We start from the raw sequence: 57,671 nt of genomic DNA, 5'->3' as shown, positions 1-57,671 counted from the left end.
ATATAATGATTGATAATAATGACGAACTTTGGTTGATAGATCTTGGAAGTGTTGTAAACAAGAATATTGAAACGAAGGTGAATACGGGTAGTCCAACTTTTGCAGCACCAGAGCAATATTTAGATGAAACAGCATCTATCCAGTCGGATATTTATGGACTAGGCCAGGTCCTAGCCTATATGTGTCAGAAAAAACAAACAAAAGATGACAGGTTTAAGGAAATAATTAAAAAAGCGACAAAGCACGAAAAAAGTCAAAGATACAAAAGTGTAGCAAACTTAAAAAGGGCTTTAACTGCCATATTAGAGGAATTAGAGGTTACGAAGGAAACGTCCAAAATAATTTTTGTCAGGGGAATGAGACCAGGCATCGGAGTGACGCACATTTGCTTAAGTCTAGCTAAGTGGATGGGGCAGTTTACAAGGGTGAGTCTTATTGACCAATCAACTAATAACCACCTAAGAACGGAAGGCCTAAAGGGTGTTCTTAGCAAAGATGGTTCTCTAGAGCTTGAAGGCTTTAATGTAATTCCAAATTATAACAATTTCATAGAGGTTAATGATGACGCAAGAGTAAAGATTGTGGATTTTAGCGGCAGAAGCGAGAACTACATCAGTCAAAAACGTAAGGAACTAACAGGGCTTGAGGACGTCACTTTGATTGAGTGTTTAGTGCTTAGCGGAGGTCCGGCTCTTTTTGAAGAAATTTTATCTCTAAAAAATGTGCCAGAGGAGACGCTAGTTTTCATGAATCTGCTTAGTGCCAAAGACTTTTATGAGTGCATACGATTAATGGATAGAAGGGAAATTTATCGAATTCCTTGTATCTATAATTATAAAGAGGATTATAAAATTTTAGATGAGACTCTTGCAGGCTTTAGGGAGGAGCATTTTAATGAATTTTATTGGAAAGGTAGGAAGAAAATTTTTAAGGGCAGCAGCCTTTATGAATTTTTAAAAACTAATTTTGATAAGCTTAAAAAGAAATTCTAAGAAAAGAAAAATTGAATTTATGAGACATTTTAAATCTAATAAGAAGAGATTAGGGAAAATGAGTATAGGACTTTTAGGCCTATCAAGAGCTGTGGGAACAACTCACTTAGCCTTTGCCCTAGCTAATTATTTAAGAAACGGGCTAGGCTTAAAGGTAGCTCTTATAAGCTTTAATAATGAAAATGATTACGAAGGCCTAAAGGATTACGCTAATACTTATACTAGTAACAAATTATTTGATTTAAGAGATAAGTCTTATAAGGAATTAAGGAGATTTCAAGGAATTAATTTTAACGGAATTCATTACTATGCATGCAATAACAATGCCTATTTAGGTGAAATAGTAAATTCTTATGACTGCGCAATTTTGGATATTAGTGTAAATGATAAGAATTATAGAGAAGCGCTGAAGTTCTACTTTAGCTGCGAGAAAAGATTTTTATTAGGCTCTCTTAGTCCTTATAAATTAAGGGAAGTGACAGAAAGAATCAGACGAATTAAACTTAGAGATGAGGAGGAAGATTTGACTATGTTAACAAGAGATTATAATAAGAAGAGAAAGGCTAAACTTGCAAAGGAGTTTGGCGTAAATGTTCAGATTATCCCAGAGATTTTTGATATGGAGATAATTGATGGAAAGAATTTAATCTGGCTAGACGGTCTAATTTATTCATAAAAATATATCACAAATAATAAGAAGAAAATTAGAAACAAGGAAAGCAATTTCGTCGTTTAACAACTAATGAAAAATTTTATAAATACGACAAAGTAAAAAACGAAATAACATTTTCAAATATATACATAGTCCCTCTGCGTATATATTAAAGAAAGTCACTGACTAGGGCACCTTAATAGATGTTTGCTAATAATGCATATAGGTGTATAATGGTCGGTGGCTTTTTTAAGTCTCTAGTGTTACAATAAAAAGCATGTTCATTAATAAAATTTTTTGGAGAGTGTTATGAATAAAAGGAATTCAATTATGAAAAAGAAGAAGCTTTTAGTGACAGCAGTAATTGCCTTAGTTTGCATTATTGCCCTAGGGGTGTGCGTTTATATATATAAGTATGCGCCAACTAGTAAGAAGATGAGTGCATATGATTACTTTGATATGCAGGAAGGTTCAGAGGAATTACTTGTAATTCTTGATGGCGAGGAATATACAAATCAGGGGGTCTACATTGACGGAAATCTCTATGTTAGACAGGATTTAGTTGAGAGCGATATTAATTTAAGATTCTATTATGATAAGGAAACAAGCTGTGTTATTTATTCTGATACACATCATATGTATTCCTTTAAGGAGAATTCTAACGAATATACTGACGAAGAGGATAATGCTTATACAAGTGATGTGACAGTTTTAGTTAAGGAAGGGGATACACTTTATCTTAACTGGGATTATGTTGCAAGTCACACAGATTTAGATTATGTAATTGCTAGTGACCCTAATAGACTTGTGATTACTACAAGCTATGATGAAGAAACTTGCGTAGATGCTAAGTCTAAGATTAGCGTTAGATATAGAGGCGGCGTTAAGAGCGAAGTGGTTGAAAGCGTTTCAAAGGGAACTCGCCTTGTGGTTACTAAGGAATTAGAGGATTGGCTTGAGGTAGTTACACCAACAGGCATTAAGGGTTACGTTAGAACTAAAGATGTAACTGATAAATACAGCAATGTTAGAAGCACAAGCTATGAAGATGACAAGACTACAATTAGTTTTGATACAGATATTAATTTAACTTGGTTCCAGGTGGAGGGAACTGCAGGTAATAGTAACATTTCTAACCTATTATCTTCTGCAACTGGTGTAAATGTGTTGTCCCCAACTTGGTATTCAATTTCTGGATCAGATGGTTCCCTATCCTTTGATGGAACTAGCGATTTAGTAACAAGCATGCACAGTAAGGGCATTAAAGTTTGGGCCTTAGTGGATGACTTTGATACAAGCGTGGATTTTGAGACTTTATTTAAGAGTAAGGCTGCAAGAACTAAGATGATTAATACATTAATTTCAGGAGCAAGTACTTATGGCTTTGATGGAATTAATCTTGATTTTGAAAATGTAAACACAAACTATTCAAGAGATTTCTTGGAGTTTTTAAGAGAATTATCCGTTGAATGTGAAAAGGCTAATCTGGTTTTATCTACTGATAATTACAAGCCAGAAAGCTATAATTCATGTTATAGATTAAAGGAGCAGTCATCTTTTGTAGACTATGTTATACTTATGGCCTACGATGAGCACTATGCTGGCTCAGAGGCAGGTTCTGTAGCTTCACTTCCATTTGTAACTGAAGCTATTAACGAGGTCTTAGAAGATGTTGATAATAGTCAGCTTATCGTTGGTGTTCCATTTTTTACAAGAATCTGGAAGACTACAAATGGCACAACAACAAGCTCTGCTGTAGGTATGCAGGCAGCAATAAGCAAAATGACAAGCGATGGTTATTCTGCATTCTGGAACGATGAGGTTTCACAGTATGTGGTTAGCTATGAAAAAGATGGTTCAACAATTGATATTTGGTTTGAAGAGGCTTTATCTATAGAGGCTAAGATGAAGGTTATTGATGAGGCAGACGTTGCCGGCGTTGCAAGCTGGAAGCTTGGACTTGAGACAAGCGATATTTGGACTGTAATAAATAAATATCTTAATAATTAGATATAGATAAAAGTAAGGAGACGTCATGGAAACAAGGATAAGAGTGGTTTCTGGAGATGAGAAGAAAGATAATTTAATATACGAAGAGGCAAAGGAAATTCTAAATAACGGTGGTTTAGTAGCATTTCCAACAGAGACAGTTTATGGTTTAGGGGGAGATGCCCTTGATGCAAATGCATCAAAGAAGATTTACGCAGCAAAGGGACGACCATCTGATAACCCATTAATAGTACATATTGCTGATTTGGATGCACTTTATAAGTTATCAGTTGAGGTTCCAGAGAAGGCACTAGCTCTAGCCAAGAAATTTTGGCCAGGTCCAATGACAATGATTTTGAAAAAATCGGACATAGTTCCAAGCGCAACAACTGGTGGACTTGAAACAGTGGCAATTAGAATGCCAAGTCACAAGGTTGCCAACAGACTTATAGCCCAGTCAGGAGTTTATATAGCAGCACCATCTGCTAATACATCAGGAAAGCCAAGTCCTACAAGAGCTGAGCATGTTATTAATGATTTATCTGGAAAAATTGATATGATAATTCAGGATGACACAGTAGATATTGGACTTGAATCTTCAATTATTGATTTAAGTGAAGAGATTCCTACAATTCTTAGACCAGGTTATATTACAAAGAAGGATTTTGAGGAAGTAATTGGTGAGGTTAGAATTGACCCAGCAATCGTTGGTGAGGTTAAACCTGGAGTTAAGCCAAAGGCACCTGGAATGAAATATAAGCACTATGCGCCTAATGCAGAAATTACTATAGTTGAAGGCGATACAAAAAAAGTTGTAGACTATATTAATGAAGAAATAAAAAAGGCAGATGAGCTTGGCAAAAAGACAGCCGTTATGGCAACAGATGAGACAAAGTCTTGTTATGGTCATGAACATGTCTATGTTCTTGGCAGCAGAGAAGACGAGCTAAGCATTGCAAAGAACCTATATAAGGTTTTAAGAGATTTTGATAAAGATGGAATTGAGGTAGTTTATTCAGAAAGCTTTGATTCAGCAGATGTAGGACAGGCTATTATGAATAGATTAATTAAGGCAGCAGGACATAAACTTGTTAAAGTTGATTAGAGGATGACGATTTGTTAGAATTGGGGGTGGCTAGTTTTGAGCGCATACAAGAAAGTAATTTTTGTTTGTTCAGAGAATACCAGTAGAAGTCCCATGGCAGCAACGATTTTGGCTAATTTAATGCCGGAATTAAAGGTTGAATCTCGAGGCATGGTAGTTTTATTTTCTGAACCATATAATCCTAAGGCAGTTGCAGTAGCAGCTAAGCACGAAGTAATTATTCCTAATAATTCTTCAGAGGAGATTAATGCAAAGGATTTTGGAAATGATACTTTAGTTTTAACAATGAATTCTGCCATGAAGCAGAAGATCTATGATACATTTGATGAAGCGATAAATGTTTATACATTATCGGAGTATGCTGGTTTTCCAGACAAAGAAATTATAAATCCTTACGGCAAGGGGATGGATGAGTACAATTTATGTTTTGAGCAAATATATGAGCTTGTAGACATAATTGCTAAGGATTTAATTGATAAAGATAGCAACTCAGATGAGGAAGAATCAGTAGAAGAGGATTCTTCTTTAGATGATGCTAATAAAGATGACACATTAAAAACGCCCGTAGTTAATGGTAACAACAAAAGACAAGGTAAAGGACAAATTAATAACAATTAAAGGAGTTTTGGTATGAAATTAGCAATTGGATGCGATCACGGCGCAATCGAATTAAAGGAACAGTTAGTAGCACATTTAGAAAAGAAGGGCTACGAAGTAATCGATAAGGGTACTTATACAAAGGATTCTTGTGATTATCCAGTTTATGCAAAGCAGGTTTGCGAATCAGTTTTATCATCAGAGGTTGAGCTTGGTATCTTACTTTGCGGTACAGGAATTGGTATGAGCATGGCAGCTAATAAGGTTAAGGGCATCAGAGCTGCATTATGTAGTGACTGCTTCTCAGCTCAGGCTACAAGAGAGCACAACAACGCTAACGTATTATGTATGGGTGCAAGAGTACTTGGACCAGAATTAGCATTTAGAATCGCTGATACATTTTTAGAGGCTAAGTTCTCTAATGATGAAAGACACATTAGAAGAATTAGCATGTTAGAAGACTAGAAATTTAGACTATATAAAGGGAGGTGTAACTATATGAGTCAGAAGAGAACTGACTATATTTCATGGGATGAATATTTTATGGGAGTGGCTAAGCTATCGGCCTTTAGATCAAAGGACCCTAACACTCAGGTGGGAGCTTGTATAGTAAGTCAGGACAATAAGATTTTATCTATGGGATATAATGGATTGCCAATTGGTTGTTCAGATGATGAATTTCCATGGTGCAGAGAGGGCGACCCTCTTGAGAACAAGTATCTTTACACAACACATAGTGAGTTAAATGCAATTCTTAACTATCGTGGTGGAAGTTTAGATGGTTCTAAGATATATGTTACACTTTTTCCGTGTAATGAATGTGCAAAGGCAATTATTCAATCTGGCATAAAGACAGTGGTTTACGACTGCGACAAGTATGCAGATACAGCTTCTGTTATAGCATCAAAGAGAATGCTAAAGGCAGCAGGTGTTGAAATCGTTAAGTATCACGAAAGTCAGAGAGAGATTACATTTACATTATAATCATAATAATAAAAGGCTTTAGTATCCTAGAATTTCTAGAGATATTAAAGCCTTTGTTTTTAAATTACTTTTATGTTAGCCTCGAAGCGCTCAATAAATTTTACATATTCCTTAAAGCTGCCGCTATATATTGAAAGCAGTAGATTGTTTAGCCTATTCAGGGATGCTACTAAATAGTCCTTAGAAATTATGTCGCTTTTGAAAGCATCTGCTAATTCGTCTAAATCAACTACGCGATAATTACCGTCTTCATTAACAATAACATCTGCGATTAAATCAGTAAAAATGAACTTATCTTCTTCTTTATTATATTCTGTGTCGATTATATCCACATATATATAGGTAAGAGAATTATCATCTCTATAGAACTTGCTGACTTTAATGCCTTCGTTCATCACATAATAAGATATACCATGTGAGAATTCTTTCTTGGGCTTAAGCGTATTCCATACGGTTACGATTCTATCTGCATCCTGGTAAACAATAACATCATCTTTAAGCTCTACGCATTCCATAGGAACAAGTCTTTTTCTATAAAGTGTTGCCAATTTAATCACCTCCCATGTATGTGATATAAATTATATATTAAACAAATTATAACAATAATGTATGCAAAATTCAAATGAATAATTGAATTAAATTTGATACAAAATTAACAAAATGTAGACATTTTCTTGATTAAATGGTAAAATATTGATATCTGTTTTGAAGGGATATACGGTATGGAGAACAAAGGTAAGGCATTAAGAAATATAGTGCTAGTATCCCAGATAAGTATTTGTGTGATGGTGCCACTTTTCGTGTGCGTCGCGCTGGGTGTTTGGCTAGATGGAAAATTTAACACGAATCTCTTTTCCCTAGTATTAACGATACTAGGTATAGCGGCAGGAGGAAGGAACGCTTATGCTCTCGTTAAAGCAACGATAGTGCAAGAAGAAGCTAAGCGGAAAAGAGATGAAGAAGCGCTTATTCAGGAGAAGTTGGATAATTACAACCGTGAACACAAGAATGAACGTGACGAATAAACAAATTGTAAGGATGGTAGATAGATGCTAGAAAGAATCAAGCAAGTTAATGAAAGCCTACCAGGAATGATTTTGGTAGAAGGATTATATTTTGTAATCGGTGCAATCATCATCTTAATAGCAGTTCCAGATAACAAAGGATATTGTGTTTCTGGGCTTTCTTTTGGCGTGCTCTATGCTATTTTTTCATCCATTCATATGAGCTTTGTAATCCGTAAAGTAGTTTACGGCAATGAACAGGGCTCTAAATCTTATATCTTGGGTTATCTTATTAGGTTACTGGTAATGATAGCTATTTTTTTGCTACTCTTTTTATTACACGCAGGTAACCCAGTTTGTGCCATTATTGGCATGTTTTCAATGAAAGTAGCGGCTTATATTGAGCCGTTTACTCATAAATTACTATCTTAAAGAAAAGGAAGGTGAGAAGGTGGGCGCTTTAAGTTTAAACACATCAGTAGCTGGTGATTCAAGCTTTATGATCCAGACGTTTTACACTTTTAAGCTAGGCGGTGTAGAACTAGGTATTGATTCAACTCACGTAGCTATGTTGATTGTGTCAGTCTTCATCATCATTATGGCAATTATTGCTAGAGTGAAGATCAACAAAGTTAATGCCACGGACACACCGGGAACATTCCAGAATATTGTCGAAATGATAGTAGATATGTTAGGCGGAATGGTTGATGGAATCATGGGCAGCAATGCTTACAGATTCAAGAATTACATTTCTGCATTATTTATCTTTATTATCATATCAAATATTTCGGGAATTTTCGGTCTGAGACCGCCTACAGCGGACTACGGCGTAACATTATGCCTAGGTCTTATTACTTTCGTCTTAGTACAGTTCAATGGTATTAAGAAGAATAAGTTAGGACACTTTGGTGCATTGTTCCAGCCAATTTGGTTCTTATTCCCAATCAATTTAATTGGTGAATTTGCAGTTCCGTTGTCATTATCATTACGTCTATTTGGTAACGTAATGTCGGGTACAGTACTTATGGGCTTAATCTATGATTTACTTGGTCCATTCACAGTAGCTTACCCATCAATACTCCATGCATATTTTGATATCTTCTCAGGATGCATTCAGGCGTATGTATTTAGTATGTTAACTATGGTTTATGTTAACGACAAGATTGCCGATTAAGAGGCAGAACTAAAAAACAAATTTTATTTAAATGGAGGAATTCAACATGAATATTTCAGGACAGGAATTTATTAGTGCTATGTCAGCAATTGGTGCAGGTATCGCAATGATCGCCGGTGTAGGACCTGGTGTAGGTCAGGGTATTGCCGCAGGTCACGGTGCTTCAGCAGTAGGTCGTAACCCAGGTGCTCAGTCACAGATTCAGTCAACTATGTTACTTGGTCAGGCCGTTGCCGAAACAACAGGTCTTTACGGTTTCGCCGTAGCTATTATCTTAATGTTCGTTAAGCCTTTTAAGTAAGATTAAGACATATCGAAGTAAGATAATAGAAAGGAGGCCAACAAGTGAATTTGTTAGGAAATACAGCAATTGTCCTTGAAGGACGATTATTTGGCTTGGATGCACAGCTCCTTTTTGATGCTGCAATAACATTAATTAATGTCTTCATCCTATTTATATTACTTTCATATATCCTTTTTAATCCAGTACGTAACATGTTAAAGAAGCGTCAGGATAAGATCACAAGTGATATTGAAGGTGCTGCTAAGGATAAAGAAGATGCCCTTGCTATGAAGCAGGAATACGAGGCTAAGCTTAAGGCTGCTAGTAAAGAAGCAGAAAGCATTTTAAGTGATGCTAGAAAGACTGGCGAGCATAATAAGCAGAGACTTATTGACGAGGGTAAAGAAGAAGCAGCTAGAATTATTGCGCAGGCTAATAAAGAAGCAGAGCTTGAAAAGCAGAAAGTTGCTGATGAAGTTAAGCAGCAGATCGTTGTTGTTGCTGCAGCAATGGCTTCTAAGTTAGTTTCTAAGTCAATTAATGAAAGCGACAGTAATGCTCTTATTGAAGAGACTTTAAACGAAATGGGTGATAAAACATGGCTAAGCTAGTAGAAACAACCTACGGTGATGCTTTGTTTGAATTAGCTGTTTCTGAATCTAGTATGGATAGTTTATACGAGGAGGCAGTAGCTGTAATCGATAGCTTTAAGGCTAATCCAGATTTAGAAAAGCTTCTCGCACACCCAAAGGTTGAAAAAGAAGAGAAAGAAACAGTTATTAAGAATGTTTTTGAAAAATTTGTCTCAAAGGACATGACAGGTTTATTAACTCTCATGGTTTCTAAAGACAGACAAGGAAACATTGTTGATACATTGGAGTACTTTGTTGAAAAGGTACTTGAATATAAGAAGATCGGCATTGCTTATGTAACTACTGCTAGCGAGCTTACAGATGCTCAGAAGAAGGCAGTAGAAGCTAAGCTTCTTGCTACAACAGACTATAAAGAATTCAAGATTAACTATGCAATTGATGAAAGTCTTATTGCTGGTATGATTATTAGAATTAAGGATAGAGTTGTAGATAGTAGCATAAAAACTAAACTCGCCAATATGGCTAATGAACTTAGTGGTATTCAGTTAGCTTAGTTTTAAAATAAACTTTAAGAAAGGGTTTCTAAACAATGAATTTAAGACCGGAAGAAATCAGTTCAGTTATAAAAGAACAGATTAAAAGATATTCTACCGAACTTGAAGTATCAGATGTTGGTACAGTAATTCAGGTTGCGGATGGTATCGCCCGTGTTCACGGATTAGAGAAGGCCATGCAAGGTGAACTTCTTGAATTCCCTGGCGAAGTATACGGAATGGTATTAAACCTAGAAGAAGATAACGTAGGTGCCGTATTACTTGGTTCAAACAAGAACATTAACGAAGGTGATACAGTAAAGACAACTGGCCGAGTTGTTGAGGTTCCAGTTGGTGATGCATTGACAGGAAGAGTTGTTAACGCCCTTGGCCAGCCTATCGATGGCAAGGGACCTCTTAATACAACTAAGTTCCGTCAGATTGAAAGAGTTGCCTCAGGTGTTATCACAAGAAAGTCAGTTGATACACCACTCCAGACAGGTATTAAGGCTATTGATGCCATGGTACCAATTGGTAGAGGACAGAGAGAATTAATTATCGGTGACCGTCAGACAGGTAAGACAGCCATCGCAATTGATACAATTATTAATCAGAAGGGCCAGGGCGTACATTGTATTTATGTAGCTATTGGTCAGAAGGCTTCAACAGTTGCCACAATCGTAAAGACACTTGAAGAATATGGTGCTATGGCATATACAACTGTAGTTGCAGCTACTGCTTCAGAGCTTGCTCCATTACAGTATATCGCTCCTTACTCAGGTTGTGCTATTGGTGAAGAGTGGATGGAAAACGGTGAAGATGTATTAGTAGTATACGATGATTTAAGTAAGCATGCTGCTGCATACCGTACATTATCACTTCTTTTAAAGAGAGCTCCAGGTCGTGAAGCTTACCCTGGTGATGTATTCTATTTACATTCAAGATTATTAGAGAGAGCAGCAAGAATGTCAGAGGAATATGGTGGAGGTTCTTTAACAGCGCTTCCTATCATTGAAACTCAGGCAGGCGATGTTTCAGCATATATCCCAACTAATGTAATTTCTATCACAGATGGTCAGATCTATCTTGAGACAGAAATGTTTAACTCAGGTTTCAGACCAGCTATTAATGCCGGTTTATCTGTATCTCGAGTTGGTGGTGCTGCTCAGATTAAGGCTATTAAGAAGATTTCTGCTCCTATCAGAACTGAGTTAGCTCAGTTTAGAGAGTTAGCTTCATTTGCTCAGTTTGGTTCAGACTTAGATGCTGATACAAGAGAGAAGTTAGCACAGGGTGAAAGAATCAGAGAAATGCTTAAGCAGCCTCAGTATAAGCCAATGCCAGTTGAATATCAGGTAATCATCATCTTTGCTGTAACAAGAAAGTATGTACTTGATATCCCAACAGAAAAGATTGGCGATTTTGAAACAGGTTTATTTGACTTCATCAATACAAAGTATCCTACAATTCCAGAAGACATTAAGAATTCTAAGGAATTATCAGAGGAGAACGAAAAAGCACTTGTTAATGCTATTGAAGAGTTCAAGAAGAGTTTTAAGTAATTAGTAAAATGTAGTCACTACATTTACTAGCTTTTAGGAAACGGAGGTAAATTTTATGGCCTCAATGAGAGACATAAAAAGACGTAGAGACAGTATACAAAGCACTGGTCAGATTACCAAAGCCATGAAGCTCGTTTCCACTGTTAAGTTACAGAGAGCTAAGGGTAAGGCTGAGTCAACAAAGCCATACTCAGATCTTATGTATGAAACTGTTAGTAACATTTTAGCTAAGTCAGGAAATATCAATCATAGATATTTAGTGGCTGGCGAATCTACTAAGAAGGCAGTTATTACAATAACAGGTAACAGAGGATTAGCGGGTGGTTATAACTCGAACATTGATAAACTCATAATCAATAGTGGTTTTAACAAGGATGATGTAGATATTATTGCTATCGGTACTAAGGGAAGAGATTTCCTTAAGAGAAAAGGTTACAAGATTGCAAAGGATTATTCTGATGTAATCAACGAACCTCTCTACACTGATGCAAAGGAAATCTGCGACGAATTACTTGAAAGATTTGCTGCAGGTGAAATCGGTGAGATTTATCTTGCCTATACATCATTTAAGAACACAGTAGTGCATATTCCAAAGCTTATTAAGTTATTACCAGTATCAACTGAGGACTTAAAGTCTGAGGAAGGTGATAAGAAGGTAGATACAACTCCAATGAGCTACGAGCCAGAGGAAGATGAAGCACTTGATATGATCATACCAAAGTATGTATGCTCACTTATCTATGGTGCCTTAATTGAATCTGTTGCCAGTGAAAATGGTGCTCGTATGCAGGCTATGGATAATGCTACAAGTAACGCTGAGGATCTCATTTCCAAGTTATCTCTTCAGTACAACAGAGCTCGTCAGGGCGCTATTACTCAGGAGATTACAGAGATTATCGGTGGTGCAAATGCTACTGGCTAATTAAGAGTGCTTAATTAAGTTATACTGTTAGATTTAAAATAAATCTTTTATTTAACTAATAATGGAGGTTAGTAATGGCAGATAAGAATATCGGTAAGATTACTCAGATCATCAGTGCCGTAATTGATATTAAGTTCACTGAGGGTAATCTTCCAGAAATTAATTCAGCCATCAACATAAAGACTAATGACGGCGGCAAGCTCGTAGTCGAGGTTGCACAGCATCTTGGTGACGATACAGTAAGATGTATCGCCCTTGGTCCTACAGATGGTTTGGTTAGAGGTATGGAAGCAGAAGCTACAGGAAAGCCAATTTCTGTTCCAGTTGGTGAAAACACACTTGGACGTATCTTTAACGTATTAGGTGATCCTATTGATAACAAGCCAACTCCAGATGTAGAAGAGTACATGCCTATTCATAGACAGGCTCCTACATTTGCTGAACAGGCTACTAACACAGAGATGTTAGAGACAGGTATCAAGGTAGTAGATTTACTTTGCCCTTACCAGAAGGGTGGTAAAATCGGTCTATTCGGTGGTGCCGGTGTAGGTAAGACAGTTCTTATTCAGGAACTTATTAGAAATATCGCTACTGAGCACGGTGGATATTCAGTATTCACAGGTGTAGGTGAGCGTACAAGAGAGGGTAACGATCTTTACCATGAAATGATGGAATCAGGCGTTATCGAAAAAACAACAATGGTATTTGGTCAGATGAACGAACCACCTGGAGCTAGAATGAGAGTTGGTTTAACAGGTCTTACAATGGCTGAGTACTTCAGAGATAAGGGTGGAAAGGATGTACTTCTTTTCATCGATAATATCTACAGATTTACTCAGGCAGGTTCAGAGGTTTCAGCCTTACTTGGACGTATGCCATCAGCCGTTGGTTACCAGCCAACACTTCAGACTGAAATGGGTGCTCTTCAGGAGCGTATCACATCAACAAAGAACGGTTCTATTACTTCAGTTCAGGCCGTTTATGTACCTGCGGATGATTTAACTGACCCAGCGCCAGCTACAACATTTGCCCATCTTGATGCTACAACAGTTCTTTCACGTTCTATCGTAGAACTTGGTATCTACCCAGCTGTAGATCCACTTGAGTCAACATCAAGAATCCTTGACCCTAGAGTCGTAGGTGAGGAGCATTATAAGACAGCTCGTGCCGTTCAGGAAATCTTACAGAGATATAAGGAATTACAGGATATCATTGCTATCCTTGGTATGGATGAATTATCAGAAGAAGATAAGCTTGTTGTATCTAGAGCTAGAAAGGTTCAGAGATTCTTATCTCAGCCATTCCACGTTGCTGGACAGTTCACAGGCTTAGAGGGTAGATATGTTTCTATCCAGGATACAATCCAGGGCTTCAAGGAAATCCTTGAAGGTAAGCATGATGATATTCCAGAAAGTTACTTCCTTAACTGCGGTAGCATTGATGATGTATTAGCTAAGGTAAAGTAAAATTTGCTTGACTAGATTGTATATTTGAGATGCTTTTGCATGTAAAGGAGGATTACCATGGCAGAGACTATGAAGCTTCTGGTTAATACACCAGATAGAGTTTTTTATGAAGACGATTCTGTTACTATGGTTGAACTTGCTACTTCAGAGGGAGAGATTGGTGTTTTTCCACAGCATATTCCTCTTACATCAGTAGTTGTACCATGTGTACTTAAGATTCATCATGGTAATGAAGTTGAAAAAGCTGCTATTCATGGTGGTATCATCGAAATTCTTAAGGATAAGGTGACAATCCTTGCAGAGGTTGCAGAGTGGCCTGATGAAATCGATGTTAATAGAGCTAATGAGGCTAGAGTTAGAGCTGAGAGACGTCTTTCAGCTAAGGATCCTAACCTTGATGTAGCTAGAGCAGAGATGGCATTAAAGAGATCACTTGCAAGACTTGGAGCAGCTAAATAAAAAATTTTGGGGCGCAGAAATTGCGCCCCTTTTTTTACTTAACAAGAGGGGAAAATAAAGGTATAATTTAGAAGATAGTTTTTTGTAATTAAATAGGAATATAAGAGATAAGATTGGATTAAGTATGGAATTAAAGGAATTTTTAGAATCGAATTTAAATGAGAAGTTAATAGATTGTACAATTTCAGCTAGACGAAAAAAAGATGAAAAGAAGGCTTACAGGGTTAAAATTAGACCTGTAAAGATTAATGATAAATTGCTTTTCCAGGCAGAGGAGTTTGTAGGAAGACAGGCTTTTCATAAGAACTTGGAAAAGGAAGAACTAATAGAAGCAATTAAGGAATATTTAAAGGAATTTAGTCAGGCTCAGTTTAACTTAATTGATGCCACAGGTCTTGTTCTTGCTTCTAAATATAAGGAAGGCCAGGAACAGCACTACACTATTAAGCTAAAGAAGGCTAAGGAAGTGAAGGCTATGAGGGACCTTAATCACAATAAGAAAAAGAGATACATTTTAGAAGAAGGAATTCTTGTTCCATTCTTAGTTGACCTTGGGGTTATGACTAAGGAGGGCAAGATTGTTAATTCTAGATATGATAAGTTTAAGCAGATTAATAGATTCTTAGAGTTTATTGAAGATATTTTACCATCCCTATCTAAGGATAGAGAGCAGACAATTATTGATTTTGGTTGTGGTAAGTCTTATTTAACATTTGCCATGTACTATTATCTTAAGGTTTTAAAGGGCTATGACATTCGTGTTATTGGACTTGATTTAAAAGAGGATGTAATTAATAACTGTAATGCCCTTGCTAAGGATTATGGATATGATAAGCTAAATTTCTATGTTGGAGATATTGCCTCATATAAGGATGTGGATGCTGTGGATATGGTGGTTACCCTCCACGCCTGCGATACCGCAACGGATTATGCCTTGGCAAATGCAGTCAAGTGGGGAGCTAAGGTCATCTTGTCGGTACCTTGTTGCCAGCATGAAGCTAATAAGACAATTGATAATGAAATTCTAAAGCCAGTTATGGATTATGGAATTTTAAAGGAGAGATTGGCAGCTATTATAACGGATGCTTCAAGGGCTAAGATGCTTGAGGCCAATGGTTATGACACACAGATTTTAGAGTTTATTGATATGGAACATACACCTAAGAATCTCTTGATTCGTGGGGTTAGGAATTCTAAAAAAGAGGGGAATAAAGGTGCGAGACTTGAAAATGAAACAATGAATCAGGCACTTAATTTAGATCTGACCTTGTCTAGACTTATTTAACTCAGTCGGAGTACAAGCTCCGAGCGAGTTAAACGCTCCGCGAGCGAGTCTTGACTATAGACATTTCAGATTATTGATGGGAGATTATTATGGAGATAAAAAAGAATTTAAAGATGAAACATTGGATTCTTGGAATTATTTTTGTAGTTACGGGAGTTCTTACATTTTTAACAATGGAATTAGAAGCGGAAGAGGCTTCATATACTACTATGTCACAGGCTAGCCTTCCGATTGTGTACTTTAAGACAGATGCAGGCAATAGTTACAATGCCCTTCATGGCTATACAGAGGAAATTGATTCCACTATGGACTGCGAGGACATTACCCCTATTGGAACAGATAGAAGCGTAAGCCTTTCAATTAATACTTATGGTACAGAGGTTGAAGGCATTACTTATAAGGTAAGAGATTTAGATTCTGGGGATTTGTATGAAAGCAATGAAGTAAAGGATTTTAGTGTGGTTTCTGATTACATTGATGTTTCTTTTACTCTTAAGAATTTAATTGATGATGATGTGAAATATTCCCTTGAAATTGTGTTAGACCTTGAAGGGGATAAAGAGGCTCATTACTATGCAAACATTATTAAGGGCGATAGTTATGATATTCAGGAATACCTTGATTTTGTTTTAAATTTCAACGAAGTAACTTTTGATTCCTCAAGAGTTAATGAGATTACAAATTACTTGGAGTCAAGTAGTTCAAGTGCTAATGATAATTTCGGACATGTGGACATTTACTCAAGTAGTTCAATGATTACCTGGGGAGATTTAGATCCATATCTTGAAAGTGATATTCAAATTAGCGTTAAGGATGTAAATTCAGAGATTGCAGTTATTTGCCTTGAATATAGAATGGGTGCAGAGAATAGCTACGGTTCTTACGACACTTACGTGGTTAATGAATATTACAGAGTTAGAAAGACAAGCCAGAGATTTTATCTGCTTAATTACGAGCGCGATGCCAATCAGATTTTTGATGCGAAAAATGATTTAGTAACCACAACAAGAATCGATCTTGGTATTACATCCACTACAGAAGTTAATATGCTTTCTGATGAGGATGGAGCTTATAACTATTTTGTAAATAATGGATCCCTTTGGTGCTATAGCGTCTCAGATAACATTTTCACAAGTGTATTCTCCTTTAGTAGCGAGGATACAGACTCGGTTCGTGAGGATTATCTAGACCATGACTTTAAACTTATAAATGTAGATAGTAACGGCGATGCCACTTTTGCGGTCATGGGTTACATGAACAGAGGTGAGCATGAGGGTGAAGTGGGAGTTTCTCTTTACCAGTACGATTACTCAGATAATATTGTTAACGAGGTTTTATTTATTCCGCTAAATACAAGCTATACTGTGCTTTCTGAGAATGCCGGCGGTATTGCTTATCTTAATGAGAATAAATTCTACTGCCTTGTGGATGACACTCTTTACTCTATTGATATTTCAAGTTTAGAGATTATGGAGGTTGTAACAGATTTAGTTGAGGGCACTTATGCAGTATCTGAGGACGGTTCAACAATTTGTTATAGTACAAGCGGAGATTTAAATAATACAGATACTCTTAGAATTTATAATATGGCCAACAGTTCTGATTATCAGATTAAGGCAGATGAGGGAGATAGCCTCAATGTCATCGGTTTTATTGATGGGGACTGCGTTTATGGCATAGCTCACAAGTCAGATATTAGTTCTGATGATATGGGTAACGAGATTTTTGCTATGTATAAGGTTTGCATTATGGATAGCGAATATAACGTGATTAAGGAATATGAGCAGGATGGCATCTACATTAGTGATGCTGAGATTGACGGTAAGAGAGTTACTCTTACAAGAGTGACAAAGTCAGGTGATAGCTATGTTTCTTCAACAATTGACCAGCTTATTAATAAGGATGAAAATGTAGTTGAGGACGAGCTTAGTGTGGTTACAGCTACTACAACTGCAAGACTTACAGAAACTCGTATTTTGCTTTTTAAGGCGGCTTCTTCCACAAGTGGAGTTTCTCTTAGAGCATCAGAAAAAATCGTCTATAATGAGAAGAAATGGGTGGATTTAGACAAGACAATAACAGGGGAAGGTAAGTATTATGTTTATGCATATGGAAGATACCTACAAAGTTATGAAAATTTAAATACTGCCATTAGTAAGGCTTACGATAGTTACGGCTATGTGCTTGATAACAATGCTAACTTAGTTTATAGAAGATATAAGAGTACTCAGAGCTCTCTATCAAACTTAAGTATTACAAGTTCAAGTTCAACAATAGCCACTGCGGCACAGACCCTAGCTAATTACGCAGGTGAGAATATTAATATTGCAAGTCTTATGTCTTCTGGCCTATCAGTCATTGACGCCCTTAAAACTGCTGATAATTTACAGCCATTAAGTATTAGCGGCTTAAGCGTTGATAAGTTATTAAATTATGTGGCAGATGGCTATCCACTAGTTGCTAAGACAGGAGATAATAGCTACTGTATTATTACAGCTTACGATTCAGATAATATTACATACATTGATTTAGCAACATCAACAACAGAAACAAAGACAATTACTGCTGCAAGTAAGATATTTACAGAGGCAGGCAATGTTTATTTGACATACTATAAGTAAAATGAATTTAAACCGGTGCGATAATTCGCGCCGGTTATTTTTGTATAAAATTTATCGTAATAAAATAGAGATTATATTTAAAACTTGTTATAATATTAGAAGAGTAATGAGGATAGTAAATAGCCACAAATTATGGGGCTATTAATGGAGGATATTATGGCAACTACAAAAACTGGGGGAAGCAAAGCCACTTCTAAATCTAAGGGAAAAAAGAAAAAGAAAAGATCAGTGGGAAAAGTGATTCTTGGCCTACTAATATTAATAATATTAGTGGCTTTAATTATATTTTGGCCAAAAATTCAAAGAATAACAGAGCTATATAACGACGCCTGCAAGATAGCCTCAACAAGCAGTCTTAATGATTTTAATGGTAGCCAGACTACAATTATTAATGACAAGGATGGCAATGAAATAGGCAGTATGCGTGATACTAAGGACATGTATTACGTGGCTTATGAGGATATTCCTGAAAATCTAGTCAATGCCTTTGTAGTTATGGAGGATAGAGATTATTACAAGCATCAGGGCGTTGACTATAAGGCTATTATAAGAGCGGCTATAGCCAATCAAAAAGCCAATGACATTGTTCAAGGTGCAAGTACCATTACGCAGCAGCTAGCAAGAAACATTTACTTAAGTCAGGAAGTTAGCTGGGAGCGAAAGGTAGAGGAGATTTTCCTTGCCCAGGAGCTTGAGGCGAAATACTCTAAAGAGGAGATTCTAGAGTTCTATCTTAATAACATTTACTTTGGAAATGGTTATTATGGGGTGCAGGCGGCAAGTCTTGGATATTTTCAAAAGACCATTGACCAGCTAGATTTATCAGAGATGGCCTTTATTGCCGCCATTCCAAACAATCCTACAAAGTATAATCCTCTAACTAATTACGACAACACCGTGTATCGTCGCAATATCATATTGCACGAGCTTTACGAATATAGTTATATTCCGGAACTTGACTATTTGGTGGCTGAAAATGAAGTCGTTAGCCTTAATGCTAAATCCGTGGCCGCTACTAATAATTCTGTAGTAACTTATGCAAGACACTGTGCCACAGAGGCTTTAATGGACCTTTATGGTTTTGACTTTAGGTCTAACTTTACAAGTGATGAGGACTATGATGGCTACTGCGAGGATTACGAGGCTTTTTACACCTACTGTCAGCAGCTTCTAATTTCCGGTGGCTACATAATTAATACAAGTATAGATATGTCGGCGCAAAACGCTCTTCAGGAATCTGTGGATGAAAATCTTTCTTGGAGCAGTGAAACAGGTGACGGCGGGGTTTATAGCCTGCAGGGAGCAGCCACAAGTATAGATAATGAAACTGGACTTGTGGTAGCAATAGTTGGTGCAAGAAGTCAGGACTTAGTAGGACTTACACTTAATAGAGCCTACCAAAGCTATAGACAGCCAGGTTCTTCAATAAAGCCGCTGATATGTTATCTTCCATATTTGCAGCTAGGACATACACCAGATTCTATTGTGGTGGATGAGTATATTGAAAATGGACCGGCAAACGCAGATGGTTACTATGCGGGAGAGATGACCTTAAGAGATGCTGTTAAGCTTTCTAAAAATACGGTAGCGTGGAAGATATTCCAAGAGATAACTCCTAGCGGTGGTATTTCATTTTTATTAAACATGGGCTTCCATAAGGTTTGGATGGACAAGGAATACAACGCAGCAGCCCTTGGTGGTTTTACTTACGGCGTGTCTACTGTGGAGATGGCAGCAGCCTATGCAACAATTGAAAACGATGGCTATTACAGAAAGGCCACTTGTATAAATAACATTACAACCGTGGATAATACGCTGGTTTGGGACCACAGTCAGATTGCTTCTGAGAGGATTTATGAAACTAATGCCTGCAGAATGATGACAAGTATGCTAGAAACTGTTGTGGAGAGCGGTACTGGTGTGGGGGCTTCTTGCTATAATGCAGTGGTTGCCGGAAAAACTGGTACTACAAACTCTAATAAGGATGCTTGGTTTGTAGGTTACAGCGCCTATTACACAACTTCCGTTTGGATAGGTTATGATTATCCACAGACTCTTCCTAGTGTAAATACTAAGGCGATTTTTAAGCAGTATATGGAATATATTCATTCTGGCCTTGAAAAGAAGAATTTTGAAAGCTACGAAGAAGGGGCTACAGATTCTACAACTGAGGCTAGCACTAGTGCACAGTCAGAAAGTGTGGACTCTAATCAAGGTGAGAACACAACGAATGTGGATGCCAATGAAAATGCATCTACAAAGGCAGTGGATGAAAATGGTGTAGAAATAGATGCCGGTGGAAATTCAGATGGAGATAGTAATGCCGGTTCAGGGGCAGCAGGCTCTTATAATGATAATGATAGTAATGTGGAATTAGATGATGATGGCGGAGGAGGTGCAAACTCCGATGGCGACAGTGATGCTGTAACAAATTAAAAGCAATAAAAAAACTCCTAGGAAAAATTCCTAGGAGTTTTTAAATATCTGAACTATTACAAAATGAAATACAAATTACTTACCGTAGTGTAATTCGTTGTATTCCTTAACTCTATTCTGGATTCTTTCAACAGGGTTTAATAAGTTGCTGATTGAAGAATCATGGTTAAGTGTATCAATGATAAGAGCCATATACTTACTCATATCAACATTGATATACCAAGGCTTAGATAAAAGCTCTTCTGGCTGGTATACAAGGTTAGTAGTAAGGATCTTATCGATGATGCCCTTCTCATAAGCTTCATCAAACTTCTTAAATCCGTTAGTGAAAAGACCGAATGTTGTTGCACAGAATACTCTGTTAGCCTTACGTCTCTTAAGTTCTGAAGCAACATCAATCATAGATTCACCAGATGAAATCATATCATCAATGATAATAACATCCTTGCCTTCAACATTAGTTCCAAGGAACTCATGAGCAACGATTGGGTTACGACCATCAACGATCTTAGTATAATCTCTTCTCTTATAGAACATACCCATATCAAGACCAAGTAAGTTGGCAAGATATACAGCACGTCCCATACCACCTTCATCAGGAGAGATAACCATCATATGATCTGAATCGATATGAAGATCATCAACACCAAGTAAGAGGTACTTTACAAACTGATATGTACATGAAACTGATTCAAAACCATTAAGTGGAATTGCGTTCTGTACTCTAGGGTCATGAGCATCGAAAGTGATAATGTTATCAACACCCATATTAGTTAATTCCTGAAGCATGAAAGCACAGTCAAGGGATTCTCTACCTGTTCTCTTATGCTGTCTTGACTCATAAAGGAAAGGCATAATAACCGAAATACGTCTTGCCTTACCACCTGCAGCCATAATAACTCTCTTAAGATCAGCATAGTGATCATCAGGAGACATTCTATTAGGTACGCCGTTAAGTGAGTATGTGAGACTGTAATTAGCTACGTCAACCATGATATAAAGATCATGACCTCTAACTGAATCACTAAGTGTTCCCTTACCTTCACCTGAACCAAATCTTGGTGTCTTAGCATCAAGGATATAAGAATCCTTCTTGTAACCTGCTACGCTAAGAACAGTTTCGTTGTCACGCTTTTCTCTCCAATCTACAAGGTACTTATCAACCTTATCTCCCATAGCTGTGCAGCTCTTTAATGGAATAATTCCTAATTTACCATAAGGAATAGTTGCAATATGACGTTCGTCTCGTGGCATAATATAACTCCTCCGTAATAATATAACAATAAAAAGTGACTGGTTTGTTTTGCAAAACCTATACTAATATAATCAAGTAGCAAGATAAAGTCAATGATTATTTCTTTTAAGAATTCGAATATCCTGTCCGAACAAACCTAAAAGTTTGTAGGAACTAAGCAGTCTAGAGAAGACTCTTTCAGAGTATCTTTCTCCAATTTCATTAATTTCAAGATTGGCTGAAATTATCATAGGCTTCTTTCTTATACTACGTTCATTAATAATATAAAACAATCTAGAATTAGTATATGAATTGCTATTCTCTGTACCTAAATCATCTATAATAAGAAGATCGGCATCAAGAAAATATTGTGTATCGACTACGTTGTCTTTATTTTTGTTAAAATCCTTGCTCTCAAAACTTTCAAAAAATTCGATAGCAGTAAGATATATAACACTGTGTGAACTATCGAGCAATTCCTTAGCAATACAGTTTGTAAGGAAGGTTTTGCCCACACCGGTATTACCGGTAATTAAAAGGTTAGTGAATTCCTTATCGAAATTCTTAACAAATTTAGTAACGATTGCAAAAACCTTCTCCATGTTCTGTCTAGCAGTAGTGCCAAAACGTGGATTAATCTTTGTATCATCGTACCATTTATATGAAAATGTATTGAAATTCTCATCTTTAATAATGTTCTTAAGATTAGAATCTCTATATACAAGATCAATAGCAAATTTCTTAAAGCATGAACACTTCTCCTGGCCTATAAAGCCTGTGTCATGACACTTCTCACAGCTATAAATATCATCGAGATAATTAGCTGGTTTACCAAGAGATAGAAGCAATTGCTTCTTTTCTTCTTCAAGGGCCTTTAATTTAGAATCAAAATTTTTGTCATAATCATTAGTAGAATTGATTCGACTCTTTGCCGCCTCTAAAGAAATCTCTATAACTTTATTATCAATTTCCTCTAGCTTAGGAGATAAGTTCTTAATCTCCTCATAACGACTATCAAGTATTCTGTTGTTTAGGCTTCTTATGTCATCGTAATGTCGCATAACAGAAGCATATTGAGTATTAGTTAAAGCCATATAGTCCCTCTTTTATTGTTATTAAAAATAAAATTATCATAGCAGTTATATATTACCATAAAATGCTAATATATAACCACTATGAATAAGCTCAAATTTAAAATATTAATGAAACATTAATTACATATTGTCGTATAAAGAATCGTAGAATTCTTGTGAATACTCTCTTTGCTGGAAATTATTGAACTTGTTAGTTTTATTTCTAGCAGCTGATTTATTAGTCATGTTATTAGCTCTTGCTGTTGTAGTGTTAGTATAACCAGCAGCCTTGTTAGCCTTAAAGTCCGCATCTGCTCTTGAGATGTCCTCGAAGTTCTTTACTCCTGATTCATACCAGCCCTTAATAATAGAGTCGGCATACTGAAAACTTGCCTGATGTGTATTAGCTAAACTACGGTTACAAGCTTCAGCAATAATTTCAGGACTAAAGTGGTATTCCTTGCTCCATCTGTTGATGTAGTCCTTCTCTGAGCTACCAAGTTCTCTATTAGAGATACCAAAAGCCTTTAATACGCTAATTGTAGCGTTACTGTGATTAGTTACTTCCTCCTTGGCAGCAGCAACACTTGTGATGCCTTTCTCATGCCAGTTAAGAGCAGTAGCTTCTATATATCTAACATCCTTATGATTAGCTTCTACGCAGTAAGCGAAAAGATAATCAATTAAAGATGAAGAAAAACTAAGGTTATCGTATAAGTAAACGATTAAGTTGCATTCCTTTTGAGTTAAAGGTCTGCTTAAGTAAGCCTGAATACCAAAGAGTAATAATGAGAAATCTTCTTCATTATTTAACTCATCCATTCTTGCTGATGATGGTTCAACTAAGGATGGCTTGTTAGCTTCAACTGTAGCCTGTGGCATAGAAGAAACTGTTGTGCTCTGACTTGCTGTGTTAGCGTTAATACTAACTACATTAGAGCCAAGAGCTGAGTTATTAAACTTAGCAGCCTTGCTTGACTGATTGTTGGCCTGATTATTAGAAGCTAAGTTATTTATAACTTCGTCTTCGTTCTTTAAGTTGATATTCAAGTTATATCCATTAGCGGATGTATCAGAAACTCTTGAAACCAAGTTATTAGTGTTGTTGTTAAGGTCCTTAAGAGTGATTCCGCAAATTGTATTGTCAGAATTATACTCAAGCTCTAAAAGTCCTAACTTATCCCAATATCTAAGGGCTCTGATTACATCTGATTCTGTCTGATTAAAAGTATCTGCAAGAGAGGAGATGCTTAAATTGCTATTCTTATTAGAAAGAAGACGTAAAAGATAAAGATAAATCTTTACGAATTCTCCACTTGTATTAGGTATAAACTGGTCAATAAATATGTCCGGAACTGCTGTATAACCATTAGCAGTTTCTGTTGAAAGTACTAAATTACGCATTGTTGCCCCTCTTTCATATAGTAAGTCTGACTTAAAAGTCTTATGCAAGTCAGATTATATCACACCTTTAACTTCTTGCAAATGTAGACAGGTTCTGCACATTTGCATTGTGGATATTGTGGATAATGTGGATAATTATTTGAACTATGTCATTAAATCACTAAATATCTAGCTTTCCTAAATGGACTTATTAACATAAAAATCCACAGAAACTTATGTGGAAAATCCCATAAGCTCTGTGGATAATGTGGATAACTTTGTTGAAAACAAATGTTTCTGTTAATTTTTTCCGTTATTTACTAACTTTTCCCCAACTTTTACGATGTCACCAGCACCCATAGTTATCAACAAGTCACCGTTGACACAATTTTTTTCTAAAAATTTTTCGATTTCTTCAAATGTATCTATATAGTAACATTCCTTGCCTAAAGCTTTAATCTTATCGGCTAAGTCAGCGGAGCTAATTCCTAGATTATCTGTCTCTCTAGCAGGATAAATCTTAGCTAAAACTACCTTATCAGCAAGAGAAAGAGCTGTTGCAAACTCATCCATTAAAGATTTAGTTCTTGTATAAGTATGAGGCTGGAAAACGCACCATACAGTCTTATGTGGATAATGCTTACAAGAATCAAGAGTTGCCTTGATTTCATCTGGGTGATGAGCATAGTCATCGATTACTGTTACGCCGTTAAATTCACCCTTCTTCTGGAAACGTCTATCTGTTCCTGTGAAGTTCTTTAAACCAGCCTTGATAGAGTCGAGGTCAATGCCTTCATTTTCAGCAGCAGCAATTGCAGCTAGTGAATTATAGACGTTGTGAAGTCCAGGTACGCTTAAAGCTATAGTTGTAACTTCTGCGCCCTCTTTAATAAGTGTGTAGCTGCAGCAGCCATAAGCATCATAACTAATATTAGTAGCGCTGTAGTTAGATTTCTTTGGATCCTCGCCAAATGTAATTACGTGGCAATGCTTATCCTTAAAGAAATATTCGTAGTCTTCAATATCTGAGCTAATAATTAATGTACCAACATTATCAGGTAACTTTTCAACAAAGAGCTTGAAAGAGTGTCTGATATCATCTAAATCCTTAAAGAAGTCAAGGTGGTCAGCCTTAACATTTAAGATGATGTTAGTTGTTGGATTAAAAGATAAGAAGCTGTTAGTGTATTCGCAAGCTTCTGTTACGAAAAGGTCTGACTTACCAACTCTTACATTTCCATTAATACTATTAAGAATACCGCCAACAGAAATTGTTGGGTCAGCATTAGCTGCCATAAAGATTTCTGTAAGCATAGATGTTGTTGTAGTCTTTCCGTGAGTTCCTGCTACATTAATTGCAGAACGATAATTGCTCATAATCTGACCTAAAAGTTCTGCACGTGTAAGCATAGGTATATTTTTTTCTTTAACAGCTACAAACTCAGGATTGTCTGGATGTATAGCAGCAGTATAGACAACAAGGTCAATATCATCTGTGATATTAGCTGCTGACTGTGGGTATGAAACCTTGCATCCCATATCCTCTAATTCCTTAGTAAGTTTAGAGGCAGCCTGGTCTGAACCGGAAACTTTAAAATTTTCTTTAACAAGAATCTGAGCAAGGCCGCTCATGCTGATTCCGCCAATTCCAATAAAATGTACTGAAATAGGCTTCTTAAAATCGATTTTGTACATATTAAATGTGCCTTCTTTCTCATAAATTTATTTTGTAATAGATTGCTTATCTAATAAGAAACTAATTTTTGACCTGCAAAAATAGCAAGTTCATTATATATTATAACTATTTATGGGAAATTTCAATTTTTTCATAACAAAATATGGTAATATTACGAAAAATATCAAAATATCTAGAAAAAATAGGAAAAAAGTTTTTACTTAAATATTATATTGTGCTATACTTTTAGTATCTAGAACCGTAGAAATTATTTACATCAGAGGTGATAGCATGATTAAGAAAGAGATGATAGCTATGCTACTCGCTGGTGGCCAGGGAAGTCGTCTGGGTGTTTTGACTTCAAAGGTCGCAAAGCCAGCTGTGGCATTTGGTGGAAAGTATCGTATTATTGATTTTCCACTAAGTAATTGTATCAATTCAGGAATTGATACAGTTGGTGTGTTGACACAGTATCAACCACTAAGACTTAATACCCATATTGGAATTGGTATTCCATGGGATTTGGATCGTAATGTTGGAGGCGTTACAGTCCTTCCTCCATATGAAAAGAGTACTAACAGTGAATGGTATACAGGCACAGCCAATGCCATTTACCAGAACCTTGACTATATGGAACAATTTAATCCTGAGTATGTATTAATACTTTCAGGTGACCACATCTATAAGATGGATTATAAGATTATGCTTGATTATCACAAGGCTAATAATGCAGATGTTACTATTGCAGCTATGCCGGTTCCTATTGAGGAAGCTTCTAGATTCGGTATCGTTGTAACAGATGGTGATAACAAGATAACAGAATTTGAGGAGAAGCCAGCTAACCCTAAAAGCAATTTAGCATCCATGGGTATTTACATTTTCAGCTGGAAGATTTTAAAGGATGCACTTATTAAGTTGAAAGATCAGCAAGAGTGCGATTTTGGAAAGCACATTATTCCATATTGCTTTAATAGTAATAAGAGAATCTTTGCTTATGAATATAACGGTTATTGGAAGGATGTAGGAACTCTTAGTTCTTATTGGGAAGCTAATATGGAGCTTATCGATATTATTCCTATCTTTAACCTTTATGAGGAATTCTGGAAGATCTACACAAGTAATGATGCAATTCCTCCTCAGTATATCGCATCAGATGCCTATATTGAGAAGAGTATCATTGGAGATGGTACAGAAGTCTATGGTAAGGTATTTAACTCAGTCATTGGTAGTGGCGTAGTAATTGAAGAGGGAGCAGAAATTCATGATTCAATTATTATGAATAATACTAAGATTGGTAAGAATACAATCATTAATAAGTCAATTATTGCTGAAGATGTTACAATCGGAGACAATGTTGAACTTGGAGTTGGGGAAGAAGCTGAGAATATCAAGCTTCCAAAGATTTATAACTCTGGCCTGGTAACAATTGGAGAATGTACAGTTATTCCTGACAACATTAAGGTTGGCAAGAACAGTGCAATTTCAGGAGTGACAACTGCTTCTGATTATACTGATAATCAGTTAGCAAGTGGTGGATTTTTAATTAAGGCAGGTGAAGAGTAATGAAGGCGATAGGAATTATTTTAGCCGGCGGAAACAACAGAATGATGAGAGAATTGACTAATAAGAGAGCTATTGCTGCAATGCCTATTGCCGGTAGTTACAGAGGTATTGATTTTGCTCTTAGTAATATGTCAAATTCCCGCATTCAAAAGGTTGCTGTTATAACACAGTACAATGCAAGATCACTAAACTCACATTTGAGTTCATCTAAGTGGTGGGATTTCGGTAGAAAACAGGGCGGTTTATTTGTATTTACACCTACAATAACTGCTGAAAGTAGTAACTGGTATAGAGGAACAGCAGATTCTATATATCAGAATATACATTTTCTAAAGTCAAGCCATGAGCCTTATGTAGTAATTGCATCAGGTGATGGCGTATATAAAATGGATTATAATAAGATACTTGAATATCACATCGAGAAGAAGGCAGATATTACAATGGTAGTTAAGAAGTTAACTGACAGAAGTGATATTAACCGTTACGGCGTTGTTGCCATGACTGATGAAGGTAGAATTACTGAGATTGAAGAGAAGCCTTTAGAGACTAATCTTTCAACAGTATCAACAGGTATCTATGTAATAAGAAGACGTCTTTTAATTGAATTACTTGAAAAGGCGGCTGAAGAGGATAGACATGAATTTGTTAGAGATATCCTCGTTAGATATAAGAATATTAAGAAGATTTATGGATATAAACTCGATACATATTGGAGTAACATTTCCACTGTAGATGCATATTACAAGACTAATATGGATTTCTTAAATAAGGATGTTAGGGATTACTTCTTTAAGCAGTATCCAGATGTTTACTCTAAGGTAGAAGATTTACCTCCAGCAAAGTATAATTTTGGAGCAAATGTAAAGAACAGTTTAGTATCAAGTGGTTCCATAGTAAATGGTACTGTAGAGAATTCAGTGTTATTTAAGAAAATTTATGTGGGAAATAACGCTGTAATTAAGAACTCTATCATTCTAAATAATGCCTATATCGGTGATAATGCATACATCGAGAACTGCATCGTAGAAAGTAACAGTACTATTAAGGCTAACGCAAGATACGTTGGCGAGGCAGGTCCTCAGATCGTCATAGAGGATAGCCCATTATATTACTAATTTGGTTACTAAAGTTCGTGGACAGAATAGACAACGTATGAGGCACCCCGCGAATTAGTAAATATATCAGGAAACTTTAATCGTGCGGTTTGCAGTCTTATCAAAGCAAGTTAACTTATAGTTAATTTTGGGAGGGATTAACCGTAAGAAGGATAGACTGGTAGACGATATATAAAAAGTTCCTTGACTAGTAACGAAGGGATATTAATATGTTTGGCCGGCAAAAAAGTTGCGGCAGAAGGGGTGCTTATGAATATTACAGACGTAAGAGTACGTAAGATTACTAAGGAAGGCAAGATGAAGGCTGTAGTATCTGTAACAATCGACGACGAGTTTGTTGTGCATGATATTAAGGTTATTGAAGGCGAAAAGGGTTTATTTATCGCTATGCCAAGTAGAAAATCTACTGATGGCGAGTATAGAGATATCGCTCATCCTATCAATACAGCCACAAGGGACAACCTTCAGAAATTAGTGCTCGAAGCTTACGAAAAAGCAGACGACACACCAGCTGAAGAGTAATTTTAGTAATTATTCTAATGTAGCTAAAACCGCAATTGGCACACATTACGTATAATGTAAAACTTAATAGTGGATGACAGCTGCTTGCGCTGTAAGACACGAAATTGTAAATGGCTTCCTCTTTAGGAGGCCATTTTCTTATTTATGAAAATGTATTGCCTCAAAAGGCAAAAATTATGTAAAAATAACAAAAATAGGACAAATATCCTGTAAGATATGTCAGTTTCCAACAAAGACTTGCATTGACATTAGAGTAAATATTGTATATAATTGCAAAAGTCAGCAAAAGGTGTGTTTTGGGATGTAAATATTGCTGGTAAACGTATAGTTTATTATTCATATATTTATTGGGAGGACACAATATGAAAAAACTAAAGATTAGAAGAATTGTCTCCGCAGCAATGGCAGTTCTTATGACAGTAGCACTAATGCCAACTGGTATGACAGCCACTAGAGTTAATGCTGAAACTCCTAGTGCAGTGTCATCGAATCAGGGAGAATGGAATTTTATAACATACGGTAATGGCGTAAAAACAGATGATCCAAAGAAAAATTACACAGGTTACGAAGGAAATTTAAATGATGGTGATTGGGTACGATTAACAGCAGGTGGACTTACAGACGGAGTTATGGTGGGATCTGATAAGCACAACTGGGGTAAGTTAGTACCAGCATCATTCGATGGTCTATCATTCTATTATACTTCAGTTCCAACAGACAAGAATTTTGAACTTAGAGCAAAGGTTAAGGTTGATCAGTGGTATTTAACTAATGGTCAGGAAGGCTTTGGTCTTATGGCATCAGATAAGTGTGGCGGTTCTGGTTGGAATAATTCCTATATGGCACTTGCTTCACAGACAATTTATCGTCCGGGTAAGGATGGAGAGCCAACTAAAGATGAAAGCTACAATCCTATTAAGCAGAGATTAGGTATTGAAGTTCGTGAAAAGTCTGGACTTACAAAGGATAACATCGAAGCAGTAGAAGACGGAGATAGAGAATTAATCAGTAAAGTATTTTCATCTACAGAATATCCACTAGAACAAAGATATCCAAATGAATCAAATTTAATTGGTAATTTTACTAATGAAGCAGGTAAGTTAGACAATAACGTTAATATTACAGAGATGTATTTAACAATTGGTAAGAATAACACAGGTTACTATGTTAGTTATGAGCCATTAGATGGAACAGGCTATACTACTACAAAGCAGTATTATGAGCCAGACATTTTATCACAGCTTGATAGTGATAATGTTTATGTTGGTTTCTTTGTATCAAGATTTGCACAGGTTACATATTCAGATGTAACACTTGATATTCACGATCCAGCACAGGACCCAGAAGCAATTCCACATCCAATTGAGGAATTACCAGTTAATGCTTCAATCTCATCTGAGGCAACAACAAACTCATCAGATTATAATTTTACATTTGATTCTAATGCAGATGGTGTTGCAAATGTTTATGAGAACGGGGAATTAATTAGCACAGTAGATGTAAAGGCTAATGAAACAACAAAGGTTTCAACAAAGTTAAATGTAGGCGAGAATATTTTCAATGTTAAATTTAAGCCAACAGATGGATTCAAGCCATCAAAGTATAGTGTATTAAACAATTACGAGGAGAGAACTTATACTAAGAAGGTAACATATCAGGCTTATACTGGTAGCGTGATTTATGTATCACCAGAGGGTAGTGGCAACGGAACAAAGGAGAATCCAGCAAATCTTCAGACAGCAATTAGATTTGCACAGCCAGGTCAGAAAATTGTTTGTAAAGAAGGAACATATACATATTCTTCAACTCTTACAATTCCTAGAGGAACAGATGGTACAAAGGATGCAATGATTTATTTAATTGCAGACCCTGAAGCTAAGACTAGACCAGTATTTAGTGGTGAAAGAGCTAAGGGACATGCAATGGAAGTTGCAGGTAACTATTGGTTTATTCAGGGAATTGATGTAGCTAACTCAGCAGATACTAAAGATGGTATTCATGTAGGTGGTAGCTTTAATATAATTGATGATGTAGAAGTTTATAATAATGGTAATACAGGTCTTCAGATCTCAAGACTTTCAGCTAATGATGATAGAGATATGTGGCCACAGCATAACCTTATCTTAAATACAACATCACATGATAATGCAGATTCAGGTTACGAAGATGCAGATGGATTTGGTGCAAAGTTAACATGTGGAGAGGGCAACGTATTTGATGGTTGTATCTCATATTGTAATGCCGATGATGGTTTCGATTTCTTTGCTAAGGTTCAGACTGGTTCAATCGGTAGTGTAACAATTCAGAACTGTGTATCTTACGGTAATGGTTACTTATCAAACGGTAAGAGAGCAGGTAATGGTAACGGATTTAAGATGGGTGGCGATTCAGTAGCTGCAGGACATGTATTAAAGAACAGCTTTGTTTTTGATAACAAGTCTAAGGGTATTGATTGTAACTCTTGTCCAGATATAAAGATTTTTGATTCAACAACATTTAATAATGCAGTTAACAACGTGGCATTATATACAAATTACGCTAATGAGACAGATTTTAGCGCAGACGGAATCCTTTCCTACAAGACAGCAGCTTGCGGCTCTATGGATAAGGGCGAAAACTTTAAGTTTAAGGGCGCACAAAGTAAGGATCCATCAGCAGTATTTAAGTCAACAGATTATTTCTGGAAGACAGCACAGGGGGATGCTATTGACTCAAGCAAAGTTGTAACAGACGATTGGTTTAAGTCAGTGGATACAGGCTATAACTATAAGACTCATACATATGAGACTTTACCTGTAACTCGTGACGCAGATGGTAGAATTAACATGCACGGCCTTTTAGAGTTAACAGATAAGGCTCCTTTAAATGTCGGTGCTAGATTTAATGCAGATGTGTTAACACCAAACCCAGTAATTTCTATTGACGGAGATGAAACAACAGGTTTTGCTCCTGAAAATGCAGAAATTGCCGAAAGAATTGCTTATGAAACTCTTGATGGTGAAAATGAAACAGTATTAAAGGGTAACTCATTTACAGCAAGATCAGCAGCTTCACTTGATAAGTTTGTTGCTGTATATGTAGATGATACATTAGTAGATTCAGCTGATTACACATTAGAGGAAGGTTCTACAATTGTTACTTTAAGTGCAGAATTCATTGAAGGTCTAGAGGATGGCGCGCATCTAGAAAAGATTGTTTCTACAGACGGTGATGCTTATATAGATTTCATCGTAACAAGCAAAGCAGGTGAAGTAGCTGCAGATGAAGAAAATGTAGTTGCAAGTGAAACAGCAGCTAACGAAACAGTTTCTAAAAAGGATGAAGCAAAGACTAAGGTTGATACATTAGATAGTGCAATGCCAGTAGTATTTGTTGCTCTATTATTAATGTCAGCAGCAGTTGTAGTTTATACAAAGAAAAAAAGCATAGTTTCAGAAAAATAATATAGTGTTTAAATGGGCGTAGCAGTTTATTTATAAATATTAGTCCCTCTTATCTTAATAAGATAAGGGGGATTTTTGCGTGTAATGATAAATTTATTCATAATAGTTAAGAAAGTATTGTGAAATTTATTTTGTTAATTTTATACAAGACTATATGAGTTGATACTGATATATTGTAGAAAATACATAATAATTGTGCATTGATGGAAATAAGAGAATAAAACCCACTGATAGTAGATTAGTTATACACACAGTATCTAAGGTACTACTACTATAGGACTAAAGTACTTATTTAAAGTGAAATGATAAAATTTTTGATAACAATTTATTCATGAAAATTTTACATTTAAGTACTAGTCTTATGGTACTGTAGTACTATCATTTGACATATCTGTCAAAATAGACAATAAAATCCTCTAGTTTTTAGTCAAATTTTCACAAGGTCTTGTGTTGACGTAAAAATCATATTTTGGCTATAATGGCAAATGTCAGCAGGAGAAGTAATTCGTGGGACGAAGGTAATTGCTGATAAGGAGTTTAGTGATTATATATTTTTATGGGAGGAACGGTCTATGAAGACTAAAATGAGAGCGAGAATTATGTCAATCGCAATGGCAATTCTCATGGTTGTTGGTCTTATGCCAACTGATTTAGCAGTTAAGAGCGTAAGCGCCAGCGATGCTAGTTCAAATACACATGTATTTGAAACATCAACACTTACAGCAGCAGCTGAAGGTACATACACAGATGGACAAGAAATTACATATGATGACTATTTCACAATAGTTGCAAGTTCAAAGACAAAGATTAATGAAAGTAGTAAGACTTTTGATGATGGATATACATCAGGACAGAGATTAGCCTTTGGTGGAAAGGCAGATATAAACGCAGGAAAGAACTATGTAAGCTTTAAAACAAGTACAAGCGCAACAGTAAAGATTTGGTGGGTAGAAGGTGGAGAAGATAATAGAAGCATGGCAATCTACAATCTATCAAGTGGAGAGGTTGTAGCACAGACATCAGAGACATTAGCTAAGAATGCAGCATGTGTTTCAACACTTACATTAAGTGAAGCAGGAACATATGCATTAGGTGGTTTAGAAAATAATAATTATATTTTCAAGATTGAAGTAACAGAGACACCAACTGTTACATCAACAGTTAACACATTTGAAACATCAACACTTACAGCAGCAGCTGAAGGTACATACACAGATGGACAAGAAATTACATATGATGACTATTTCACAATAGTTGCAAGTTCAAAGACAAAGATTAATGAAAGTAAAAAGACATTTGATGATGGATATACATCAGGACAGAGATTAGCCTTTGGTGGAAAGGCAGATATAGACGCAGGAAAGAACTATGTAAGCTTTAAAACAAGTGCAAGTGCAACAGTAAAGATTTGGTGGGTAGCAGGCGGAGATAACAGAAACATGGCAATCTACAACCTATCAAGTGGAGAGGTTGCAGCACAGACATCAGAGACATTAGCTAAGAATGCAGCATGTGTTTCAACACTTACATTAAGTGAAGCAGGAACATATGCATTAGGTGGCTTAGAAAATAATAATTATATTTTTAAGATTGAAGTAACAGAAACTTCAGGTGAGGCAGAAGAAGTGGTAAGAGCTGATTGGTCAGAAGTTGCTAATCCAGTAATTACTTCAGTAGTAGATAATGGTGATAGTACAGTAACAGTAGATTTTGATGCTTTAATCGGAACAGATGGAGCAGATGGAGCTGTTGTAACACTTACAGATACTACTGGAGAATCTCAGACAAGTAAGTATTTAAAGGAAGGTAACACAGGTTCAAAGACATTTACAGTTAGTTCATCAGGAACATATACTGCAACAGTTAGCATTTATCGTGAAGGTGAAGATGATAAGACTAGTGATGCAGTTTCTGTAAATTTCGTACTTCCATTAAGTGAAGTTACAATTAATACAACATCAAGTACAGGTAACGGAAGCGTATATATTGGATGGCAGTCAGTAACAGAGGCTGATTCTTATATCGTTTCTTATAGCACAGATGGGGAAAATTACGTTGTTGCTGCAAGCGGTATTACTGATTTAGAATACACAGTAACAGGTTTAACTGTTGGTAATTCTTATACATTTAAGGTACAGGCAGTTAGATTATTACCAGCTACAACAACAGACGGTACAGTAAGTGATGCAGTAGAGGTAACTAAAGAAGCTCAGACAGTTTGGGGTACAATTACCTATGGTAATGGTGCTAATTCATCTAACTTTACTAAGGTAGGTGATTTAAACGCTGATGGTTATGTTCAGTTAACAGCAGGTAAGTTAACAAACGGTAAGCTTACAGATTCAGGTAATGATGGTAAGTTTGTACCAGCTTCATTTGATGGTCTTTCATTCTACTATACAGAAGTACCATCTAACATGAACTTTACATTAAGAGCAAAGGTTACAGTTAATCAGTGGTATTTATCAAATGGTCAGGAAGCCTTTGGCCTTATGGCAGCAGATCAGCTTGGTGGTTCAGGCTGGAACAATGCATATTTCGCAGCAGCAACAAAGACAGAATATTATGTAGATGCTGATGGAAATGTAACAACTGATACAACAGCAACAAAGGTTACACAGAAAATCGGTATTGAATCACTTGAAAAGACAGGTGTAACAGCAGAAAATATTTCTTTAATTGAAGCTAATGATACAGATACAATTAACAATTGTTTCTCATCAATAGCATATCCATTAGAGCAGAGATATCCAAATGAATCAAATTTAATTGGAAATTTCACTAATGGAAAAGGAAAGTTAGACAACAACGTTAATATTACAGAAATGTATTTAACAATTCAGAAGAATAACACAGGTTACTTTGTAACTTACGAATCAGTAGATGGTTCATATTCAGTAACAAAGAAGTATTATGATACAGAAGCTCTTTCACAGATTGATGCAGATTCAGTTTATGTAGGTTTCTTCGTATCAAGATTTGCACAGGCAACATTCTCAGATGTTACATTTACAACAATTAGCCCTGAAAATGATGCTCCAACAGAAGAACAGCCAGTTGAAACAATTGAAACAGTAGCAACAATTGATTCAGCAGAATCATCAAATTCATCAGCTTATGACTTACAGTTCACAGCTAATGCAGATGGTGTAGCAACAATTTACCAGAATGGTGAAGCTATTAAGGAAGTTACTGTAACAGCTGGACAGCAAATTACAGTAGCAACAACACTTAACTTAGGCAGCAATACATTTACAGTTAAGTATGATGCAGATGATAATTATGTTCCTGGTGAATATCAGGTAATGAGTAATTATGATGAAATCACAATTAATCAGACAGTAACATACAATGCATATAATGGTGAAACAATTTATGTATCTCCAAACGCTAATGGTACAGGTAGCAAGGAAGATCCAGCTGACTTACAGACAGCAATTAAGTATGCTCAGCCAGGTCAGACAATCGTAATGATGGAAGGTACATATAAGTACACAAGTACTGTAACAATTCCAAGAGGAACAAACGGTACAGAAGATGCACTTATTTACTTAATTGCAGATCCAGATGCAAGCACAAGACCAGTTATTAGTGGTGCGAATGCAAGTGGACATGCAATGGAAATTGCTGGTAACTACTGGTATATCCAGGGTATTGATGTTACAGAATCAGCTGATGGTAAGGATGGTATTCATTTAAGTGGTAGCCATAACACAGTTGATAATGTAGAAACTTATGAAAATGGTAACACAGGTCTTCAGATTTCAAGACTTTCAGCAAATGATGCAGATAAGTCTACATGGCCTTCATATAACTTAGTTCTTAACTGTACATCTTATAACAACCACGATAAGGGTTATGAAGATGCTGATGGTTTCGCAGCAAAGTTAACATGTGGTGATGGAAATGTATTTGATGGCTGTATAGCACATAACAATGCCGATGATGGTTGGGATCTTTTCGCAAAGGTTCAGACAGGTTCAATTGGTGCAGTAACAATTAAGAATTCAGTAGCATATGCAAATGGATATCTACTTGATGGTACAGATGCTGGTAACGGTAACGGATTTAAGATGGGTGGCGATTCAATGTCAGGTTATCATGTCCTTTATAACTGTGTAGCATTTGATAACAAGTCAAAGGGTATTGATTCAAACTCTTGCCCAGATATTCAGATTAGCATGTCTACATCATTTAATAATGAAGCTAACAACGTAGCACTTTATACTAAAACAGCAGCTAACACAGATTATTCTGCATCAGGTATTCTTTCATTTAGAACACAGAATACAGATAATGGTGAAAATATTAAGTTAGTTGGTAGCCAGGATGCAACAAAGGTTTACCAGTCAACAAACTACTTCTGGAAATCAGCATCAGGTGATTCAAAGGATGCTTCAACAACAGTAACAGCTGATTGGTTTGAAAGCGTAGATACAGGAATGGATTATACAACTCATGTTTATAGCTCATTACCAGTAACACGTAACGAAGATGGAACAATTAACATGAATGGTCTCTTAGTCTTAACAGATAAGGCAGCAGAGGGAACAGGTGCAACACTTAACGCATCAACACTTACAGCTTCTAAGGAAGTTGAAGTTACAGGTGATGTTACTACAGGTTTAGTTACAGAAGTTGCAGCTGATGAAGATGTAGTATATGCAGTACTTGATGGCGACGGTGAAATCGTTGTTAAGGGCGAAAGCTTTTCAGTAAGATCTGCAGCAGATTTTGCAAAGTTCGTTAAGGTATTAGTTGATGGTGTTGAAGTTGATCCAAGCAACTATGTAGTAACAGAAGGTTCAACAATCGTTACATTTAATGCAGATTACACAGCAACACTTTCAGAAGGTACTCATACAGTAGAAATTGTTTCAGAAGATGGAGTAGCAACAGCAACAATTACAGTAGCATCAACAGCTGGTGAAGTAGCAGCAGATACAGACACAGTTGTAGCAGATGCAGCAGCAACAACAACAACTTCTGAAGTAGCAGCAGATTCAAGCGAAGTTTCAACAACTGATAAGAATACAGGCGATAGCGCAATGCCAGTTGTTTATGTAAGTCTCATGGTATTAGCAGCAGTAGCATTTGTTGCTAATAAGAAGAGAAAGAACGCTTAATAGATAGTCGAATACAAGATTTTTTCTTAAGGTTTAAATTAAACAAAAGACCCTTTATTACTTAATTAATAAAGGGTCTTTTAATAAATAACTAATGGTAAAACATAAAAAGTACAATATTACATCTTGGGGAATGACTAATTTTTATGTATAATTTCCACAGCAGACAAAGGGACCACCGCAATGGTTCAAAGACGGGCATGAAGTATATATACAATTTAATAACGGGAGGACAACACAATGAAGTTTAAAAACTTTAAGAGAGTGCTTGTAGGGGTATTAGCATTTGCTCTAGTTATCGCTTCAATTCCATTTTCTGGAAGTCTCGTAAGTGTAAAGGCTGATGAGTTAAGCAATGGTTTAACTGCAACAGAAGCCGTAAAGGGTGAAACTTACAAAATGACTTTTGCTGGATTAGACGGAAGCGACTATAGACATACTCCAGGAACAAGCTTGGGCTTAGTAACATTTGTAAAAAATACAGCTAATAATGGCGCACATGGTTTGACTATGAATGATGGTGCTGAGATTACTGTAAAGGTAGCAGGACCTTGTACAATTACAGTTTCATCATGTTTATATGCTAATGAATCGACAATTCTTTATATGAATGGAGAGCAGGGTCAAAAGGCAAAAGTTGAAACTGATGGCGATACTTTAACTTACGAATACACTGGTGGAGCTGGAGAGGTTACATTTAGTGCAGTTGATGGTACAACATGGATTCATGAAATCACTGTAACACCAAATCCATATGTTGCTACAACAACAACATGGAATTTCGATAAGTCTAATACAAACTATTCAAGTGCATATGAATTAGCTCTTCAGGGAGCTAATAATGGTACAGGTACATTTGAAGGCTTAGAAATTGATGCTACAAACGGTAAGTTAGCAGCAAGAGATTCAGATGCACAGGCTAATGTAGGCACAAAGATTACTATTCCAGTAGGTTCATACTCAAACTACACACTTAATGTATTAGCTTATAATGGTGCAACAATGAGTGTAGGAGGAGAGACACTTACAACAACTGCTAGTAGTTCATGGAATAACTATTCAGTAACAGGAACAACAGACGAAGATACAGAATCAATTGTACTTTCTTTTGATTCTAGTACATATATTAAGGAGATTTCATTGACTGAGGCTAGATCAACAGACCCAACACAGGCAGGAAATGGAAAAATCGACGTAGTTGACTTTGGTGCAGAACAACTAGATGGTGAGGTTTACAACAACTTACTTACAGAAAGCATTCAGACAGCATTCTATGATTCAAGTATTGCTGCTGGTACATCTGGTGTAAATATTGGTGACTTTACAATTTATGACACAGAAGGCAATGAATTTATCTATTTCTGTGCTGGTGGTAAGACTAATAACAGATATAGAACAACTAACACAAACTTAACTAGATATGATGAAAAGAGTAAGAAGGATGCAGATGGTAATGAATATAAGGGTTACATTTATTCTAACAATTCACCAACAGATAGCGTATATATGAACTTTACATTAGTGGAGAATGATGTTTTAACATTAATGCTTGGTTCAAACGGTGGTGATGCTATATATTATTTAGTATCTCCAAGTGGCAACATTCAGACATTTAACTTTACAAATAGTGCTGGTGTTGAAGAAGCTACATTCTACGCTGCTGAAGCTGGTACATACAAGTTATACTGTACTAACGAAAAGTTAGTAATTGCAAGAGCTACAAGAGTACATACAGCTCCAGTTAAGATTTCTGGTACATCTACATATGCAGATCCAGAAGCACTTGGAACAGTAGCTCCAACAGGTTATAGCTTAGTATTTACTAATAAGCAGACAGGTGGCGAAACAGTTGCTGCAGTTGCAGCTGATGGAAGCTATTCATGCTTCCTTTATCAGACATATGATTACACAGTAAGTCTTAAGGATGCTAACGGTTATGTTATTGCAACTGAGGATGAGCTTAGTGTATCAACTGAAGCTGAGTCACTTAGCATGGATTTTGTAATTAATCCAGTAGAACTTGTAACAATTACAGGTAATATTACAGGTATTGATGCAGATGCGGCTGCAAAGGTACAATTAGCATTTAACGCAGATAAGATTTATGTTCCAGAATTAACAGTTAATAGTGATTTATCATACACATTAAAGGTTGAGGCTGGCGTTACATACGAAGTAGTAGCTACAGATGCAGCGGACTACACATTATTAACAACTTCTATTGAAACAGATGGAAATTCAGTAAAGGATATTGAATTTGTTCATAAGGATACATTTGACGCAACAATTACACTTTCAGGTATCTCAAGTGAAGATGCAGCAAATGCAGTAATTACATTAACTAACATTAATGATACTTATGAAGATGGAACAAGCTATGTTTATACATATAACTATGGTGATCAGATTTCACTTAGAGCTGGTCAGTATTCAGTTAAGGTAACAGGTGTTGGTAACTATGCTTACGAGCAGGCTCCAACATATGACTTAAAGCTTGGTTCATATGATAATACAGCTGATAAGACAGGCAATAGCGTAGAAGTTAAGTTCTATGATGTTACAGATTGGGATTTCTCAGTTTATAACAAGGAATATGACGGAAACGGTATTGAGACAATTAATGGTAGCAATTACTACTATGGACTTACTTTAAACAGCAATGTATTAGAGAACAAGACATACCTTCTTCTTAACGAATCAACAGATGCAGAAGGTAATACAGTAGCTGGTACAATTGATGTTCCAGTTAAGGCTGGCGATATTGTAACATTATCATACTGCTATAGCGCTTACTTTACAGCAGGTGATGTAGCATTAGCTGAAAAGTCAGGTTCAACATCTAAGATTGAAAAGACACAGCTAGTTGCAAGTCAGGATGGCTATATGACAATTAAGTCAAATGGTGGTCAGACATACTTCACAGAGATTAGCGTTGTTACTCCAACAGAGTATAAGAGCGTTATTACAGTAGGTGCAGATAAGGAATATCAGACAATTAATGATGCACTTGATGCAGCAAGAACAATGCAAAGAACAGAAGACCAGGAAGTTACAATTGTAATTGATCCAGGTACATACCAGGAAATGCTTGTTATTGACGTTGACAATGTAAACTTAGTAAATGCAGCTGGTAGTGCAGCAAGCACAGATCTTACAAATTCAGGTGTTGATATTGCAGATAATGCAGTAAGAATCACATCATACTATGGTCATGGTTATGCTTACTATAGTATGGATAAGAATTGTAAGTACAATGCAGATTTATTAGATGTTAATACATACAATGGTTATTATTCATTCCAGAATCCAGGTTCTGGTACAACAAACGGAAGCTACTGGAATGCAACTGTAGTTGTATATGCAGATGGCTTTAGTGCAGATGGAATTATTTTTGAGAACTCATTCAACCAGTATCAGTCAGAACTTGCGGCTAACGATACAATCGTTGCACTTAGCGGTGCTAAGGGCGAATCAAATGGTGCAAGAAATGACTACAAAGTTGGTTCAACTGCAGTTCAGGCAAAGGCTTATGTAGAAAGAGCAGCAGCTCTTGCAATCGTAAGCGATGTTTCAGAGACATATTTTGATAATTGTAAGTTCATTGGTAGACAGGATACACTTTATGGTGGAGTTAATTCAACAGTAGTATTTGATCAGTGCCAGATTTATGGTGGTACAGATTATATCTTTGGTGGTATGGAAGCAATCTTCTATCAGTGTGATTTAGTAGCTAATACAAGTGAAGATGCAAATGATACATTCTATATTACAGCAGCTCAGCAGTCATCTGGCAGAGGTTACTTAATGTATGAGTGTACTGTTACATCAACAACACCTGGTGTAGATACAGCATCAACTAAGAAGTCTAAGCAGGGTTACTTTGGTAGACCATGGCAGGCTAATACAGCTGAAGTAGTATTCTATAACACAACAATTGAAACAACAGATTTCTATGATGGTGAAGAAAAGCTTCTTATTTGTGACGAAGGATGGAATTCATCTCTTGGTGGAAAGTCTACATTAAGCTATGAATATGGTTCAGTAGATGTAAATGGAAACTCAGTAGATACATCATCAAGAGTATCATGGTCAACACTTCTTTCAGAGGCAGTATTAAATGATGGTACAGCAATTAGCTTTGCTAACTTTGTAGGAAATGATTGGTCAGCAGAATTACTCCAGCATGGTAAGTTAACAAGTATTGAATATGAGATGTTAAATGGTGAAAATGCTGAAGTTGCAGCAGGTGAATCAGTAGTATTTAGATCAGCAGCAGACTTAAGTACATTTGAAGGTGTTGAAGTTGATGGCGTTACAGTTGATCCATCAAATTACACAGCAACTTCTGGTTCAACAATTATTGAACTTTCAGCTGATTATTTAGCAACACTTGGTGAAGGTATGCATACTGTTACAATTCTTTCAACAGATGGTGCAGCATCTACATTATTTACATTACTTGCAGCTGAGCCTTCAACAGAGGAGCCTTCAACAGAGGAACCTTCAACAGAAAATACAACTGGCGAAGTAGCAGCAGATACAGATGTAGTTGTAGCTGATGCAACAACAACAACAGCAAGTGCTACAGAAGCTTCTACAGCAGCTAGCAATACATCAGAAGTAGCAGCAGAAGATACTGATACAGCTGATAACAATAACTTCGTAATCGGACTTGCTCTAGCAAGCGTTTCAGCAGCAATTGCAGCTGGTGCAGTAGCAGCTAGAAAAAAGGAAGAGGAAGAATAAGATTAGTAAAACTTTAATCTGACATAAAAAAATAAGCTTGCAGGCATTAATACCAAAAGATTTAGGTCTTAAGGATAATGCTTGCAAGCATTTTTTATATTATAAGTAAGTAGATTATAAACAATAGATACATTTTCGAAGACTATAAACTAATCTTCTTATCTAATAAATATGCGTTAGCCCAGATCATAAGAATCACAGAAATGATTGATAGAATAATCTGTGGGGCTATAGAGAATAAATATTCACCAATGTTTTCAGGGCTTGTAGCAAGCTTTGGTAAATGATTTACAATAAGAGCATAAATAATAACAAATATAATAAAGAGTGCTACTGAAACAAATCCTCTAGCTTTACTATTTGAAAGAATTGTAGCTGATATTGTTATTGATAAATAACCCATTACAACATAAGTTAAGAATACAATTACAACACTAATAATTGTAAATACAATTGATAGAATAAATGTTGAAAGATTTGTATCTAAACTTGCTAGAACAATGTCTAAAATATCTAGTGCTGAAAAACTTGCTGTATCAAAAAGACTAGCATATAGTTTAATATCCCAAAATCCAATAGCTGCGAATACAAGAGCAACAACAAAAGCTGTTAAAATTGCATGTATAAGCTTTGAAAGAATAATTGAAATTGTTGAATTTGGTGTCATGAAAACAAGATATATAGTCTTATTTTTAAGCTCCTTACTATAAGAACTAATGGCAAGGGCAAATACAATAAAGTAAGAAATAGCAGTAGCAAGTACTAAAAGTACAATTGCTAATTCAATTGCTTCGAAGTCTCTGTTGTTATAGCATATTAGGAAATATCCTTCTAAAAAAGCTAATGCTAAAAAGAAAATCAAAAGTGGTGCTATATTTTTTCTAATTTCATATTTTAATAACTTTAACATGTCATCCTCCTTAAGCATAGATTCTCTTGTACTGATCTACAAGATTTAATCCAGTCTGATTACGTAATTCTTCAATAGAACCAGCAGATACAATGCATCCTTGCTTAATGAAAATAGCATGTGTAGAAACTGCCTCAAGTTCGTCAATTAAGTGAGAAGAAACAATCATGATTCTTCCTGGACCTGAGTTAGCTGCAATAGTTGCTGCCATACGCTCTCTTGAAATAATATCAATACCATTTAGAGGTTCATCAAGCATCATAAGGCCTGAACTTCTTGAAAGTGAAACTGCAATCTTTAATTTAGCTAACATACCTGTAGACATTTTATAAGCCTTTAAATTGTCTGGAAGTTGCATATCATTTAAGAAAGCATAGAATCTATCTTTATTAAAATCAGCAAAGAAATCACTGAAATAATTACTAATATCTTTTGGTGTCATATATGAATAGAAATAACTTTCTGTTGGCATATATGAGATGTCTGCCTTTGATTCACATGAAAGTGGCTGTCCCTTATAAAAAATCTGTCCGCTATCGGCTTTTACAAGACCTGCAATCATCTTCATAAATGTAGATTTACCACTACCATTAGGGCCAAGTAAGGCATATACATTTCCAGCTTCAAGGGAAATGCACTGATTGTACGCGGCTGTAATACTTGAGTATTGTTTGTTAACATTTTGCAATACTAGCATATTTTCCTCCTTCTAGAAAACACCCGGCTTTATCATTAGTTTATAGCCTATATATAGTTTGATGTCTTCAAATGCAAAAAAATTATATCATAATATTTATTTAATTTATAGTAGTTTTTTATTCTTGTTGACTTTTGTATTAAGTGTTAAGATTTAGTCATGTGAAAACATTTATATAAAGCTAATAGTGAGGTAAAATATGTATATAATAGCAGGTTTAGGAAACCCGGGAAAAGAATATGAGAATACAAGACATAATGCAGGTTTTTCAGTTATAGATGAGTTGGCTAATAAGCACAACATTGATATTGATAATTCTAAGTTTAAGGGCATGCTTGGTAAAGGTGTCATTAATGGTGAGAAGGTTGTACTTGTAAAGCCACTTACATATATGAATAATTCCGGCGAGTGCATTAGAGCGGTTATGGATTATTACAAAACTGATATTGAGGACTTTATTGTGGTATTTGACGATATTAGTTTAGAGGTGGGCAAGTTAAGAGTTAGACCTAAGGGAAGTGCCGGCGGTCACAACGGTATTAAGAGTATCATCGCTCATTTAGGTTCAGACGGCTTTAAGAGAGTTAAGTTTGGTGTAGGCAACAAGCCTTCTGGCTGGGACCTTGCAGATTGGGTACTTGGTAGATTTAACAAAGAAGATGAAAAGACTTTAGAAGATGCAAAGAAGAGAGCTTGCGAGGCTATTGAAACAATTATGGCGGAAGGTACTGAATTTGCCATGAATAAGTTTAATTAGTAGATAGCTAAACAGGTTAGGTTAAAAGGAGAAACTTATGGATACATTTTACGATCCAATACGTAAGCTTGAGGGCATTAAGGAATTAAATACAGTTCTTGATGGCAAGGGCGGAAAACTTGTATCTATATCAGGCTGCATAGATACGCAAAAGGTGCATTTAGCCTCTGCAATTGCTAGCGATTATAATTTCCTTCTTATTGTAAGCTCTGACGAAGTGAAGGCTAGAAAGATAGCTGAGGATGCGGCATTTTTTAATGAAAATGTATCGTATTATCCAGCTAAGGATGCGATTTTTTACAATGCAGACATTTCCGGAAAGCAAATTGTAGGACAGAGAATTGAAGTTATAAATAAGATTATCAATGAGGACAAGTTAACTATTGTTACCACAATTGATGCTCTTTCAGATACTTTAATTCCAATTGAAAAATACATTGATAGTACTTTAGTTTTTAAGACAGATGATGTTATAGATTTAGATAAGATTAAGTCAAAGCTTGTGGCTATAGGTTATGAGAGAATGCCTATGGTTGAGGGAAGAGGCCAGTTTTCTATACGTGGTGGAATTATTGACATTTTCCCCTTCACCAGTGAGACTCCAGTAAGAATTGAGCTCTGGGATGATGAGATTGATTCTATTAGATACTTTGATGTAGACAGTCAGCGCTCTATTGAGAAAGTAAAGGAAATAAGAGTATTTCCGGCGACGGAATATATTTTCACAGAAGAGGAAATTGAAGAAGGATTAGAGCTTATTGAAAAGGAAGCTAAAGCCCAGTTACAGGTCTTTAATATTGAAAAAAAGAGACGTAGTAAGGAAGATATTGATGCAGGAAATGCTATTAGAAAACTTGTGGCAGATGCTAAAAGAACCGGGGATTATTCTAGGTTTATTAAGGCTTTCTCAAGTGAAACTGTGGGCTTTGCAGACTATTTGCCAAAGGGTAAAACTTTAATCGTTCTTGATGAATTACATAGATTAAAGGAAAAGTCTGATTTAGTAAGCTATGAGTATGAGGAGAGCATGAAGCACAGACTTTCTTGTGGTATGGTGCTTCCTTGTCAGACAAGTTTGATTCGTCCTATGGATGAAATTATGGCAGGGCTTAAGGACTTTAAAAAGTTGACACTGTCTGCTCTTGACTACACTTATAAATTGAATAAAATCGACTTTTCAATGAATCTAGAAACAAGAACTATTAGTTCTTATAATAATAGTTTTGAGATGCTTGCCAATGATCTTGCCAAGTATAAGAAGAATAAATACAGCGTGGTTTTGGTTTCTAGTTCAAGGACTAGAGCTAAGAGAATCGTGGATGATTTAGCAGGTCTTGAGATTGAGAGTTATTATAGTGATGATTTTACAAAGCCTATAAAGCAAGGCACTATCATGGTTACTTATGGTAGTTTACATGCGGGCTTTGAATATCCTTTACTAAAGTTTGTGTGTATATCTGAGAGTGACATTTTCACAGATAGAGAAAAGAAGAGGCTTAAGCGTAAGAAGGAGGCCAAGAAAAATGGTAACTCTATCGCAAGCTTTAACGACTTAAACGTAGGGGATTATGTGGTTCATGAGACTCACGGTCTTGGTATCTATAAGGGTATTGAAAAGATTGTGGTTAATGACGTGGAGAAGGATTACGTAAAGATTGCCTATGATGGTAACAGTAACCTCTTCCTTCTTGCCACTCAGCTTGATAGATTGCAAAAGTATGCCGCGGCAGACGTAGAGAAGAAGCCTAAGCTTAATAAGCTTAACTCTGTGGAATGGTCGAAGACTAAGAGTAAGGTTAAGTCGGCGGTTGAAGAGGTGGCAAAGGATTTAGTTGAGCTTTATGCCACACGTTCAAAGATTAAGGGCTACGAGTTTACAGCGGATACTGTTTGGCAGCAGGAATTTGAGGAGATGTTCCCATACGAGGAGACTCTAGATCAGTTAAATGCCATTGATGATACTAAAAAGGACATGGAAAGCCCTAAAGTTATGGATAGACTGATTTGCGGGGATGTAGGTTATGGTAAGACAGAAGTTGCTATTAGAGCGGCCTTTAAGGCAGTGCAGGATAGCAAGCAGGTGGCTTATCTTGTGCCAACTACCGTGCTTTGTAATCAGCATTTTAACAACTTCAAGGAAAGACTAAAGGACTTCCCAGTTACAGTGGAGCAGTTATCAAGCTTTAAGACCTCCGCTCAAAATAAGGAGACGGTGGCTAAGCTAAAGAAGGGCACTGTAGACATTGTAATAGGAACTCACAGACTTCTTTCAAAGGATGTGGAGTTTAAGGATTTAGGTCTACTTATTATCGATGAGGAACAGCGTTTTGGCGTAACTCATAAGGAAAAGATAAAAAAGCTTAAGGAAAATATTGACGTACTTACTCTTTCAGCAACTCCAATTCCTAGAACTCTTCACATGAGTTTAGTTGGAATTAGAGATATGAGTGTTTTAGAGGAGCCACCTGTGGATAGAATTCCTATTCAGACCTTCGTTACAGAGCATAACGATGAGATGATTCGAGAGGCTATTAATCGTGAGCTTGCAAGAGATGGTCAGGTTTTCTATGTATATAACAAGGTTAAGGGCATTGAGGATATGGCGGCTCACGTGGAGTCCCTTGTTCCTGATGCAAATGTAGCAATAGCTCATGGTCAGATGGACAAACGCCAGCTTGAGCGAATCATGACAGACTTTATTAATCATGAAATTGATGTGCTAGTATGTACAACAATTATTGAGACAGGTATGGATATTTCTAACTGTAACACAATGATTATTGAGGATGCAGATAACTTCGGTCTATCTACTCTTTATCAGTTAAGAGGTAGAGTTGGTCGAAGCAACAGAACTGCCTTTGCTTTCCTTTTGTATAAAAGAGACAGAATGATTTCTGAAATTGCAGAGAAGAGATTGTCGGCAATCAAGGAATTTGCAGGCTTTGGTAGCGGTTTTAAGATTGCCATGAAGGATCTAGAAATTAGAGGTGCAGGTTCGGTACTTGGCCGAAGCCAGCATGGACACATGGCAGCAGTAGGTTACGACCTTTATTGCAAAATGTTAAATCAGGCCGTTAATAAGCTTAAGGGTATTAAAAATGAATACGATTTCGAGACAACAATCGACTTAGACGTAGATGCCTTTATTCCTTCTACTTATATTAGAAGTGAGTATCAAAAGCTTGATGCCTATAAGCGAATTGCAAACATCGAAACTATGGAAGAGCTAAATGATATGGAAGATGAATTAGTAGATAGATATGGAGAGCTTCCAGCGACAGCCCATAATCTAACTATGATTGCTCTTATTAAAGCCAAGGCTCACAAGATTGGCTTTATTGAAATTAAGGGTGGACTTCACAATGCCATAGGTGAAACAGGTAATTCTCAGTGGTTTACTAACATGTCCATTTCACCAAAATCAGAAATTGATGTGGAAGCCTTAGATGAATTCTTAGCTAGATTTGGTGGAGCGCTAGCCTTTAGTGTTAGAGACGCCAACTTTAGATGGAAGGTTACAAAAAGAAAGTTTGGCAATGCCAAGGAATATCTAAACGGACTTAATAGCTTAATGGATGATTTCTTGGAAAATGTAGTAAAAAAATAGACTTAAAGTGTGGATTTAATTACACTTATGAATTTAAAGTGCGGAGGATTTATGGGAAAAGTTAAAGACTTTTTGAAGAAAAAAGACATCGAAATATCTGTAAAAAGATACGGTGTAGATGCCTTAGGAGCCATGGCCCAAGGCCTCTTTTGTTCCCTTTTAATAGGAACAATACTAAATGCTATTGGAACACAGTTTTCCATTGGCTTATTAACAAAGACAATAGCAACTATTAGTGGAACTGATTATACAATCGGTGGTTTAGCATCAGCTATGAGTGGTCCAGCTATGGCACTAGCAATAGGTTATGCCCTAAAGTGTCCTCCACTTGTACTTTTCTCTATGGTATCAGTAGGCTTTGCTGCCAATGCCCTAGGTGGAGCTGGGGGTCCTTTAGCAGTATATTTTATATCTATTATTGCTGCTGAGGCAGGAAAGTTAGTATCAAAGGAAACAAAGATAGATATTCTTGTAACACCGATTGTTACTGTAGTTGTGGGAATTATTGTCTCAAGTCTAATTGCGCCACCAATAGGTAAGGCAGCTCTTTGGCTTGGAAATATTATTATGTGGGCTACGGATTTGCAGCCATTCCTAATGGGAATTGTTGTTTCCGTCTTTATGGGCATTTTCCTAACCCTTCCAGTTTCCTCTGCGGCAATCTGTGCGGCTCTTGGTTTAGTTGGTCTTGCAGGGGGTGCAGCAGTGGCAGGATGTTGTGCTCAGATGGTGGGCTTTGCAGTGATTTCCTTTAGAGAAAATGGCTGGGGTGGTTTAGTTTCACAAGGTATTGGAACCTCTATGCTTCAGATGGGAAATATTGTAAAGAATCCTAAAATCTGGCTTGCGCCAATTCTTGCATCAGCTATTACAGGACCTATTGCAACTTGTATCTTCCATTTAGAGATGAATGGTGCAGCAATTTCTTCAGGTATGGGAACTTGCGGTTTAGTGGGCCCTCTTGGTGTTTATACAGGTTGGGTTGCTGATATAGCAAAGGGACTTAAGGCTTCAATTACAGCCTTTGACTGGATTGGTTTAGTACTAATTTGCATAGTTTTACCAGCAGTATTTGCCTTGATTTTTGACCTAATTATTAGAAAAATTGGTTGGGTTAAAGAGGGCGATATGAAGCTTGAAGTTTAGAAAATTCAATAAGAAATTGACAAGTGGTAAGGTAGAAAACTTTACCACTTTTTTTCACAAATTAGGTTGACATAAAGAATAAAAATGATTATAATTCAATTTAGTACTTTAAAGCGTAACGCTTTAAAGCGAATAAAGAAAATGCAAAAAAATTTGCAGACAAGATAAGCAACAATACAAAATTAGGATATGTAGTAAATGTGAGAAATGATGCATTTTCATAAGGATTCTTATTAGGAGGAAAGTGATATGTTGGAACAAAAAGGTGACTTAACGTCGTTTAGACCAGACATTAAAGTAGTTGACTGTACATTACGTGATGGAGGACTTGTTAATAATTTTGAGTTCTCAGATGACTTCGTCCGTGATTTATATAAGGCAAATGTTGCCGCAGGAATTGATTATATGGAATTTGGTTACAAGGCTTCTAAGGAGGTTTTTGATCCAAAGGACTTCGGTAAGTGGAAGTTTTGTAATGAAGAAGATATTCGCGCTGTTGTAGGCGAGAATAATACAGATCTTAAGATCGCAGTTATGGCAGATGTAGGTAGAACTGATCTTAATGATATCCCACCAAAGTCAGAGAGCGTGGTTGATCTCATTAGAGTCGCTACTTATATCTACCAGATACCAGCAGCTATTGAGATGATTGAGGACTTTGCTAAGAAGGGTTATGAAGTAACTGTAAACATTATGGCTATTTCAACAGCTTCTGAGACAGAACTTGATTTAGCTCTTGAACTTTTAGGTAAGAGCTCAGCTAATGTAATTTACTTAGTTGATAGCTACGGTTCATTATTCCCAGAGCAGATGTGCAGATTAGCTGAGAAGTACTTAGCAGTTGGGGAAAAGTACAACAAGGCAATTGGTATTCATGCTCACAACAATCAGCAGCTTGCTTTTGCTAACACTATTCAGACAGCAAGCATCGGTATTAGCTACTTAGATGCAACTGTTAATGGTATGGGTAGAGGCGCAGGAAACTGCTGTACAGAATTATTACTTGGATTCCTTAGAAATCCTAAGTATAAGATTGCTAACATTTTCAAATTTATCCAGGAGCATATGGTGCCACTTAAGGCAAGCGGTGTGACTTGGGGTTCAGATATTCAATATGTTATTACAGGACAGGCTAATCAGCATCCAAGAGCTGCTATTGCGTTTACAGCTGAGAAGAGAACTGATTACTCTAAGTTTTATACAGAGGTTACAGCCTACGAGTAAGATATTTTCACTATTTCATACTTTATATAACCAAACAAAAAAGACTGCAATTTGCAGTCTTTTTTGTTTTATATAGGAATGAAAGTAAGCAAATTTAATTTGTCAAAGCTTCTTTTTGAATCCATTTGCCGTTTAGGAATCTAATTCCAAAGAATAGGGAACGGCAGCCCCAATCAATAAACATACCAATCCATACACCAAGCACGCCAAAGCCTAGGACTAGTCCGAAAATGTAACTACTACCGACTCTGAATATCCACATAGAAAGGATGCTTACTATCATGGTGTAATGCACATCACCTGCGGCTCTAAGGGCATTTGGCATTGTAAAGGATAATGGCCAGATAAATAGAGATGTAATATTAAAGGCTCTAAGTACCACAGTGGCAATATCCACAGCCTCAGGAGATAAGTTAAACCAAGTTGGAATGTAGTGACCAAGGAAGAATAGGGTTATGTTGCAAATCCAGTCTCCTATGTAGGCCCAAAGAAGTATCTTTTTAACATAGTGCTTGGCTTCATCTTTTCTACCAGCACCAATACACTGACCGACTACTGTAATAAGGGCGAGTCCCATGGAACTTGCTGGGATATTAGCAAAGTCGATTATGGTGTAACTAACTGAGTTAGCAGCAATAGCTGCCTGTCCAAGGGTTGTAACCATGCGGACAACCATAAGTTTACCGATCTGGAACATTCCATTTTCAATACCAGAAGGAATACCTATAAAGAGAATCTTCTTAATAAGTGAGAAGTTTGGAAGGTAGTCAGCAAGCTTATTAAGTCTAATTGGTGATTTCTCTCGCATAATGAAGTAGCTCATAATGGCACTACCAAAAACTCTACTTAAAAGTGTAGATAGGGCAACACCAAAGACACCCCAGTGAAAGCTTAGAACAAATATAGCATTGCCAATAATATTTACAATGTTCATAACTAAGCTTATGTATAAACTGATTTTTGAATTTCCCACACTTCTAAATATGGCAGCTCCGGCATTGTAAATACCAAGGAAAGGATATGAAATAGCTGTAACTGTAAAGTAAAGAACTGCAAAGTTCATAATAGCAGCTTCAGTATTACCAAAGATTCCTGATAAAACCGGTCTTGCAAATATAACGGAAATTCCCATCATAATTAGGGCAAATACAAGAAGTACTGTTTCTAGCTGACCAGCAGCCTTCTTTGTTCTCTTCTCATTACCTGCACCAATATATTGGCTACAAATTACGGCACCACCTGTTGCAAGGGCAGCCATAATCTGAATAATAAGTCGGTTAATATTATCTACTAATGCGACACCAGCAACAGCAGCTTCACCTGCCTGTGAAACCATGAGCTGATCCACAAAACCAACTGTTAAAGAAAGAACTTGCTCACCCATTAAAGGGATAATAAGTTTCTTTAAGTCCTTATTGGAAAATATCATAAAAAACTCCGATCTAAAAAATTTACATGAAACGAATTGTATTGTAGACCTAAGACAAATTTAAAGCAATAAAGAAAATTTTTTTCTTTCCTTGATATTACAGATTTATAGGAATGAAAATGTATCTCTTAGGAAAATAAGCAAATAAAAAGATGACAGTAAAACTACTGCCATCTCTTTGATATTATTTAAGAATAGGATTTTTAGCAAATTGTATGAATCCAACCTTCTGGAGCTTCAATTGTTCCCTGCTGAATTCCAAGTAATGTCTCATATAACTTCTTAGTTACAGGACCCATTTCCTCCATACCACTTGGGAAGCAGATTTCCTTGCCGTGATCGTTAATCTTACCAACTGGTGAAATAACTGCAGCAGTACCGCAAAGACCACATTCAGCAAAGTCCTTAACTTCTTCAAATGGAACAACTCTTTCTTCAACTTCAAGACCAAGGATTTCCTTAGCAACATAAACAAGTGAACGTCTTGTGATTGAAGGTAAGATACTATCTGACTTAGGTGTAACAACCTTTCCGTCCTTAGTTACGAATAAGAAGTTTGCACCACCTGTTTCCTCAACGTTAGTTCTAGTTGCTGCGTCAAGGTACATATTTTCAGCAAAACCTTCTTCATGAGCTTTAACGATAGGGTAAAGGCTCATTGCATAGTTAAGACCAGCCTTGATATTACCTGTTCCGTGTGGAGCTGCTCTATCAAAATCTGAAACCTTAATAACGATAGGCTTAGCACCACCCTTAAAGTAAGGTCCAACTGGAGTTGCAAACATTCTAAACTGGTATTCATCTGCTGGCTTAACACCGATAACAGGATTTGTACCAAACATATATGGTCTAATGTAGAGAGTTGCGCCTGAACCGTAAGGTGGAACCCATTCCTTGTTTGCAAGAACGAGCTTATCAAGTGCCTCTAAGAATCTGCCTTCTGGTAATGTAGGCATTTCAAGTCTCTCACATGAATCATTTAATCTGCTAGCATTGAGGTCAGGTCTAAATGTAACGATGTGACCGTCCTTAGTTGTATAAGCCTTAAGACCCTCAAAACATGTCTGAGCATACTGTAATACGCCAGCACATTCGCTTAAAACAACCTTATCATCATCTGTGATGCATCCTTCGTCCCATGCTCCATTTTTAAAATTAGTTACATATCTTGCATCTGTCTTCATGTAACCAAAACCAATATTGGCCCAATCAATATCTTTTTTCTCTGCCATAAAAAGTACTTCCTTTCCCAAATATAGACACAATAAGTAAAATAATCTATGTGTTTTATGATATTTTAACTCTTATAAATAACTTATGTCAATATAAATGTCATACAACTTACAAAACTTGTCATACAACTCAAAGAACTCAGTTAATATCTGTAAGGAAAATGTGTAGCTACACATTAAAAAAGAAAATAGAGGAAACTCTCTCTTAATATTTTACAGTTTTTCTGCCTAACTTTGTATACTGTATATATGAAAAACATTAGAAACTAAAGTAGATTTTAAAAAATAATTTGTGCTATAATAAATGTAGTTAGAAGGGGTTTTGTGGTAGGCAGTGGTCTAGCATAAAAAACATCCGTGATGGATTAAAATATGGGGCAATAAGAATTGAGGTGTTTTAAGTGGCAGAGATGATGACTACAGAACGTTTACTTAAAGCTGACGTTTCTATGGAAGAGAGCAAGCAGATTGAGCGTGTTCTTAGAAGAAATAACATTTCATATTTTGAGAAGTGGAATTTACATGGTGGTCTTCTCAAATTTATGAATAACAGTAAATCAAGTAAATGTGATATCTACATTCATGTAGATTCATACGACAAAGCTAAAGCAGTTTTAGGAGAGTAAGCTTTTAGTGTGGGACGGGTACTGTATCCGCAGGGTCGATAGGACTCTAAATACAATCTAATTAGGGAGCTTTGAAAAAATCAGACAAGGCATCTAAAGATTTCGGGATTATATTAGTAGAAATTACTAGTATAATCCCTTTTTTTACTTGAATATTCGTATATAATAGAGTAATATTTTTATTAGAAGAGTTATAGAAAAATATTTACTAGTAGTTTTTAGGGATGGAAACTATCTAGGCATACTAAAATAACGAGGCATAATGTTCAATAGCTATGGGGAAATTATTTAGTTGTTGGAAGACTGCAGTTTTTGCAGCAGAAAAAGAGGTAGAGGATGTTAAAAAGAAAGAAAAATGTGGAGATCGATTTAATCGAGCTCTCAAAGGAAGAAATTCTTGAGAATGAGAAGAAAATTTGGGGTTATTCTCCGGAGTGGAGAAAAAGAGATGTGGCAGCAGATGAGGATTTTATAGCTAAGAAGGATGCTGCAAAGACTAATAACGAAGAGGCTTCTGTACTAAAAGAGGATAAGGAAATTCCTAGTAAAAAAGAAGTTAAAGAGGATAAAAAACTTCTAGGAGCTAAGGAAGCTAAGGAAATTAAGGAGGAGACTCCTAAGGATTTATCTAAGCTTGAGGACTTATCGAGGCAGAGCAAAGATGTCAAAAGCCTTCAGCCTAATGACCAGGTTGAGATTATTGAAATCGAGGATTTAGATCCAAGGGATTTAAATGCCAAGGATTATAACTTAAATGAAGAAATTAAAGAAGAAATTAAAGAAGATATAAAAAAGGATATTACTAATGAGGAAAAGCTATCTAAAGAAGAGCAGGATATTCTTATAGATGATGATTCTGAAGAAGATTTAGCAGATAATTTTTTTGATGACATAAAAAGTAAAAAGAAGTCTGAAAAAAATTTACCTGAGAAGAAAAAACTTGGGGCAAAGAAAATCTTTGGAAGGATTGCTCTTTGTATTCTAACGGCTGTGATTATCATAGTTCTAGCCCTTTTAGGCCTAGTACTTATAATTGAGCATGGCCCATCGAAGGCAGCCAGAAACCTTTTTGTAAATTCTGTACTTGAAACTAGTGCAGGAAAGTTTCTAGCTACAACTTTTGTTTCAGCAGAAGTAATTGATGAAATTCAGTCACAAAATTCCATCGAACTAACAGATGAGGTTACAGATTCCTCTTTAATAAATGTGACTTCTGAAAATGTAGACACAGAAAACACAGGCACTACAACTGACGAAGATGGTATCGAATTAGTTGAAATTAATGGTGGCTCTTATAATGGTTATCTTTTAAAGATAAAGGATCCTTCAAGAGTTATGGTAGGAACTTGTGGTACATTTGGCGGCTACGGCTTACACGTAGATGCAATTGTTGAAAGATACGGGGCAGTCGCAGGTGTAAACGGCGGTGGCTTTGAAGATACTAATGGTATGGGAAATGGCGGCACACCAATAGGTCTTGTTATTTCAAATGGTGAATTATTAGCTGGTGAACTTGATAAAACCTACGATATTGCAGGCTTTGATAGTAACAATGTCTTAGTTGTAGGTAGTATGACAGGTCAGCAGGCAATTGATAGAGGAATTAGAGATTGCTGTTGTTACGGCCCAACTTTAATTGTAAATGGCGTGGCAACAACAGTTTATGGAACAGGTAGTGGAATCAATCCAAGAACCGCAATAGGCCAGTGCGCCGACGGAACGGTTTTGCTACTTGTAATTGATGGTAGACAGATTAACAGTATTGGTGCTACATTTGCAGACATCATTGACGTAATGTTAGAATACGGCGCTGTAAATGCTTATAACCTTGATGGTGGTAGCTCAACAACTCTTTACTATAATGGAGAATATGTAAATAGTACTGCACCGCTTACAGGCTCAAGACTTATACCAACAGCAATTATTGTTAAGTAGAATTTGGGGAGGAAATTTATGAAGAAGGGAGTCTTCTGGAAGGTCTATGGAATCGTAGTTACTTGCTTACTTGTTTTAATTCTAGCCGGCTTAGGAGTTCTATGGTTTTACTTAGACAACTATGAGAAGTCTAGACCAGAATATAAGGTCGAGGAGATAGTTGAAAATTTGAATAAATCGGACATCGACGACTTACTAACATATTTAGACATTCAGGTTACTGAGTTTGAAAATATGGACTCTGTTAAGGAGTATTTAAAGTCCGAGCTTAGTGGAGAGTGGAGCTACACTAAGAATAGAAATGACAGTACAGATGAGGAGCCTTGTTACATTTTAATAAAGGATGGAGACAAGGTGGGCAGCATTAGCCTAAATAAGGATGGCAAGCAGGGGATTTTTAAAATGCCAAACTATAGCCTAGCAAGTTTTAATACGGAGCTTAATAAAACAAGAGCTGTAACAATTAAGGCGCCAAACAATGCTGCAGTTTTTGTTAATGGCATTGAATTATCTGATGATTACGTAAGCTCTAATGATGAAGAGGTTGTGGATTTAGAGTATGTTGTAGATTACATTGAGACACCTACTTATAAAAGCTATAAGCTTGATAACATCTATGGTGATTTAGATGTGAAGGTTGTGGGTGTTAGTGGAAATGAATTGTCAGTAGAGGCAACGGAAACAGAGGATGAGAAAATCGTTGCCTATGAATATTCTTTTGAGTGCAGTGAGGATTTTATAAATTCTGTAGATCAAAGAGTGCGTGATTATATTTACGAATATGTAGACTATGTAATTAATACAAAGCAGGTGAGCACAGTTCAGAGTTATACGCTTTCTGCTAGTAATGCTAGAAAGCTTTTTGCAAATTCTGCTGTGGCTATTGCTTGGAATGGTACACCTAAGAGTATTAATTATGGCGAGATTGAAACAAGCAATTATCAGCAGTACACAGAGGATTGCTTTAGCGTGGAGGCCAGTGTAACAGCTTCTGTTGTGACAAATAGCGGGGATGTAAGGGAGTATCCTACAACCTTGAAGATTATTTGGGTGAAGAAGAGTGGAAGTTGGTATGTAGTGGACTTTAAGTTGGGGCGTTGAAGTGGTGGAATGTGAAGGGGGGATGAAATCCCTTCCTTGTTAGGGGTCCGAGGGGGCCCCTTTTTTAATGCAGTGTTTTGGGGGAGGGGAGAGCGCGCCCTCAGAAAACACGCTTTCGCTCAGAGCGCCTAGTAGCAGTACTTCGCTTCTTAAAAGGGGGCCTCCCCCCTTTTAAGGAGCGAGTGCTGACTGGCGCTCAATGGTTTTCTTCGGGGCCTCTCCTCCTCCCCCCCCTATGCGTTTATAAATGGGCCCCAGGGGAGCGTAACGATTAAGGGATTTCATCCCCCGATTCACATTCCCCCGCCGAGGCCCCCTCGGCGGGCACCCTCCCGGCAGTGTATGACTACCGGGAGTGGTGGGGAGGGCCCGGATGCCAAATGCGCGATGCTGTTTGGCTGGGGAGTATTTCCGGGAGGGTGCGCGGGGGAGAGGGACGCCAAATGCGCGATGCTGTTTGGCTGGGGAGC

At 36.6% G+C, this 57,671-nt stretch carries 42 protein-coding genes (1 of these 42 running past the window's edge); 33 read left to right on the top strand and 9 right to left on the bottom strand.

Features of this window, described 5'->3' with window-relative positions; genetic code table 11:
• The 7 genes from BLQ66_RS08170 to BLQ66_RS08140 form a co-directional block, all read left to right on the top strand.
• A protein-coding gene (locus tag BLQ66_RS08170) for a serine/threonine-protein kinase (protein ID WP_083330316.1) crosses the window boundary here: on the top strand, window positions 1-992 show its 3' portion. It extends 388 nt beyond the left edge of the window; 992 of the gene's 1,380 nt are visible here — the last part of the coding sequence; its start codon lies beyond the left edge, outside the window; its stop codon occupies window positions 990-992.
• Between the two features lie 19 nt (window positions 993-1,011).
• Window positions 1,012-1,668: a Vir family protein gene (locus BLQ66_RS08165; RefSeq protein ID WP_180364709.1), complete on the top strand. Its 657-nt coding sequence runs from the start codon at window positions 1,012-1,014 to the stop codon at window positions 1,666-1,668.
• A gap of 285 nt (window positions 1,669-1,953) precedes the next feature.
• Window positions 1,954-3,654: a glycosyl hydrolase family 18 protein gene (locus tag BLQ66_RS08160; protein ID WP_083330315.1), complete on the top strand. Its 1,701-nt coding sequence runs from the start codon at window positions 1,954-1,956 to the stop codon at window positions 3,652-3,654.
• A gap of 25 nt (window positions 3,655-3,679) precedes the next feature.
• Window positions 3,680-4,738, top strand: a complete 1,059-nt coding sequence (locus tag BLQ66_RS08155; RefSeq protein ID WP_027430998.1) for an L-threonylcarbamoyladenylate synthase — start codon at window positions 3,680-3,682, stop codon at window positions 4,736-4,738.
• A 36-nt stretch (window positions 4,739-4,774) separates the two neighbouring features.
• Window positions 4,775-5,356: an arsenate reductase/protein-tyrosine-phosphatase family protein gene (locus tag BLQ66_RS08150; protein WP_074521724.1), complete on the top strand. Its 582-nt coding sequence runs from the start codon at window positions 4,775-4,777 to the stop codon at window positions 5,354-5,356.
• A 12-nt stretch (window positions 5,357-5,368) separates the two neighbouring features.
• The gene (gene rpiB / locus BLQ66_RS08145) at window positions 5,369-5,800 is read left to right on the top strand and encodes a ribose 5-phosphate isomerase B (protein ID WP_074521723.1); all 432 of its coding nucleotides are present in this window, start codon (window positions 5,369-5,371) and stop codon (window positions 5,798-5,800) included.
• 33 nt (window positions 5,801-5,833) lie between these two features.
• On the top strand, window positions 5,834-6,319 hold the full coding sequence (locus BLQ66_RS08140) for a deoxycytidylate deaminase (protein WP_074521722.1): 486 nt from the start codon (window positions 5,834-5,836) through the stop codon (window positions 6,317-6,319).
• Between the two features lie 59 nt (window positions 6,320-6,378).
• Here the strand turns inward: BLQ66_RS08140 and BLQ66_RS08135 are convergent, their stop codons facing one another.
• Window positions 6,379-6,867 carry a ribonuclease FAU-1 family protein gene (locus BLQ66_RS08135; RefSeq protein ID WP_034245594.1) on the bottom strand — a complete coding sequence of 163 codons (489 nt, stop codon included), beginning with the start codon at window positions 6,865-6,867 and terminating at the stop codon, window positions 6,379-6,381.
• Between the two features lie 174 nt (window positions 6,868-7,041).
• Here BLQ66_RS08135 and BLQ66_RS08130 point away from each other — a divergent pair, with 174 nt between their 5' ends.
• From BLQ66_RS08130 to BLQ66_RS08070, 13 genes are all read left to right on the top strand, one after another.
• Window positions 7,042-7,344 (top strand): AtpZ/AtpI family protein, encoded by a 303-nt coding sequence (locus BLQ66_RS08130; RefSeq protein ID WP_027430994.1) that lies wholly within the window; start codon window positions 7,042-7,044, stop codon window positions 7,342-7,344.
• 24 nt (window positions 7,345-7,368) lie between these two features.
• The gene (locus BLQ66_RS08125; protein WP_074521721.1) at window positions 7,369-7,755 is read left to right on the top strand and encodes a hypothetical protein; all 387 of its coding nucleotides are present in this window, start codon (window positions 7,369-7,371) and stop codon (window positions 7,753-7,755) included.
• 67 nt (window positions 7,756-7,822) lie between these two features.
• A complete protein-coding gene (gene atpB, locus BLQ66_RS08120; protein ID WP_051195372.1) occupies window positions 7,823-8,497 on the top strand; it encodes a F0F1 ATP synthase subunit A in 675 nt (224 codons plus the stop codon).
• 46 nt (window positions 8,498-8,543) lie between these two features.
• Complete coding sequence (gene atpE / locus BLQ66_RS08115) at window positions 8,544-8,798, top strand: ATP synthase F0 subunit C (protein WP_027436914.1); 255 nt, start codon at window positions 8,544-8,546, stop codon at window positions 8,796-8,798.
• A 44-nt stretch (window positions 8,799-8,842) separates the two neighbouring features.
• Complete coding sequence (gene atpF, locus BLQ66_RS08110; RefSeq protein ID WP_330361980.1) at window positions 8,843-9,391, top strand: F0F1 ATP synthase subunit B; 549 nt, start codon at window positions 8,843-8,845, stop codon at window positions 9,389-9,391.
• Window positions 9,379-9,927 carry an ATP synthase F1 subunit delta gene (gene atpH / locus BLQ66_RS08105; protein ID WP_027430989.1) on the top strand — a complete coding sequence of 183 codons (549 nt, stop codon included), beginning with the start codon at window positions 9,379-9,381 and terminating at the stop codon, window positions 9,925-9,927. The genes atpF and atpH overlap by 13 nt, the downstream gene beginning before the upstream one ends.
• Window positions 9,928-9,962: 35 nt before the next feature.
• Complete coding sequence (gene atpA, locus BLQ66_RS08100) at window positions 9,963-11,468, top strand: F0F1 ATP synthase subunit alpha (RefSeq protein ID WP_074521720.1); 1,506 nt, start codon at window positions 9,963-9,965, stop codon at window positions 11,466-11,468.
• A gap of 55 nt (window positions 11,469-11,523) precedes the next feature.
• Window positions 11,524-12,390, top strand: a complete 867-nt coding sequence (gene atpG / locus BLQ66_RS08095) for an ATP synthase F1 subunit gamma (protein WP_074521719.1) — start codon at window positions 11,524-11,526, stop codon at window positions 12,388-12,390.
• Window positions 12,391-12,464: 74 nt separating this feature from the next.
• Entirely contained in the window at window positions 12,465-13,856 is a 1,392-nt protein-coding gene (atpD, locus tag BLQ66_RS08090) for a F0F1 ATP synthase subunit beta (RefSeq protein ID WP_027430986.1), read from the top strand.
• Between the two features lie 57 nt (window positions 13,857-13,913).
• Window positions 13,914-14,315 carry an ATP synthase F1 subunit epsilon gene (gene atpC, locus BLQ66_RS08085; RefSeq protein WP_027430985.1) on the top strand — a complete coding sequence of 134 codons (402 nt, stop codon included), beginning with the start codon at window positions 13,914-13,916 and terminating at the stop codon, window positions 14,313-14,315.
• Window positions 14,316-14,439: 124 nt separating this feature from the next.
• Window positions 14,440-15,600 carry a class I SAM-dependent methyltransferase gene (locus tag BLQ66_RS08080; RefSeq protein WP_074521718.1) on the top strand — a complete coding sequence of 387 codons (1,161 nt, stop codon included), beginning with the start codon at window positions 14,440-14,442 and terminating at the stop codon, window positions 15,598-15,600.
• A gap of 89 nt (window positions 15,601-15,689) precedes the next feature.
• Entirely contained in the window at window positions 15,690-18,221 is a 2,532-nt protein-coding gene (locus BLQ66_RS08075; protein ID WP_074521717.1) for a hypothetical protein, read from the top strand.
• A gap of 156 nt (window positions 18,222-18,377) precedes the next feature.
• Window positions 18,378-20,657, top strand: coding sequence for a transglycosylase domain-containing protein (locus BLQ66_RS08070; RefSeq protein ID WP_083330314.1), 2,280 nt, complete (start codon window positions 18,378-18,380; stop codon window positions 20,655-20,657).
• Between the two features lie 75 nt (window positions 20,658-20,732).
• Here the strand turns inward: BLQ66_RS08070 and BLQ66_RS08065 are convergent, their stop codons facing one another.
• The 4 genes from BLQ66_RS08065 to murC all read right to left on the bottom strand — a co-directional run bounded on the left by BLQ66_RS08065 (window position 20,733) and on the right by murC (window position 26,042).
• Window positions 20,733-21,911, bottom strand: coding sequence for a ribose-phosphate pyrophosphokinase (locus BLQ66_RS08065; protein ID WP_074521716.1), 1,179 nt, complete (start codon window positions 21,909-21,911; stop codon window positions 20,733-20,735).
• 90 nt (window positions 21,912-22,001) lie between these two features.
• The gene (locus BLQ66_RS08060; protein ID WP_074521715.1) at window positions 22,002-22,985 is read right to left on the bottom strand and encodes an ATP-binding protein; all 984 of its coding nucleotides are present in this window, start codon (window positions 22,983-22,985) and stop codon (window positions 22,002-22,004) included.
• 120 nt (window positions 22,986-23,105) lie between these two features.
• Window positions 23,106-24,368 carry a DnaD domain protein gene (locus BLQ66_RS08055; RefSeq protein WP_074521714.1) on the bottom strand — a complete coding sequence of 421 codons (1,263 nt, stop codon included), beginning with the start codon at window positions 24,366-24,368 and terminating at the stop codon, window positions 23,106-23,108.
• Between the two features lie 279 nt (window positions 24,369-24,647).
• Entirely contained in the window at window positions 24,648-26,042 is a 1,395-nt protein-coding gene (gene murC / locus BLQ66_RS08050; RefSeq protein ID WP_074521713.1) for a UDP-N-acetylmuramate--L-alanine ligase, read from the bottom strand.
• A 271-nt stretch (window positions 26,043-26,313) separates the two neighbouring features.
• On the opposite strand from murC, the gene BLQ66_RS08045 reads away from it, so the two are divergent.
• The 6 genes from BLQ66_RS08045 to BLQ66_RS08020 all read left to right on the top strand — a co-directional run bounded on the left by BLQ66_RS08045 (window position 26,314) and on the right by BLQ66_RS08020 (window position 42,537).
• Window positions 26,314-27,585: a glucose-1-phosphate adenylyltransferase gene (locus BLQ66_RS08045; protein ID WP_074521712.1), complete on the top strand. Its 1,272-nt coding sequence runs from the start codon at window positions 26,314-26,316 to the stop codon at window positions 27,583-27,585.
• The gene (gene glgD / locus BLQ66_RS08040; protein ID WP_074521711.1) at window positions 27,585-28,700 is read left to right on the top strand and encodes a glucose-1-phosphate adenylyltransferase subunit GlgD; all 1,116 of its coding nucleotides are present in this window, start codon (window positions 27,585-27,587) and stop codon (window positions 28,698-28,700) included. Before BLQ66_RS08045 ends, glgD begins: the two co-directional genes overlap by 1 nt.
• Window positions 28,701-28,949: 249 nt before the next feature.
• Complete coding sequence (gene spoVG, locus BLQ66_RS08035) at window positions 28,950-29,222, top strand: septation regulator SpoVG (RefSeq protein ID WP_027430975.1); 273 nt, start codon at window positions 28,950-28,952, stop codon at window positions 29,220-29,222.
• Between the two features lie 362 nt (window positions 29,223-29,584).
• Window positions 29,585-32,665 carry a right-handed parallel beta-helix repeat-containing protein gene (locus tag BLQ66_RS08030; RefSeq protein ID WP_074521710.1) on the top strand — a complete coding sequence of 1,027 codons (3,081 nt, stop codon included), beginning with the start codon at window positions 29,585-29,587 and terminating at the stop codon, window positions 32,663-32,665.
• Between the two features lie 572 nt (window positions 32,666-33,237).
• Complete coding sequence (locus tag BLQ66_RS08025) at window positions 33,238-37,791, top strand: hypothetical protein (protein ID WP_074521709.1); 4,554 nt, start codon at window positions 33,238-33,240, stop codon at window positions 37,789-37,791.
• Between the two features lie 240 nt (window positions 37,792-38,031).
• A complete protein-coding gene (locus BLQ66_RS08020; protein ID WP_074521708.1) occupies window positions 38,032-42,537 on the top strand; it encodes a pectinesterase family protein in 4,506 nt (1,501 codons plus the stop codon).
• A gap of 142 nt (window positions 42,538-42,679) precedes the next feature.
• Here BLQ66_RS08020 and BLQ66_RS08015 read toward each other — a convergent pair whose 3' ends face one another.
• Complete coding sequence (locus tag BLQ66_RS08015; protein WP_143452993.1) at window positions 42,680-43,447, bottom strand: LTA synthase family protein; 768 nt, start codon at window positions 43,445-43,447, stop codon at window positions 42,680-42,682.
• Window positions 43,448-43,457: 10 nt separating this feature from the next.
• Window positions 43,458-44,144 (bottom strand): ABC transporter ATP-binding protein, encoded by a 687-nt coding sequence (locus BLQ66_RS08010; protein WP_074521706.1) that lies wholly within the window; start codon window positions 44,142-44,144, stop codon window positions 43,458-43,460.
• Window positions 44,145-44,343: 199 nt separating this feature from the next.
• On the opposite strand from BLQ66_RS08010, the gene pth reads away from it, so the two are divergent.
• From pth to BLQ66_RS07990, 4 genes are all read left to right on the top strand, one after another.
• Complete coding sequence (pth, locus tag BLQ66_RS08005) at window positions 44,344-44,901, top strand: aminoacyl-tRNA hydrolase (protein ID WP_074521705.1); 558 nt, start codon at window positions 44,344-44,346, stop codon at window positions 44,899-44,901.
• Window positions 44,902-44,938: 37 nt separating this feature from the next.
• A complete protein-coding gene (gene mfd, locus BLQ66_RS08000; protein ID WP_074521704.1) occupies window positions 44,939-48,508 on the top strand; it encodes a transcription-repair coupling factor in 3,570 nt (1,189 codons plus the stop codon).
• A gap of 51 nt (window positions 48,509-48,559) precedes the next feature.
• Window positions 48,560-49,654 carry a PTS sugar transporter subunit IIC gene (locus BLQ66_RS07995; protein WP_074521703.1) on the top strand — a complete coding sequence of 365 codons (1,095 nt, stop codon included), beginning with the start codon at window positions 48,560-48,562 and terminating at the stop codon, window positions 49,652-49,654.
• A 249-nt stretch (window positions 49,655-49,903) separates the two neighbouring features.
• Window positions 49,904-50,878 (top strand): aldolase catalytic domain-containing protein, encoded by a 975-nt coding sequence (locus BLQ66_RS07990; RefSeq protein ID WP_074521702.1) that lies wholly within the window; start codon window positions 49,904-49,906, stop codon window positions 50,876-50,878.
• Between the two features lie 94 nt (window positions 50,879-50,972).
• Here the strand turns inward: BLQ66_RS07990 and BLQ66_RS07985 are convergent, their stop codons facing one another.
• Complete coding sequence (locus BLQ66_RS07985; protein WP_074521701.1) at window positions 50,973-52,307, bottom strand: MATE family efflux transporter; 1,335 nt, start codon at window positions 52,305-52,307, stop codon at window positions 50,973-50,975.
• Between the two features lie 203 nt (window positions 52,308-52,510).
• Window positions 52,511-53,539 (bottom strand): branched-chain amino acid aminotransferase, encoded by a 1,029-nt coding sequence (locus BLQ66_RS07980; protein ID WP_074521700.1) that lies wholly within the window; start codon window positions 53,537-53,539, stop codon window positions 52,511-52,513.
• Between the two features lie 401 nt (window positions 53,540-53,940).
• On the opposite strand from BLQ66_RS07980, the gene BLQ66_RS07975 reads away from it, so the two are divergent.
• From BLQ66_RS07975 to BLQ66_RS07965, 3 genes are all read left to right on the top strand, one after another.
• Complete coding sequence (locus BLQ66_RS07975) at window positions 53,941-54,165, top strand: hypothetical protein (protein ID WP_027430960.1); 225 nt, start codon at window positions 53,941-53,943, stop codon at window positions 54,163-54,165.
• 336 nt (window positions 54,166-54,501) lie between these two features.
• A complete protein-coding gene (locus BLQ66_RS07970) occupies window positions 54,502-56,100 on the top strand; it encodes a phosphodiester glycosidase family protein (protein WP_083330313.1) in 1,599 nt (532 codons plus the stop codon).
• Window positions 56,101-56,118: 18 nt separating this feature from the next.
• Window positions 56,119-57,201, top strand: a complete 1,083-nt coding sequence (locus BLQ66_RS07965; RefSeq protein WP_074521699.1) for a hypothetical protein — start codon at window positions 56,119-56,121, stop codon at window positions 57,199-57,201.
• The last annotated feature ends 470 nt before the right edge of the window (window positions 57,202-57,671 follow it).

Source organism: Lachnospira pectinoschiza (assembly GCF_900103815.1).
Classification (GTDB): Bacteria; Bacillota; Clostridia; order Lachnospirales; family Lachnospiraceae; genus Lachnospira; species Lachnospira pectinoschiza_B.
Note: the sequence above shows the minus strand (reverse complement) of the source record. Positions and strands in the feature narration are given on the sequence as shown.

What these genes read in the sequence shown, in the direction of transcription:
- BLQ66_RS08165 (WP_180364709.1), top strand. Translation starts at nt 1,012, where the DNA reads ATGAGACATTTTAAATCTAATAAGAAGAGATTAGGGAAAATGAGTATA.
- BLQ66_RS08160 (WP_083330315.1), top strand. Translation starts at nt 1,954, where the DNA reads ATGAATAAAAGGAATTCAATTATGAAAAAGAAGAAGCTTTTAGTGACA.
- BLQ66_RS08155 (WP_027430998.1), top strand. Translation starts at nt 3,680, where the DNA reads ATGGAAACAAGGATAAGAGTGGTTTCTGGAGATGAGAAGAAAGATAAT.
- rpiB (WP_074521723.1), top strand. Translation starts at nt 5,369, where the DNA reads ATGAAATTAGCAATTGGATGCGATCACGGCGCAATCGAATTAAAGGAA.
- BLQ66_RS08140 (WP_074521722.1), top strand. Translation starts at nt 5,834, where the DNA reads ATGAGTCAGAAGAGAACTGACTATATTTCATGGGATGAATATTTTATG.
- BLQ66_RS08130 (WP_027430994.1), top strand. Translation starts at nt 7,042, where the DNA reads ATGGAGAACAAAGGTAAGGCATTAAGAAATATAGTGCTAGTATCCCAG.
- BLQ66_RS08125 (WP_074521721.1), top strand. Translation starts at nt 7,369, where the DNA reads ATGCTAGAAAGAATCAAGCAAGTTAATGAAAGCCTACCAGGAATGATT.
- atpB (WP_051195372.1), top strand. Translation starts at nt 7,823, where the DNA reads ATGATCCAGACGTTTTACACTTTTAAGCTAGGCGGTGTAGAACTAGGT.
- atpE (WP_027436914.1), top strand. Translation starts at nt 8,544, where the DNA reads ATGAATATTTCAGGACAGGAATTTATTAGTGCTATGTCAGCAATTGGT.
- atpH (WP_027430989.1), top strand. Translation starts at nt 9,379, where the DNA reads ATGGCTAAGCTAGTAGAAACAACCTACGGTGATGCTTTGTTTGAATTA.
- atpA (WP_074521720.1), top strand. Translation starts at nt 9,963, where the DNA reads ATGAATTTAAGACCGGAAGAAATCAGTTCAGTTATAAAAGAACAGATT.
- atpG (WP_074521719.1), top strand. Translation starts at nt 11,524, where the DNA reads ATGGCCTCAATGAGAGACATAAAAAGACGTAGAGACAGTATACAAAGC.
- atpD (WP_027430986.1), top strand. Translation starts at nt 12,465, where the DNA reads ATGGCAGATAAGAATATCGGTAAGATTACTCAGATCATCAGTGCCGTA.
- atpC (WP_027430985.1), top strand. Translation starts at nt 13,914, where the DNA reads ATGGCAGAGACTATGAAGCTTCTGGTTAATACACCAGATAGAGTTTTT.
- BLQ66_RS08080 (WP_074521718.1), top strand. Translation starts at nt 14,440, where the DNA reads ATGGAATTAAAGGAATTTTTAGAATCGAATTTAAATGAGAAGTTAATA.
- BLQ66_RS08075 (WP_074521717.1), top strand. Translation starts at nt 15,690, where the DNA reads ATGGAGATAAAAAAGAATTTAAAGATGAAACATTGGATTCTTGGAATT.
- BLQ66_RS08070 (WP_083330314.1), top strand. Translation starts at nt 18,378, where the DNA reads ATGGCAACTACAAAAACTGGGGGAAGCAAAGCCACTTCTAAATCTAAG.
- BLQ66_RS08065 (WP_074521716.1), bottom strand. Translation starts at nt 21,911, where the DNA reads ATGCCACGAGACGAACGTCATATTGCAACTATTCCTTATGGTAAATTA.
- BLQ66_RS08060 (WP_074521715.1), bottom strand. Translation starts at nt 22,985, where the DNA reads ATGGCTTTAACTAATACTCAATATGCTTCTGTTATGCGACATTACGAT.
- BLQ66_RS08055 (WP_074521714.1), bottom strand. Translation starts at nt 24,368, where the DNA reads ATGCGTAATTTAGTACTTTCAACAGAAACTGCTAATGGTTATACAGCA.
- murC (WP_074521713.1), bottom strand. Translation starts at nt 26,042, where the DNA reads ATGTACAAAATCGATTTTAAGAAGCCTATTTCAGTACATTTTATTGGA.
- BLQ66_RS08045 (WP_074521712.1), top strand. Translation starts at nt 26,314, where the DNA reads ATGATTAAGAAAGAGATGATAGCTATGCTACTCGCTGGTGGCCAGGGA.
- glgD (WP_074521711.1), top strand. Translation starts at nt 27,585, where the DNA reads ATGAAGGCGATAGGAATTATTTTAGCCGGCGGAAACAACAGAATGATG.
- spoVG (WP_027430975.1), top strand. Translation starts at nt 28,950, where the DNA reads ATGAATATTACAGACGTAAGAGTACGTAAGATTACTAAGGAAGGCAAG.
- BLQ66_RS08030 (WP_074521710.1), top strand. Translation starts at nt 29,585, where the DNA reads ATGAAAAAACTAAAGATTAGAAGAATTGTCTCCGCAGCAATGGCAGTT.
- BLQ66_RS08025 (WP_074521709.1), top strand. Translation starts at nt 33,238, where the DNA reads ATGAAGACTAAAATGAGAGCGAGAATTATGTCAATCGCAATGGCAATT.
- BLQ66_RS08020 (WP_074521708.1), top strand. Translation starts at nt 38,032, where the DNA reads ATGAAGTTTAAAAACTTTAAGAGAGTGCTTGTAGGGGTATTAGCATTT.
- BLQ66_RS08015 (WP_143452993.1), bottom strand. Translation starts at nt 43,447, where the DNA reads ATGTTAAAGTTATTAAAATATGAAATTAGAAAAAATATAGCACCACTT.
- BLQ66_RS08010 (WP_074521706.1), bottom strand. Translation starts at nt 44,144, where the DNA reads ATGCTAGTATTGCAAAATGTTAACAAACAATACTCAAGTATTACAGCC.
- pth (WP_074521705.1), top strand. Translation starts at nt 44,344, where the DNA reads ATGTATATAATAGCAGGTTTAGGAAACCCGGGAAAAGAATATGAGAAT.
- mfd (WP_074521704.1), top strand. Translation starts at nt 44,939, where the DNA reads ATGGATACATTTTACGATCCAATACGTAAGCTTGAGGGCATTAAGGAA.
- BLQ66_RS07995 (WP_074521703.1), top strand. Translation starts at nt 48,560, where the DNA reads ATGGGAAAAGTTAAAGACTTTTTGAAGAAAAAAGACATCGAAATATCT.
- BLQ66_RS07990 (WP_074521702.1), top strand. Translation starts at nt 49,904, where the DNA reads ATGTTGGAACAAAAAGGTGACTTAACGTCGTTTAGACCAGACATTAAA.
- BLQ66_RS07985 (WP_074521701.1), bottom strand. Translation starts at nt 52,307, where the DNA reads ATGATATTTTCCAATAAGGACTTAAAGAAACTTATTATCCCTTTAATG.
- BLQ66_RS07980 (WP_074521700.1), bottom strand. Translation starts at nt 53,539, where the DNA reads ATGGCAGAGAAAAAAGATATTGATTGGGCCAATATTGGTTTTGGTTAC.
- BLQ66_RS07970 (WP_083330313.1), top strand. Translation starts at nt 54,502, where the DNA reads ATGTTAAAAAGAAAGAAAAATGTGGAGATCGATTTAATCGAGCTCTCA.
- BLQ66_RS07965 (WP_074521699.1), top strand. Translation starts at nt 56,119, where the DNA reads ATGAAGAAGGGAGTCTTCTGGAAGGTCTATGGAATCGTAGTTACTTGC.